Below are 54,225 nucleotides of genomic sequence, written 5' to 3'. Positions count from 1 at the left end.
GACTACATGGTCCCCAGACGATGGCACGTCCGCAGTCGGTTGCCCCGCAACGCCAACGGCAAATACGACCGCAAGTCCATGCCGGCGCTTTTGGGGGACGGTCAATGAACCTTCCGACCCCGGACGACGTCCGCTCGTTCTTAGGAGCCTTCCTCAACCGCAAGCTGGAGGACCGCGGACTGCGTCCGCTGCGCGATCTTCCCGACGACTACGACCTGCTGCTGTCGGGAGCCCTCGATTCCCTAGCCTTCGTCGAGATGATGATGGCGGCGGGCGAGCACTTCGACAGGGAAATCGATTTCGAGGATCTCGACCCCGAACGGATGACGCTGATCGGCCCCTTATGCTTGTTCGTGTCGGAGCAATTGACACAGCCTCGGTAGCGAAAAGGGGCGATCGGGTCATCGCCACCATGATATCCCGGTGACTGGGCTCGCACATTGGACGGGCGCCGGGATGGGAAGTGAATTCGGGTTAGGGAGAGGTTGATGGTGCAGACCGGTACGCGGGCGCAAATTCTGACGCGCTCCAAGTATCATGCCGCCGACATCCTGCTCCGGCTCCTAAAAAGCCGACGGCGTCCCGCGTCCGGTCAAACCGTATCGGCGCCGCTGACCGGAAGCGCGTTGGCGCCGGCCAAGCAGCGAGAGGTCCGGTTCGCGGATTTCGAAAGCGTCGCGAAGCTGAAGGAACGCGGGGGACTTGCGAAAGACAGCCTGGAGAACTGGCAGCGGCTCTGGCAGCAGAATCCCGCATTGGTCGCCGCAAAATCGCAGCCCAGCATGGGATGGGTGCTGGAGACCGAGCAGGGGATTGTCGGGTACCAGGGAAACATTCCCGTCCTCTACCAGCTCGAAAGCCGAACGATAATCGCCGCGATAGCCGCTGGGCTGGTGATCGACCCCTCGTACCGCACTCGCTGCATCGGCCTGCTGGCTTCGTTCTTCCGGCAGCGAGATGTCGATCTCTTTGTGATCACGCACTCGACCGCATCCGTGGTCAATCAATCAAAAGCCCTTCATGCGAGGTCGTTGCCTGACCCCGACTATGACAAGATTTTGTTCTGGATCCTGGATGTTCATCAGTTCGCGCGGGCGCTTGCAGCGAAGTTCGGCCGCGGGAGCGGAATGGAGGCGGTCGGGACTTTCCTTGCCTCGTCGGCACTGCGGCTGGATTCGCTCCGTCGCGGACCGCGGGGCCGTCTGATGAGCAAAATAACGGAAATCGATGTGAAGAACATCGGGGACGAATTCGAAGCACTGTGGCGGCGCAAATTGCGCGAGGCCCCTCGGTTGCTGGCGGACCGAAGCCCCGCCTCTCTCAGGTGGCACTTCACGCTCCCAGGGAGCTCTTCGACGGTTGCCGTGCTCTGCTGCCATCGATTCCAGCGCTTGGCAGGGTATGCTGTCGTCCTTCATGCGGTCGACCGCAAGACCGGCTTGCGACGGTCGATGCTTGCCGACATCCTGGTGGAGCAGGACGACCCGGACGTGACCGAGGCGCTACTTGATGCGGCGTATTCGAACGCGGTCGCTTCGGGCGGTCATCTCTTCGAGGTGGTCGGCGTGGCCGGACACATCAGGCGGATCATGATGAGCTGGAAACCTTACGTCAGGAGCTACCCGACCGATCCGCTCGTCTACAAGACGACGGACCAGGCCCTGGCCCGCGCCCTCGCGGACGAGAACGCCTGGTACGCCGGCCCATTCGACGGCGACGCAACGCTGCTGCCGTGACGACTCCTTTCAGCCCGCGCGGCGGAACGAGGCGAGCGGCGTGCTGATGCCCAAGGCCGACGTGCATTCATATCGCTTCTATGTCGCCTTTTCAGGGCAAAGCGAACGCGGCCTTTATGATCGCCCTAGCGAAGCGTAACCTAACATCTTCGGGGTACGACGTTGGTGGGTTACGACGGAGCCGTCATCGGGCCGCGCTTTTGTGCGGACCCGGTGGGTTACGGCGTAAGCATGCGGCGTAGGCCGCCGGCTGGCTGGTTTGTCCGGTTACCTGCTAAACCTCGTCGGGCTTTTCGGCCTTCGGCTTAACGATCGCCGCGAGCACCTGGCGGCGTTCTTCAATGATCCAAGGAGCGTCCTTGTGGATCTGGATCAGATGTTTGAGGTTCTCGATTCCATCATCGGTGAACGCCATCACCCCGTCTTCACCGACACCGACGACCCATAGCTGGCCGTCCTCGGTGTCCATTTCTTCGGCGACCTCGAACAGCCATTCCTCGTCTTCGCCGAGCATCTCAGCGACATGGCCGAGAGTGAACACGTGGCTGACCTTGTTGACGTGCCCCATCAAGCCGCCTGTGCCGCAAGGCCTTGCTGTTGCGCTGTCTTCCAGTTCCAGGGCAGCAGCTCATCGAGCCTGTGGGCGGAGTGGGTGGCGATGCGAGCGAGTACATCAGCGAGCCAGGCCTGAGGGTCGACGTCGTTCATCTTGGCAGAGACGATGAGGCTATACATGGCGGCGGCTCGGCGCCCTCCGCGGTCGGACCCACAGAATAACCACGACTTTCTGCCCAATGCGATGCCGCGCAGCGCTCTCTCGGCTGCATTGTTCGAGAGGCAGACGCGACCATCGTCGAGGAAGCGTGTGAAGGAGGCCCAGCGCTTGAACATGTAGTTCATGGCCTTGGCCAGATCGTGGCCGCGGGAGAGCTTGGCGCACTGCTCGCGCATATAGGCTTCCAGATCGGCGACGAGCGGTGCGCTCTGCGCCTGGCGAACAGCCTTTCGTTGGTCGGCGTTTTGGCCATTGATAGAGCGCTCGATCTCGAACAGAGCGTCGATGCGGCGCATTGGCGACGGGCGAGATGACGATTTCCTTCTTTCCGGCCGCTTTGCGCCGCGCGTTTTCCTCAAGATCCGCCATGGCGAAGAACGGGCGCCGGGCATGGACCCAACAAGCCGCTTCGCTGATAAGCCCAGGACTTCGCTCGGGCTCGTAGAGCTTGATGTATCCGCCGAAGGCGTCGGCCTGGAGGATGCCGGTGTAGTTGGCCAGATGCGCCTGCGGATGCTCACCACTTCGATCGCGCGAGTAATAAAACATCGCCGCCGGCGGATCTGAGCCGCCGAAGGGGCGGTCGTCCTTCACATAGACCCAGCATCGCGCGACATCGCACTTGCCCAAGGCCAGCACGGGCACGGTGGGTGAGTAGGCCGGAGGGATTTCACCTCCAGCCTCTCGCAGAACCGGGCGTGAGACTCTCGCCTCACCCGGCTCCCATCAGGCAAGCTTGCCGCCATCGCCGAGTTGCCAATGCACAAAGAGCCTGCGCTTCTCACGCGCGATCTTCTCCAGGAAGAGACGCGCGCGTCCTAAACGGTGATGGAAGCGCTTGTACTTTCGCTTCAGCCAAATAGCTAACGTCTGGTTGATGTAGCGTGCCAAAGGATAAAGCGCTGAGCGCGTGTATTGCCCATAATAAGCGATCCACCCCCTAACCATCGGGTTTAGCTCGCGAGCAATATCGTCCAGCGTCACCTCGGTTCGCCTGCGAAGTTTCAAGCCTCGGACCGTTGCCCGCATGGCGTTCAGCGCTGGTTTGCTGACCGCTGGGGTGAACCCACAGAACATCTTCTGCGAATGCGGCCCCAGGACCGATCGTGGCCGGAAGCAATAACCGAGAAAGTCAAACATGACCGTCTCGCTTTTACCTCGGCGTCGATCATCCTTGCAGTAGACGATCCTCGTCTTCGTAGGATGCAATTCCAGGCGGCACTTCGCCAGCCGAGCCTGGAGCGCTTCGCGAACGCTTTGCGCCTCCATCTCATTCCGACAATGTACCAACCGTCGAGTCGCCCGGGGGAGTTTCACCCCCAGGCGCTCACAGATCCGGACGTGAACGTCTCCGCTCATCCGGCTCTTACCGTCCAGCCGCCGTCTTGTGCAGCATCGACCAATGGGCCAACAGCGTGGGGGTGCGGCACGCAATGTCCCGTACCCAGTGCTCTGCCCGTCTTCGATGTCGCCGCAGACGTTTGTATTTTGACATCGCCCATCGCGCGAGACATCGGTCGAGATGGCGTAGTGTCGGGTAAAGCGCCGATTTGTAGTACCGACCATAGTAGTTCATCCAGCCTCGAATGATCGGGTTGAACATCCTCGCCAGGTCGTCGATCCTCTTATCCACCCGGCAGCGTAGTTGCCAGGCACGGATTTCCTGTCGGATTGCCTTCGTCGCGGCATTGCTGACACCGGGGCTGAAGTTGACGAAGTGCTTTCCCCAACGGTTCTTCGACCGACGGGCGCGGAACGTGTAGCCCAAAAAGTCGAATTTCTGTTCAGGATAATCACCTCGCCGGTGGTCATCCTTACAATAGACTATCTTCGTCTTGTCCGGATGAAGCTCCAGTCCGCATTCGGCAAAGCGCTTCGCAAGCGCCTCCTTCAGTTGTTGTGCCTGCCGCTCACTGTCGCAATGGCAGAGAATATCATCGGCATAACGCTCGAACGGGATGCTCGGATGATTTCTTCGCATCCACATGTCGAACGTATAGTGGAGAAAGAGATTCGCCATCAGCGGTGATACCACCGAGCCCTGCGGCGTGCCCTTCTCACGGGGTTCAAGGGTGCCGTCTTCCAGTTGAACGGGAGCTTTAAGCCACCGTTCAATGTACAACAACACCCAAGCGCAGTCCGTGTGCTTCCGAATCGCCTTGAGCAAAAGCTCATGCGATATCGAGTCAAAATAGGCCCGAATGTCGAGATCGAGCACGAAGGGATGCCGCCAGCATCGCTGGCGAGCAACCCCAACGGCATCGAGCGCCGATTTTCCGGGTCGATATCCGAACGAGTCTGGATGAAAGTGCTTCTCCAAATCCGGCTCCAGATATCCTTTGACGACCGCCTGAGCAACGCGATCCGACACCGTAGGAATTCCTAGCGGCCTCTTCCCGCCGTCGCGCTTGTCGATCTGCACACGCTTGACCGGCGGTGGAAAGTAGCTGCCCGAAGACATTCGATTCCAGAGCTTGTACAGATTGCTCTGCAAGTCTGCCTCGAACACCTCGATCGACTGCTCGTCCACACCGGCTGCGCCCCGATTTGCTTTAACCCGTTTGTACGCCTCCCAAACCCAGCGCTTGGGGATGTCATACGGCTTTGCTTGACCCAAAAGAGTCCTCCCGTTTCCGGTTGCTCTTCCAATCAAGCGGGACAGTGCCGTGCCTTCGCTCCGCCACCATTACAGTGCCTTCGTCACTACTACACACGGCTCCGTCCCTGCATCGCGCATTGGTACTCAGACTCTTGTGGGGCTTCCACTTGAACCATTCCCTTGGCATCGCGATACAGGTTCCCACGTTCCGCACAGAAGCCTGAACCGAGGTCACGCCACCTCGCCTGCCGGACGCCGCCTGAGCCGTAAACAGGTATCGCTCAGACTGATCCCAAGATAACGACTACCCCTTGGTTTTGACGTCTTCCCTACGCTTTCGACAGTTCATCGGTGGTTCGCTTGCGCTCGTCTCCTCGATCCTTACCTGACAGAGTCTCGCTCTGCCTTTTCCGGTCTCGCTCACCACCTCAACCATTGGGCCGAAGCAGCAGCCGGTGGTTTGAACCCTGATCCTGCAACCCGAGTTCGAGGGGCCAACCCCCATCTTCTGTGCAGCAAGGCTGCTCAAAGGTGCTCTACATCACACCTCCTTCGCGCCGTCGTGGCGCACCGTCATCCGCATACCGACACCACCTGAGATCGGGGAACATCCGTGCCATCCAGAGATCAAATGCATAGTGCATGAAGAGGTTGGCGAGGATCGGGCTCACCACGCCCCCTTGTGGGGTACCACGGCTTCGCTCGATTATCGTTCCATCCTCTTGCACCATCGGCGCTGTCAGCCATCTTTCAATGTAGAGCAGCGCCCATGCGCACGTCACATGTTTCCGGACGGCCCGAAGCAGAAGCTCGTGGTCGATATTGTCGAACAGTCGCTTGATGTCGAACTCCAGAACCCAATCGTACTTCTCGCCTCGCGGTCTTCTCCGCTTGTGCTTCCTATTTCGACTCAATCATTGCGCGCTCGACTTCGTCAGCGAGTGCTCGGTGATGCGCTGCCAGTTTGACGAACAGCGCTTTCTTTGCCGCGTTGGTCGCGAGCTTGCTGATTAGTTCGCACTCTTCCGCCTCGACGCTGGCAGATGATCCGGAAGTGGCTTATCGAGTAGGCCGGCGACCAGCACAGCGAGCGCTGCGCCTTCGATGGCCCCCTCGGCGTATTCGACCCTATCCCACTCGAAATGGAAGACCGCCGAAGCGATGGCCCGCATTCCGTCGATCGTCGTCGGGCGCATTGTGATCATGCGGGCGTAGAGCGCGCGCAACTGATCCATGGCGCCATCAAACGCCTCTTGCGCCGCTGCTAAGCCCGACTGCTCGTCAGCGTCGGCTATAGCTGCATTGTACCCGCTGCGCGCCTCCTCGCCGCGCAGACACGCGTCCCGATAGGTCCCCGGACGGGTATGACCGGCGGGCGATCTCAACCAGGCGGCCCGTTTCATCGTTCGCGGCATCCCGAAGCCGCGATATTTCGACGAACCGCCTCCCCAGTTCGGTCAGCTCGGCATCTGGACTGGCCAAGGAAACAGTTGTTGCGGCAGTCGGCGCCGCTGCGGCATCAGCCGATCAATACACACCTAAGATCTTGAAAACAATACAATTAATTTAAGCTACCGAAATTAGCCCACAGTCCAACCCACAAACACGAACGGCCCCGACGGCGCGCCGAGGCCGCCATTCCAGACTCCCGGTCGAGCGCGCCACCTGTCTCCGGGAGCAATGAAGGGACTCATTGGCCCGACCACTTGTTCCTGAGGATGGCGATGCCGCACAACAACGATAGCGGCCCTGGCGCCGCTTTAAACTCCCGGTCGGGGGGCAACCTATCGCGGGAGCCTGTGTAAGATTCCCGACATTACCACTTGTTCCTGCTCCTCTCGCAACATCACAGTGCGTAACAAGAAGTGCCCTTCGGCCAATCACTGAGGCCACAGGTTCTGCGGTTGACTCTGCGCTGGGGATTTCAGGGCCCCCAGTTCAGGAAGGAAACGCCGCCGGGCGTGTATTTTTGAGACCGGCGGCGTCTTTTCTTGGGACTATTTCGATGATCCACACGGCTTTCGTGAAGTTGGGCAGCAAAGACAGTAGTTGCCCGCCCTCCAAAAACTCGATTCCGAAATCTTTAATAAATTCGGACCAGCCTCCATCCGCGACAGGGAGGTGTGTCATGCGTAATCATGACTTCGTGTCCGATGGATTCCTCGCGCTAATCGCGACCTGCCTTGTGCTGTTGTGCTCGGGCCTGCTCGTTATCGCATTTAGCTAGTCTGACCTTGGCACCCTCATCGTTCCGGATGCTCCTATGGGCCGCTTGGGGACACCCGCGCAGAGCACAAGCATGCCGCATTTTCATCACGCAAAAACGGCTGGCCTGCTCATCCAGCATTCACGTTCAACTTCCTACAGTGTGGGGTGCCTTAGATTCCACGAGAGGAAACCATGAAGCTTGAATTTGCACTTGTTGGACTTGCTGCGCTCGGCAGCCTTGCTGCGGCAGGTAGCGCGTCAGCGATGCCGCTCGCCACACTTTATCCCGCTTCAAACGTCGAGAACGTTGCCGTAGTCTGCGGCCCGAACGGCTGTGTCCGCACGGCGCCCGTCTACAGGCCGTACGGCTACGGTTACGGCTATCGTGGCTACGGCGTCCGTCGTTACGGATACGTGCACAGGGGCTACGGTTATCACAGGGGTTACGGCTATCACGGCGGTTATCGCCGCTGGTGATTTCGCGCAAAAGCCCGTCGGTAGGATCATCCGGCGGGCAGATTGATCTGCATCACTCGCGTGTGTTGACCGCCCTGCTACCGCAGTGTTGCTGGGATTGCAGGGCCAGCTGGAAGACCGCCGCCGGGATGCTGCATTCAAGCCCGGCGGCGTACTTTTTGATCAGATCCAGGCCGCCGCCCGCGCTCACCGTCTGGGCCGGCTTCTGATTAATGGAACGGCAACGTCGTTTGCATAAGATGCAGCCCACTCGCTGCGGGACGCTCGAAAATGACCGAGTACGTCATCAGGGAAGTTGGCCTTCGTCAGTGGCTCGTGTTTGCCGATCGGCGAAGCATCGCTTTTTGCGCCGACGAAGATGAGGCGGTGAAAGCCATGGCCGAACATAGCGCGCGCCACCGTCGACCACCGGAAACAATGGAAATTGCGCCAGGGGAAAACCCGCCGGCGTGAACCGGCGGGCGCCTCGCCTTCACGCTAGGCTAAGTTGACGGCTGCAGCGGCCATCGTCTGCCGTAGCTGATAATGCCAGCCCTCCCGACCGATGCAGTCACTGTTGGGCCATTCCTCGCCCTTGTCTTCGTACTGGTTCACGTACTCGAGAACCGCAGCAACGCCGGCCAATGTCGTCGGAATTGTCCTGGCCAGATCCCAAGCTGCATCGGCCTCCGCATGGCAGCATGCTCCTTGATGGTCGTCGGCCAGCCAATAGGCCTCAGAGCGATATTCGGTGGCGTCGGTCGCCGTGATGGCTGCATTGTGGTCCGCGTCCGCCTGCTGGTGTTTTGCGATGGCCTCCAAAGCCGGATCAGTGGCCTGCGGTGATCGCCCTCCTCGATTCAGCGCTGAGGCGGCGACCGGGTTACCAGCAAGCAATATGAGATCGAACGCGACGGACCATGCGACGATCTGCTTCTCGTCGCGCAGGTAATACTGCGCCTTGGCGTCGCCCAAGACCGCCCCTTCAAAAGCCATCGAGGCCATCGATTTTACAGCAAGTTCGGAGAGATCTCTGGCCCGCACTAAACCGATGCCATGCTGCGCATCTCGATAGCACTTTTGAGCCCTCTCATAGTGCTCAAGCTTGGGTGTAAGCTCGAGATCATCCGCCAGCCGCTTAGCCCGACGCGACCATTGTCGGTATGCCCGCGGAGCGCTTGGGCTGGGGTTCTTGGCCTCCCACGCCCGATACTGATCCCAAGCTTCCTTCCGAGTTGCGCCGGCTTCCTTAAGCGCCTCATAGGCGGCTTCTAACGCGCGTGGAAGGCGTCGCGAAGCTCCGGGCGCGCGTCGTCGACATGAGGGACAACCAACGGTGCTTCCACTGCTGAGATCGGCGCGAGATATTCGCGATCATTGGCGCATGCCCTGGCGCCGCAAGCCCGCTCGTCATCTCCGCTACTGTCCGGCCCCGTCGATCGCAACGGCGGAAGACGGTGCTCATGTTCTGCGTCGGGTGCCAGCACAACGGCCGGCTGAAGCTCGCCGATCTGCCTGGATTGGGACTGGGCTGAAAACTCGGCGCACATCAAGTGCAGCGCTTGCGGTCGTTCCCGCTATCGCAAGGCTCATTAGGAACTTGAAGCGTTGTTGAGCCGTTTGGAGATTGCAAGACAAACGAGCATGACGCACGGTTCAGCCATCGCAACGAGATGTACAAAGAGCCGATCATTGACGAGTTAAGGCAGATTGAATTCGCGACAGTCGAAGGAGAACGGCGGCTGGCGGAGAAAGAAGCGCAGCTCATCGAATGTAGGCGGCTGAATGAGGACACGAGCAAGATTGAAGCCGAGCTTGCGGTAATGCGCGAAGTACAGCTTGATCGCGAGAGGCTTCGCCAGCGCCTGCTTTCTCTTCTGCACCCCTTATAGCGCGACAATCAGGATGAGAGCGCGTATTGCCTCACATATCGATGCTCCCGAGTGCGATCGGTTGCCTCATTTATTTTGCTCCCGGCTTGGGTTGAGGAGCAGGCCGGGTGCGGAGATGGCCGGGGTTTCGGAGCGCCCGGCCTCCTCCGCTGGCACCTGGCACATCATTGGGGTGTTGTGACCTCATACTCCGGAAGCGTTTCCTCCGTAGGAACGAACAGTAACGCGTTCACTTGCTCGCTGCGCCAGGATTTAAGTCGACGTTGAAGCGTTCGAAGAAGCTTGTTCGGATAGGCTCCAGGATATTCCACCTGCAACCGGGAGAGCAGTTCGCTGCCAGTCCGCCAAGGTTCGACTTCAAACCATTTTCGCAAATCTGGCGTTGCCCTGATGAGCGGGTCGGGACGGCGCCGACCTCTCTTCGCTTTCGCGATTGGCCGATCCGTCGGTCGCATAGCTCCGTCCTTCCAGGCGGTTCGTAGACTTGCCAGAAAGAGATCAATCGATTGCGATACCCCACAGGATTGACGATAGGCTGGGTATCCGCAAGCGCCGCGAGGCCTTCCTGCGCGCCGCGGATATCGCGCAACAACGCGACCGGGTCGAGAGCGGCATAGATTTCTTGGAGTTGGGCGCGAACCGCGTCGGGCGTGCGGGCGTCGGCGGCCAAGCGCTGGTGTGGTGTTGTCGGCGCGCTGTATGTCTTGCGCACACGCGCACCGTCGCGCTGCTTGGCTATCAATTGAACGAGGGTTGGAAGAAGTTCACGAACAGCCGCGCCGATCGATAGAGTTCAGCCAGCAGGTTGGCCGCTTCCAGGCCCTCGAACCGACGATAGCCGACCATCCTGCGCACGGCGGCGCCGTTCTTCTGCTCGACGAACGCCTGGTCATTCTTTCGGTAGGGCCGGCAACGCGTGAAGACGATGTTGGCCGCCTCGCAGTAGGCTTTCAACGTCTCGTTCATGAACACGGTATCATTGTCAGTGTCGAGGCCGAGCAGCGCAAAAGGCAATTGTTTGCGCAATTCCGTCAGCACCGCACTCAACAGCGTCTGTTCGCGCACGATCAGAGGAGCGCACTCCGTCCAGCCAGTAGCAATGTCGGTGAGCACGAGGGTCTGTATGAAGCTGCCGCGCGCAGATGGACCGCTATGCGCGACAAGGTCGGCCTCGACGAATCCCGGCGCCGGATCATTCCAATCTGCCGACGTCCTTATTGGAACACTGCGACGCAATGAATGCGCCGCGTGCCGCCGGCGCTTGCGACCTAATTCTTCTCGGACCCGCACCAATGCGCGGTCGATCGTCGCAGCGCTCATCGCCAAAAGTCTGTCGCGGATCTCGGGGGCAAGGTCGAGGTGGCCGTGCCGTTCCATCGCCTCAATCAGCGCAGGCATTAACGCCTTCAGCCGCTTCCCGCAGATCCGGTCTGACGCCTCCCAAAGGAGCACGAGCGCGTTGTGTTCTGCCTCATTATAGACTCGACATCGCGCCCGTCGGCCTTGGCGTGCGTCTTCCTGACCTCGAAGTAGTCGCATCGCATGCTTGCGATGGAATCCGGTGATGTCGACGAACTCGTCCAATATCTGCGCCTTCTTCGCGCGATCCGAACGCCGATAGCGCGCGCCTGCTGCCGCCGTCAGTTCCTTCCGCGTTGCCATGCTTAGCCACCCCATCTTCGCCCCCGCTCGTTCCCGATCCAAGGGAGCAATTTACGTGAGGCAACGGCTCAGCATCCGGTAACAATTAGGGCGAGGCAATGCGGAGTCTCACCCTGATCGCCGCCGCGCACGCGGGGCTGCCGCGTGTTTGACCGCTTCGCAGACTGGAGCGCGCCGCGCTCAAACCGTCTGATATGCCTTCGTGGCCTGGGCCCGAGCGCTAGATGCTCTGGGAATTCCGATGGAGCTATTTCTTTGACGCAGGACCATATTTCGCAATCCGAACAACTGGCGAGCGTCGCAGCTCTGACGCCGAAGGTGGTTGACTTGCTAAATCTTCAAAAGAGGATTTCCGCTGTCCGGTTCGGTTAGGATCGCGGTGTCACTCGATGGCTGCGAGGCGGATACCTTCGACGAGAAGCACATAACCGTCAGGCCGCATCCACGGTCGCTTTTCCGGCCAACGCTCAAGCTGCTCCAGCGACTGGGCGCGCCTCGTCAAACGCCCAGGATAAGCGGCGCGGCAATGGATTGGAAGGTAACTACATAACCCGGATGCAGGCGAGCAACTTGGCGCAATGCCTGCAGCGCAGGCCGTGACATCGCGTGGAAGGAACTGCAAGAGCCCACGCCAGATCAACCAAGGCCACATTAGCAGATCGTGCGGGCTGGCACGGATCGCCTGCTACAATCTTTCGAGTGCTCTCTCTCGATATCCGCCGCCCCTCAGCAACCTCTATTACTTTCCGCGCGTGGAACAAAAACATCGGCAGGAGAAACGGGCCTCAGCGAGGATACCGAGCTTGCCGCTTTCCCCGGATTCCTACGGACGCGTTAACCACTTGCTGTCGCAGCCTAAGCAACTCGTTAACAGGGAGGTGCGATTATGCGGTCTTTGAGCGGAGAAATAGTGAAATGTCCAAGGGCATGGTCAAGCTGTTTAAGGAAGACAAAGGCTTCGGATTCATAAAGCCGGATACCGGTGGGGAAGATATCTTCTTCCATGTCACGTCCCTTCTGCCTGGAGTAACACCTAGGCCAGGTGATCGTGTTACTTTCGAACTCGGGGTTGATCGAAGAACCGGACGTAGCCGGGCCGACAAGGTTATGATGGGCTAAGACCCTCGCTCCAACGCGAACAACCGATCTGCGCAAAAATCGGAATCCTTTACCAAAAGTTGCCGTGCCCATTTCACGACTCGGGGATGCGCACCCTTCTCCCATGAGTGCGCATGGGCAGCCCCGCCCGCGCAAGACATTGATTTCATTCGGATAACAGGCCCCTAAAAACGCAAAATTTGGCAGTTCGGACCACATCAAGCTGACGATCGGCTGTCCTCCGAACGCGCAATGAGGCCGCGCCTGCGAAGTCGCGCGGTGAGCCCGTCAAGAGGGACGGGTTTGAAGTTCGGTCGCTCAGCGCCGCTTGAATCGTGACTGATCACGAGTTCATAACCCGGCAGGGTCTGCCGGCTGACGACATGGCGCAGGTCGTACGCAAACTGTTTGAGCAGCGAGAGCAGCCATTCTTCGTCGGCGACTGCTATTCCTAGCGGCTGGACGGACCGGTCGTCGCCGAGACATTTCCGCGGTTCGCGCAGAAGCCGGTCGAGGTGAAGCAGAGTTCGTGAGCCGCTAGCGCTCGCGCCAGGCGCGCATCAGCTGATCGGAGAACGGCTTGAAGAGGTAAGACATCACTGTGCGCTGCCCGGTCTGAATAAAGGCTTCGACTGGCATGCCCGCGATCAGCTTCACGTCGCCGAGGCGGGCCATCTCCGCCTCCGTCACCGCAATGCGGGTGACATAGAAGCTGGTTCCAGTCTTTTGGTCGTTCGTGACATCAGCGGACACGTGGTTCACTTCACCGTTTAGCTGCGGCGTGGTCCGCTGGTTGAAGGCGGTGAAGCGCAGCAGCACCGGCTGGCCGACCGATACGCGATCGATCTCATGCGGGGCGATGCGCACTTCGACGACCAGCAGGTCGTGGGCGGGGACGATCAGCATGATCGGCTCGCCGGCGGTGACGACGCCGCCTATCGTGTGCAGCGCGAGCTGCTGCACGGTGCCGTCCTGCGGCGCCCGGATATCGATGCGCTTGAGCTGATCCTCGGCGGCCACCCGCTTCTCGACCAGTTCCGAGGTCTTCGCGCGAATCTCGGCAAGCTCCTTTCCCACCTCGGTGCGGAGATCCTGATCGACCTGAATGATTTGCAGCGCGGTCTCGGTGATCCGGCCCCTCGCTTCGGCGATGGAGGCGACCAGAGCGCCGCGTTCGCCGTGCAGGCGCACCGCATCGCGCTCAAGTGTGGTCACGCGCGTGATCTGGACCAGGTTCTTGCGCCACAGATCGCGCACGCCGACGAGCTCCTGGTCGACAAACCTCGTCTCGCCGTCTTTCGCGGCGATCTGCTCTTCCAAGCCGCCGATCTGCTCTCGCAATTGGCCGATGCGCTCGTTGAGCTGGGCCTTCTTGCCTGCTCGGGCGGTGCCGCGCAGCTCGAACAGCTTGTGCTCGCCGACGAGCACGCGCGCCACGTCCGTGTCGGAGATACGCGCGATAAGGTCCGCCGGAAAGTCGACGCGCTTTTGGTCGTCGCGCTCCGCCTCGAGCCGGGCCTGGCGCGCCGCTAGCTCGTCGAGGCTCTTGAGAATGACCAGAAGGTTGGCCCGCGTCACCGTCTCGTCGAGGCGCAGCAGCACGTCTCCAGCCTTCACCCTCGAACCCTCTCGGACATTGAGTTCGCCCACCACGCCGCCGGTCGGGTGCTGCACCTTCTTGCTGTAGCTGTCGACCACCAGCGTACCTGCGCCGATGACGGCGCCCGCGAGTTCCGTCGTGGCAGCCCAGCCGCCGACGGCGCCGGCGAGAAGGATGACACCCACCAGTCCCGCGCCGAGGTGCCGGCGGATCGAGAGCGGCACGACGTTGACCGGCTCGCGGTTCATGGGCTCGTTCATGGGCTCGCTCCCTCGCTCACGACCTTGAGCGGTACCGGAGCCGGCCGCGGCTGCATCATCTTGGCCAGCAGCGCATCCTTCGGCCCGAGCGCCTGCACACGTCCCTGCGACATCACCATCAACTGGTCGACGCCGGAAAGCGCGCTGGTTCGGTGCGCGACGACGATGACAATGCCGCCGCGTGCGCGCACGCCCATGATGGCTTGCGTCAGGGCCTGGTCGCCCTCCATGTCCAGGTTGGAGTTGGGCTCATCGAGAACCACCAGGAACGGATCGCGGTATAGCGCACGGGCGAGCGCGATGCGCTGGCGCTGCCCGGCCGAGAGCGCCGCTCCAGCCTCGCCGATCTGCGTGTCGTAGCCATCAGGCAGTTGCAGGATTGTTTCATGCACACCGGCCGCTGTCGCGGCGGCGATGGTCGCCGGCACGTCGGGTTCGGGATCAAATCGGGCGATGTTCTGGGCCACCGTGCCGGCGAACAGCTCGACATCCTGTGGCAGATAGCCGATGTGCCTGCCGAGTGCTTCCGAATTCCATTGTTCGAGGGCGGCACCGTCGAGGCGCACCTTGCCACCCAGCGACGGCCAGACGCCGACCAGGGCGCGCACCAGCGATGACTTGCCCGCCGCACTCGGGCCGACGATGCCGAGCCCTTGTCCGGGCTGTAGTGTGAAGGAAACCTCGAGCACCACCGCGCGCTGATCGCCCGGCGGGGCCACGGAGACGGTCTCGACGGCGAGGCTTTTGCACGGCGGCGGCAGCGGAGTCTTCTCCGACTCGTCCGGGAGCTGCGCCCAGTATTGCTGCAGACGTTTCCAGCTCTGCCGGGCGGCGACCAGGCTTTTCCAGTGCGCGATGGCGAGCTCGACCGGAGCGAGCGCGCGCGACGTGAGGATGGCGCCGGCAATGATGATCCCGCCACTCGCCTCCTGTCGGATGACCAGATAGCCACCGACGCCGAGCACCGCCGATTGCAAGGCCATGCGCAGCACCTTGGAGGCGGAGCCGAAGCCGCCGGCGATGTCGGCGGCGCGCCTCTGGCTGGCCATGTAACCGTCGTTGGCCGCCGCCCAACGCGCGGCGAGGCGCCCACGCATGCCCATGGCGTGCAACACCTCGGCATTGCGGCGGCTGGCCTCGGCCAGGGCATTGCGCTGTGCTACCCGCCCGGTGATGTCCCTGGCGTGCGCACGCGTCAGCCGATCGGTGACTAGCGTCAGCAAAACGAGCAGCAGCGCGCCGATCAACGCGGTGAGCCCCAGCAGCGGGTGGAACAGGTAACATCGCGGACAACCAAGATCGAGCCACCATCCGGCCAGAACGCGGCCATGAAGGCGACCAATGATCGCGATGTCAGCAGCGGCGAGGCAGCGCGATCTCGGCCTGGTTGACCCCTATCCCCAAGGTCGAGATCGCACCTTCGTAATGCCCGGATCAGTTGTCGTACCATTCACTGGAATTCCCCGCGTGTTCTTTACGTCGCTCGAGGCTGAAACGGCGGTGGCGGCATGAGTATGTTTCTTGTTTTCGGACATGCCTTCAGCGCGTCCATTGAGCCGAAGATCGTGCATCTTCTGCACGATCGCGAGGCCTTTAAGAAGGCATTCGTGGCTGGGTTTGAGGAGGCAGCTGCTGCCGGATTCGATGCCGTGGATAAATTGCCGGTCGTGCTCGATGACACGCTGATCAGAACAACCTTCCAAGTGCTGGAAGATAAGTTCAATCGATCAAACGACACATCGGAGCGGCGTAAAATCGTCGCCGAAATACTAAATCTGGCGGAGTTGGCAAAATGATCGCCCCCGACATCGAATTGCGCGCCCTCTTGCTGCCCGAATCGGAACCGCTCATGGCGCGGCCGGAAATTCACATTTCGGCATGTCCTGACGGCCCGGCCCACCCCAGAGCTACCCCAAGGCCGGGCCGCTTTTTTCTAATTTTCAGCAGGGATATTGCAGCGCGTTGGGGCGCACGAACTCGCCCGGTAGGTCTCCACCGATCACATCCCATCTCAGAGCTAATGTTGCCGTGGAGCGCAACCGGCCAGCCAAGCGCGAAGCAAATGACCAAGGAGATCGGCAGTCCGATTGCCGCCGCGAAACCAACGGGGTCAAAAATCTCTCTGGCACCGGGCCAAACCGCTTCATTGCGAGTAAGCGACAGGATGCCGTTAGCGAGCATCGGCAGCGCCGTCGCCAGGATCATAAAGAATGTCCATGCCGCCAGCGAACCAGAGGCGTCCGCTTTTTCCGCCGGCACAAGACTCAACTGCGGGCACACCAACGTCGCGAATTCTTAATTCAGGACATTGACGAAGTCTTTCTCGCGCAAAGACTAACGGACTGGGAGTGCCTGTCTACGTGGTTCGTGCCATTCCGCGAACAAGCGAGCCATTGCATGTTCCTAGGCCGACCGACGCTGCGGAAGCGTCGAGTCAGATCGACAATGCTACCCGCATCAATCGCTGCGTTGTTCGCCCACCCTTTGTCGACCTGATGAAGGTAAGCTGCTGCATTCCTTGCGGTTGGGCTGTCGACCTTTGCGACGAGCAGAACGTAACGTCGTCTTCAAGACGGCACCGGTCTATTTGCGATTTGCGTCGGTAACACCACCAGTAGACTTGCAGGCGCCTCCGACTGGATTCCCGCCCTCGGGCCTCAGGGGGTAATCTGATAGCCACCTTAGTCACGTCTGCCGAAGATAGTCAGTTTTTGGTCTGATTCTGACTCTGCAGAATGTGTATTTCGGCTCGCGCCAAGTGGCGACGAAGTGCGGCAATTGCTTGAAGGCTCACCTCGAAGGCGACGGGGCCCATCTCCTTAGTTTCCAGACGAATGGCAGCATGTCCGTCGGAACGCAACATCGTCTCCGAACCAGTCACATTCAGGATCATAAGGTTTCGGTCCATTTTCCCTCCCATCGAACCCGTCTCTCACGAGGACGTTTCCTTGTTGCTTAGACGAGGCAGTGCTAGCGTCGGCTTGGCTTCGGCGTAAGCAGACCCTATTTCGGCCTCGTTTCTTTCATTTTAGCATGAAATCGCCGTTCCGTTCCGCCAACGGAGCACGCGGCTCCGCCGCACACCGCTGGATCGCGTCGGCTCTTGAGGAAATCCCGCTATCGTTACCAGGAGATTCGTCTTGATTGGCCGGGCATTTTCACAGCGTTGGCAGCTAGTAAATGCGGTGAAAGCGCAAGGTTAGTGGATGATGAACAAGCGGATGGCGACGGACGGCGATCTGTCGCGGTTTCAGTCCGACGGGGAATTGACGATTTTGGGGGTGGCGCCAGAAAACCTTTGATGTCCGGCATCCGCGCGAAATCGCGAGAGGGCTAAGTGGCCTTTGATCCAGCGAGATTGCTGGCGGCGCCGATCCGCTCGAAAAGCGCTCGCGAAAGTGGCGATAGTGATCAATGCCTTCACTTGCATACTGAACGGTGCGGTCGTGATATTGGCGTTGTCGTGTTCGCGGCCTGATCAAAGTCGAGCGAGGGTGACGCATTGCCGATCTGACTGAATGCTATCCATTACACGGCGACTTGCCCGCAAACAGCGCGATGGCATGCGCAGGCGTATTGCAGACGAAGTGCCGAAATGGCGCGACATCATCGCAAAGGCGGGAATCAAGCCGGTCAGAGCAGATCAACATTGCGCGACACGCACAGCGTGTGATCTTGCGAGCACGAGCCAGCATCCCTACGCTCCCCCTATAACAAAACAACCAGGGAGGCGATCGTCATGACTACAAGGCGGGATTTCCTGAAGGCGGGAGCAACGGCGGCGGCAGGCATCGTGTTCTGCGGCTGCGGGCTCGTCCACAACGCAAATGCGCAGCAATCGCGCCAGCAGTTGCCGGTCACGGTCAACGGCAAACGTGTCAAGACGATCGACATTCACGCGCATTGCCATTTCCGCGAGGCGGGCGCGCTGCTCGGCGCGGACGCCGGAAAATATCAACTGCCGCCGGTCAACGGCGCCGCGGAAGCCTTCATCGAGATCGACAAGCGGCTGGCTGCGATGGACGCGCAGGCCATCGACATGGAGGTGCTTTCGATCAATCCGTTCTGGTACGACCGCGACCGCGACCTCGCCGCGCAGATCGTGAAAATCCAGAATGAAAAGCTCGCCGAACTGTGTGCCTCGAAGCCCGACCGGTTCGCAGCTTTCGCCTCGCTGACGCTGCAGGCTCCGGACCTTGCGGTGCAGGAGCTGGAGACGGCGGTGAAAAAGCAGGGGCTGAAGGGCGCGGCGATCGGCGGTGTCGTCGATGGCACCGAATTCTCAAATCCGAGGTTTCATCCGGTATGGGCCAAGGCCGAGGAACTCGGCGTTCCCCTGTTCATCCATCCGCAGGGCGTGCCCGAGCTCAACAAGCGGCTCTCCGGCAATGGGTGGCTTGGCAACACGATCGGCAATCCGCTCGAGACCACGATCGCACTCTCCCATTTGATCTTCGAGGGCACGCTCGACCGCTTCCCGGGGCTGAAAATCATCGCCGCACATGGCGGCGGTTATCTCGGCTCGTACGCCGACCGCTCGGACCATGCCTGTCTGGTTGGACCCAAGGGATGCAATCCGGAGATCAAGCTCCAGAAGGCGCCGGCGGAGTATCTCAAGCAGATTTATTTCGACTCTCTGATCTTCACGCCGGAGGCGATCAGGCACCTCGCCGCCCAGGTTGGCGCCGGCCAGATCGTGCTGGGAAGCGACTATCCCTATCCATGGCAACTGGCAGCGGTCGACCACATCTTCGCCTCGTCGTCGCTAAGCGACGATGACAAGGCCAATATTCTCGGGCGGACCGCAGCAAAGCTGCTTGGAGTAGCCGCGTGAAGGCGGCTTGCTGCTGGACAAGCGGCTGTCGTCGCGCCTTGCCGCGCAACGACAGTATCAACGATCAGTAGGCCTTCACCGTCCGGATCTCGCTGCCCGGCCGAACCGTTGGTGCCACCTGCGCGATATTGGGTATCGGATCAGTGTAGACGGTGTCGGTTCCGACGAACTCCGCTTGCGTCGCGTCCGATATCCATCTGACCGCCGCCGGATGACTGACCAGCATCCCGATCAGCGCAACGACGACAAGCACCGGCAGCGCGACAAGCTTGATGCTGAAGCTCTGGTAATTGTGCTGTGGGTCCTGCCGTCGCTTGTCGAAAGAGCTCTGCATGGATTCGTCCATATTGTGCTCCCCTGACGCGTCACTTACCGCAGCGCGTGCAAGGCCGATGTGAATGGCTTCACAGGCCTGTTCAGCTCACCGTTTCGTGAAATGCGCGACCGACCGGGCGGCCGGCGCGACTACTCGCCGTCGTTCGCCCCGGCGTCGACCAGCTCCTGGAGGGTCTCGCGCTTCAACACGACGATCGCGCCATGCTCGAGCCTGACCCAACCGCGTATCGCCCACGCCCGGAGCTGCTTGTTGATGCTCTCGCGCGTCATCCCGACCATCTCGCTGATCTCCTGCTGAGTGATCGAGATGGTGCGCCCCTGCGGCTTGTGCTTGTCGCTCAGGCGCAGCAGCGCGCTGGCCAGACGGCCGGGCAGGTTCTGCAGGATGACCTGCTCGACCTGATCGCTGGTCCGGCGCAGTCTTTCGCAAAGCAGCTCGATGAACTTCATCGCAAGCGTCGGCTGGCTGCGCACGAACGGAATGAACTCGCGCCGGTCAATGACGAACAGCTCGCAATTGGTGTTGGCGGTGGCATCGGCCGTCCGCGACAAGCCGTCGAGCAGCGCGATCTCGCCGAAGATCTCGCCGGCCTCGATCAGGTTCAAAATCGCGTTGCGACCATCCGGCGACGAGATGCTGATCTTGACCGTGCCCGAGATCACCGCAATCAGGCTGGTGCCCGGATCGCCCTTGGAAAAGATCGTCGTGCCCCGCTTCAGCGTGGTGTGCTTGGCGTAGCGGCAGAGCTGATCGAATGCCTCGGGCTCGAGATCGGCGAAATAGGGATGCTTGCGCAACACCGACAGCTTGTTGTTCGAAAACAACGGCGCGCCGGAAGTTCGTTCTATGGGCGACGCACCGGTCATCGTGATCCAGACTGATTGTGTTGCGTTCAATCGGCCCGCCAGCACAGCGGACGCCGACAAAGCCATCGATCAATGAAAGCAGACGGAAGTATAGCCCCCCCGGGGCCCTACAGCAACAAAGGTCCGGGCCGGCGCAGTTGGGATGGAAGGCATCCAAGGTACAATTTGGAATAAATCTGTGTCGATGCAACGCTCAATTGCAGCTGCGCGCTGCCCTTGATCTGACATGCCCGGCCGATCCGCGACAATCTCGCCTGGCAAGATCCCGTCGGCGCGAGGGGTCAACGCGGCCAGCTCACAGCAGCTTGCCGTCTGGCCCAAAGAACGGATGCGGCCCGTCAAACTGACCGATCGGGACCTGGTGCGTGACCAACTGTCCAAAATCCGGCCCGGGAAACCACGTGTGCAAGTGAAATGCCGGCGGTTCCACCTTGAACGACGGTTCGCGGAGCTGTCCGAGGTCCAGGTCAACCGCATGGTTCGGCGCGGGGCACAATGTCGCGGGAATCCCGGCGAAGGAGGTCAGCATGGCACGATGGACGTGCCCGCAGCCGATCAAACGCACCCGCGGATGGCGCCTGACGATTGCTGCCAGTTCTGCGGCATCGAAAAGGTCCTGGCGGTCCATGTGCCAGATGCCGCCCTTGAACGGCGGGTGATGCAGGAAAAGCAGCGCGGGCCGGTCTGCTGCCGCCAGTGTCGCGTCCAGCCATTGCAGCGTCGACGGCTCGAGCATGCCATGAGGCTTCCCGGCAACGCTTGAATCAAGCAGCAGCAGATCGAGGCCATTCACCTCGATCTCCTGGTCGAGCGGGCCTGTCGCGTGAACATAGGGTGCGGCAGGAAACGCGGCGCGCATCCACGCACGCGAGTCGTGATTGCCGGGAATTCCGGCAAACGGAACGCGCAACGGCGCGAGCAGTCGTTTGAGATGGTCGTATTCCTCGACCGACGGCGTATCGACAAGGTCGCCCGAGATGACGACGAAATCGGGCGCCGGCTCGAATCCATTGATCGCCGCCACGCAGCGTTCAAGCGCCTTCGCGGTATCGACCCGGCCATAGGCCAAGGCTCCCGGCGGCTTGATGTGGAGGTCGGAAATCTGGGCGATGAGGACCGGTTTCGACGGCATCGATCAATCTCGTGGTTCGGAGGGAAGCAGACGGACAGCGTCGGGCGCAATCGAAAGCCCGACACGATCGCCGATCCTGGCTTGAATCGTGTTGGGAGCGTCGACATTGAGCGGCTTGCCCGATGCATCACTCACGACGAGCCGCTGCCGGTCGCCGATGAAGCTGACGGAATCGACGAGTCCCGAGAGCAAACCCTCGCCCGCCTCCGTCACGCGAATGGTTTCGGGGCGGATCATGACGGTCGCGTTCGCGGTCGTAGCTGCACCCTCGATCGGCAGTCGCCCGCCGGGCAGGATCAATGCCCCGTTCTCGACCGGAGCCTCTACAATGTTCGCCGCTCCGATGAACTCCGCCACAAACCGGTCCTTCGGCGCGAAGTAGACCTCGCGGGGCGTACCGATCTGGGCGATTGCGCCTTTCCGCATCACGACAATCCGGTCGCCCAATTCCATGGCTTCGGACTGATCGTGGGTGACATAGATCGTCGTGATCCCAAGCGCTCGCAACAGCCGGTTGAGCTCGCTGCGCAGCCGGTCCCGCAACGCGGCGTCGAGCGCGGTCAAGGGCTCGTCGAGCAGCAAGATGCCGGGCCGGATCGCGACGGCGCGCGCCAGTGCGACGCGCTGACGCTGGCCGCCCGAAAGCTGGTCGATGCGGCGATTCTCCAATCCCGTGATGTTCGTCAGAGCAACCAGCTCGGCGACGCGTGCGGCACGCTCGCCCCTGGCAACACCGCGGATCTTCAGCCCGTAGGCGATATTGTCCGCCACCGTCATGTTGGGGAACAGGGCGTAGGACTGGAACACCATCCCGACATTGCGCCGCTCGATCGGGACCGAGGTCATGTCCTTGCCGTCGAACAGGACCTTGCCGCCGACATCCGGCAGCTCGAGGCCTGCGATGATGCGCAGCATCGTGGTCTTGCCGCAGCCGGACGGCCCAAGCAGCACCAGCGTCTCGCCACGCGCAATGTCGAGGGTCGCGGGATCGAGCGCGCGCGTGCCGTCGGCAAAGGTCTTGCCGCACGCCTCGATCCGCACCGCTGCGCCATGCCCGGCCGTGCTCATCGCTTGTGATCCCTGTCGGCCAGCAGCTGCATTGCGACCAGCAGCGGAATGATCATCACGAAGAAGATCAACGTATAGGCCGACGCCACTTCGAGCCGCATCGAGGCGTAGCTGTCGGCGAGCCCGATCGGCAGTGTCTTCGTCAACGGCGTATGCAGCATCCAGGTCAGGTTGAATTCACCGAGCGACAGCGTGACCACCATTAGCGCGCCGGCGAGAATTCCGGGTAGCGCGTTCGGCACGATGACGTCGCGGAAGCGTCGCCATGGCGATGCCCCGAGCGAGGCCGCCCCCTCATCCAGCGTCTTGATGTCCACGGTCGCGAACACCGCCATCACCGACCGCACCATGAACGGCATGGTGAAGACCACGTGGCCAACCAGGATGAACAGCCAGGAACGGCGAAAGTCGCCGAAGCTGCCATAGGCGAGCAGCAGTGCGAGCGCTATCGCAAGCCCGGGGATCGCCAAGGGCAGCGTAATGATTTCCTCGACGATGCGCGCAAGCCGGCCTCCCCGCGCATGCAGCGCATAGGCTGCGGGAACGCCGGCGAGCAGCGTGACGGCAAGGGTCGCGAATGCGATCACGAAGGAGAGCAGGATGGTGCCGGCATAGAGCTCCCAGACCTGCGCGACCCATTGCAGGGTCACGCCGGACTGGATGCCCCGGAAGTAGTTCACGGTCACGCCGGCGGAGATCGACAACCCCGCGGGGACGACCAGGAAGGCGGCAACGAGCAGCGTGAAGATGAACTGGCCGGTGAAGATCAAGCGATCACGCATGCGTTCACCCGGCCGCCGCGACCGCGCTGCCGCTGAACGAGCGGGCGAGCGCGAGGATGAGCCAGGTGATCAGGCCAAGTCCCACCGACAGCGCGGCCGAGGTCGCGAAATTGGCGGCCAGCGTGAACTCGGTATAGATCAGCATCGGCAGCACATCGATATTCGTCGCCAGCGTAAACGCAGTCCCGAAGGCCCCCATCGCCGTCGCAAATGCGATCGCGCCGGACGCAACGAAGGCCGGCGCCAGCGCCGGCAGCACGACGTCACGCTGGACCGCCCAGGGGCTGGCGCCGAGCGAACGCGCGGCTTCTTCCAGACCGACATCGAGCTTTTGCACGGCCGCCATGATGGTCAGGATCACGCGCGGGATCGAGAAGTAGAGATAGCCGAGGAACAGCCCGTAGATCGAATAGGCGAAGACGAACTTCTCGCCGAAGATCCGGTTCGACAGATCGCCGATCAGCCCCTGCCGCCCCGCCAGCAGAATGATCATGAAGCCGACCACCACGCCGGGAAACGCCAGCGGAAAGGTCAGCATCGCGATCAGCACGGCCCGGCCTGGAAAGCGGTGCCGCTGCAGAAACATTCCGGCTATCGTCGCCACGATCAGCGTGACGACGGTCGTTGCCGCCGCCAGGAGCACGGTATTGATCAGCGTCGCGCGATAACGAGATTCGGTCAGGATGGCGAGATATCCGGCGAGCCCGTGCGGCCCTTCGGCGCCTGCGACAACCAGCCGTGCCATCGGCAGCAGGAAGAATGCCGTGGTCACGACCGCGAGCGGCAGCAGGCAGAGCCAAACGAAGGATTTTTGCGACATCGGAAGAATGGTGCCCCGGCGAAGGGCACCATATTGCCTCAGCGAACCTCGGCGAGATAGCGGTCGACGAAGGCTTTTTGCACGTTTTCCATCTCGCCCCAGTCGACGCTCTTGGCGCGGGCGTAGTCGCTGTCGGGGAGGAATTTCCCCTTCACGGAAGCCGGCAGCTCGATCGGGCGGGCCGGACGCAGATAGGCATTGGTCCAGATCGCCTGCCCCTTGTCGGACAAGAGATAGTCCATCACCTTCTTGGCCTTCTCCTTGTCGGGTGCGTTCTTCACGAGACCAACGACATAGGGAAACACCACCGATCCCTCGCAGGGAATCACAAACTCGAAGTTGCCCTTCTCCGAATATTTCGCGCGATAGGCATTGAAGTCGTAGTCGAGCAGGATCGGCATCTCACCGGAGACGACGCGGGCATACGACGTCTGCTTGGGTACGATCGGATCGTTCTTGCGCAGCTCCTTGAAGAAGCTGATCGCCGGATCGAAGTTGCCTGGCGAGCCGCCGAGCGCCAGATTGACGGCGACCGCGCCGACATAGCCGACCGCCGCCGACGACGGATCGAGATAGCCGACCATCCCCTTGTAGTCGGGCTTCAGGAGATCCTTCCAGCAGGCCGGCACCGGCTTGCCGCCAAGCGCATCCTTGTTCACGAACAAGCCGAGCGTGCCGGAGTGGATCGTGGTCCAGTAGCCATCGGGGTCCTTGAGGCCGGCCGGGACCTGATCCCAATGCGCCGGCTTGTAGGGCTCGAGCGCATCCTGGGCCTTGGCCTTCATGCCGAAGGTCACGCCGAAATAGCCGATATCGCCGACCGGATTGCTCTTCTCGGCCAGGATCTGGGCCAATGCCTGACCGGAATTCTTGTTGTCGTGCGGAATATCGTAGTTGAGGTCCGCCCTGATCGCCTTCAGCATCGACGCCCAATCCGCCCATTCCGGCGGACAATTGTAGCAGATCACGTCGGCCGCCCTGGCGGATTGCCACGGCGCGATCAGCGTCAGCGCCAGCAACGCAAGGACAAGGCGGACGGTCTTCATGGGAGGCTCCGGTCTGGGAGAGAATGCAAAGAGGATTTCAACATCAACCGGGCGACCAAGTATAGGCCGCGTATGAATGTTTTGCGACGCGCTTGCTGCCGTGCAGCAAATGCAACGGCTCCGATGCCGACCATCGGGTGCTGTCCGTCCATCGGGTGCTCGCGGCAGCCCGTCGTTTCGCGCTAGGCTGTCAACCAAAAGAGGAAGCGCCCATGTACCAGCCGCCCGGCGTCAGCACATCGCCCGATCTTCCCGTTCCCGGCCTGATGCAGGCCTGGGTCCTTGGTGACCCCGGCCGGCTCCTGCTTTGCGAAAAGCCGACGCCGGTCCCCTCGCGTGCCGAGGTGCTGGTGCACATCGACGCGGTTGCGATCTGCGCCACCGATCTCGAAATCATCCATGCCGGGTCGCCGGCAAGCATTCAGGGCGGCCTGCCCTTCAACAAGAACTTTACGCCGGGCCACGAATACATGGGCACGGTCGCCGCACTCGGGCCGGACGTTGACGAATTCAGGATCGGTGATCGGGTCAGCGTCGAAATCCATGCCGGTTGCGGCCAATGCAAACGCTGCCGCCAGGGCATGTACACATCCTGTCTCAACTATGGAAAGCCGGAGAGGGGCCACCGCGCCAACGGCTTTACGACCGACGGCGGATTCGCGGAGTACGCAGTCAACCACATCAATACGCTGGCGCGCGTACCGGATAGCATGAGCGATGCGGAGGCGACGCTCGTGGTGACCGCAGGCACGTCGATGTACGGCTTGACGGAATTGGGGGGATTGGTGGCGGGCGAGAGCGTCGTGGTGATCGGCCCGGGGCCGATCGGACTTCTCGCAGTTGCCGTGGCCAAGGCGCTTGGCGCAAGCCCGGTGATTCTGACCGGCACGCGCAACAAGCGGCTGGCGATCGGCCAGGAACTGGGGGCCGACCGCGTCATCAACATCAACGACGAAGACGCCGTTGAGGTCGTGAAGCAACTAACAGGGGGAATCGGCGCGGACTATGTCGTCGAATGTGCCGGCACCGAAGCGACACTCAACCAGGCCATTCACATGACCAATCGCGGCGGCAAGATTTGTCTGGCCGCCTTCCCGCACGAGGCCGCGACGCTGGATATCGCGCATCTCGTGCGAAACAACATCTACGCTTACGGGATCCGCGGCGAGGGCCGCAGCGCCACGCGCCGCGCCATGGAATTGATGGCAGCGAAGCGGTTCGACGCGACAAGAATCCACACGCATACGTTTCCGCTGGAAGACCTGCCGACGGCGCTCAGATATGCACGGGATCGCGTCGATGACGCGATCAAGGTCGTCGTCACCACAAGCAAGGCCGACGCGATCGCGCGCGCTGCGGAGTAAGGTCCGTTCGCGCCGGCGGGAGACCGGAGAGCCCGCTCACACCGAACAATATCGTTCCTTGATCTCGTCGTCGGCCAGCAGGGCCTGCGCCGACGCCTGGTGCACCACCGCCCCCTGATCAAGGACGTAGGCACGATCGGCGATGCCAAGCGCGAGCTCGACATTCTGCTCAACCAACAGCACCGTCGTTCCCTGCGCCTTCATACTGCGGAATAGCTCGAACATTTCGTCGACCAGGACCGGCATGATGCCCTCCGAAGGCTCATCCAGCATGATCAGGTCGGGCTTTGCGATCATCGCCCGCGCGATCGCCAGCATCTGCTGCTCGCCACCGGACATCGTGACCGCCTCCTGGTCCATGCGCTCGGCCAGCCGTGGGAATATCACCGCGATCTCGTCGATCAGCTCGGCCTCCCGCTTCTTCGCCGGCGACGCCACCAGCCCGAGCCGCAAATTTTCCCGGACCGACAATCCCTGCACAATCCGCCGCTCTTCGGGAACATAGGCAAGTCCCAGCGCGAAGCGCACATGCGCCGGCCGGCTCAGCAGCTCCTTGCCCTTGAAGGTGACCGAGCCGCGCGTTCGTCCCATCAACCCCATGATCGATTTCAGCGTCGTCGTCTTGCCGGCTCCATTGCGACCGATCAGGCAGACGATCTCGCCCTTGGTCACTTCGAGAGTTATGTCCTGCAGCGCGTGACTTGCGCCGTACCAGGCATTGAGCTTGCTGATCTGCAGCATTCGTCAATGCTCCCGCTGGCCGAGATAGACGCGCTTCACCGCCTCGTTCTGCCGGACCTCCTGCGGCGTTCCTTCGGCGAGAAGTTCTCCGTGATGCAGCACGAGGATGCGATCGCTGATCCCGAGCACCAGCTTCATCTTGTGCTCGACGAGGATGACCGTACGCTCCTTTGCGAGCTTCACGATCAGATCCATCATGGTCCGGGTCTCCTCCGGGCTCATGCCGGCCGTCGGCTCGTCCAGCAACAGCAACCGGGGTTGGCTGGCAAGCGCCATGCCGATCTCCAGCGCCCGCTGCTCGCCATGGGCCAGCGTCCTGGCGGCACGTTCGCGAGATTCCCACAATCCGACCAGCGCAAGCAGCTCGTCCGCCCGCTCGACCAGCTCGGTCAGGCGCGCGCGGGGACGCCAGATGTCGTATCTCGACACCAGCGCCTGCAGACCGACGCGGATGTTTTCACGGGTCGTGAGCTGCGGGAACACGCTGGTGATCTGAAAGGACTTTGCGATCCCCATATGCGCAAAGCGGTGCTGCGGCAGCCCGGTGACATCCTTGCCCTCGAATTCAACGCTGCCTTTGGTGGGCGCAAACGCGCCGCACAGCAAATTGAAATAGGTGCTCTTACCGGCCCCGTTCGGACCAATAATGGAGGTGATCGCTCCTCTGGAAAACTCCGCCGAGATATTGTTCAGCGCAACAAACTTCCCGAACGTCTTGCCGACGCCCCTGGTACGCAGAATGATTTCCTTGGTTTGGCCTTCCGCGGCGCTCATCGCCTGCCTCGCGCGATCAGCGTGCCCCAGATGCCGGCGGGGAAGAACAGCACGCATGCAATGAAAATGGTGCCAACGATCAGTTGCCAGTGAACCGTCCACACGGAGACCACGTTCTCCAGGACCAGGAAGACGGCGGCGCCGATCATCGGCCCGAAGAACGTTCCCATACCGCCCAGCAATGCGATCATCACAACCAGACCCGACGTCTCGTAGTGCAGGATCTCGATCGGAACGATCGACAGATGCAGCGCCTGCAAGGCTCCCGCGAGACCGCAGAAGCCGCCAGACAAAACGAAGGTCAGCAATCGGGTCTTGGTGACGTCATAGCCTGACGCGCGGGCGCGCATCTCATTCTCCCGCACGGCCTCAATGACGGCGCCAAATGGCGAGGCAAGAATGCGCGACATCACGAAAAACGCGGCAATCACAAAAGCCGCGATGACATAGTAACGGATCATCGGATTGATGAAGTCGAGCCGCAAGCCGAACAGATCGATGGTGCGGACATTGATGCCGCGGAGGCCGTTTTCGCCGCCGGTCAGGTCAACCGCCTGATAGAACAGGTAGTAGACACATTGCGACAGCGCCATCGTTACCATCGCGAAGTAGATGCCGCGGGTCCTGATCGCGAGCACGCCAATCAACGATGCCATCAACAGGCCGCCGGCGATCCCGGCTGCGATGGCCGCATACCATGGCCAGCCAAAATGCACGATGGCGATGCCACACAGGTAGGCACCGGTTCCGAACAGCGCCGCGTGACCAAACGACAGCAGACCGAGATAACCAAACACGAGGTTGAAGCCGACGGCATACAATCCATAGATCAGGATGTTCACCGCGAGGGCCGTGAACGGCATCACCAACGGGAAAATCAGGATCACCGCGGCCACGATGCTGGCGCGATGCCGCGTTGCGAATTCGTACCAACTGCCCGTCGTGGCACGAGACTGTTTGACGGATTCGGTGGCTCCGATCATCCCTGGCTCTCAGCTCATCAGTCCGGCGCGGCCGAAGAAGCCTTGGGGACGAACGATCAGGACGATCGCCATCAGGGCAAAGATCGAAACCTTGGCCATCTCGGGCGCAAACAGCGACGTCATGCTGACCACCACACCAACGAGGAGGCCCGCCAGTACGGCGCCACCGATCGAGCCCATGCCTCCTACGACCGTAACCACGAAAGCCTCGGCGAGAATCGTGCCGCCCATCTCGGGAATGACGCCTTGAAGCGGGGCAGCCAGCAGCCCGGCAAAGCCCGCAATCGCGGTGCCTATCCCGAACACGATCAACCAGACCCTGGAAACGTCGACCCCGAGGACGCGGACGATTTGCGGATCGCGCGCGCCGGCGCGGATAATGAGTCCGAAGCTGGTCTTCTCCAGAAACAGCCAGAGCGCCAACAAGACAACGGCCGTCGCGCCGATCACGAACAGGCGGTAAAGTGGAAAATATCCGACACCGATGTCGACAGCCCCCTGCAGAAGCTCAGGCGTGTCGAAGGGATAACCGGTCTTGCCGAAGGCAATGCGCACGCATTCGACCATGACGTAGCTCAGCCCGAAGGTCAGCAGCAGCGGATAATCGATGCCGCGGCCGTAAAGCGGCCGGATCAGCACGCGCTCGACGGCAAGGCCGAACAGCCCGATCAGAAGCGGTACCGCCAGCAAGCAGAGCCAGAAATTGCCGCCGATCGAAATCAGGTACAGCCCGACATAGGCGCCGACCATGTAGAACGCGCCATGAGCGAAGTTGACGACGGTCAACATCCCGAAGATCAGCGAGAGGCCGATCGCAAACAGCACGTAGATCGCGCCGAGCGCCAGCCCAGCGAATAGTTGCAGTGCAATCAGATCAAAGCTCAGGCCCGGCATTTGTCCCCCCCTCAGCACGCGCACCGCTCCGCGGTGCGCGCCGGCGCATGGCTCAGCTCTTGTGGCCAAGCGTGTCGCAGGTACGCAGGTTCTTCTCGTTAGGCTCTTCGGTCGATAGAACCTCGAACACATCTGACTCGTTCTTCATGTCCTTGGACTTCGACTTGATCACGAGCACCGATTGCACCGATTGGTGATCGCATTTGCGATAGTATTGCGGCCCCTTGTAGTAGTCGTACTTCAGAGCCTCCAGTGCCGCGACGACCTTGTCGGTCTCCACGCTGCCCGCGCCCCTGACCGCCTCGAGCACCGTCCGAACACCGCCATAGCCTAGCGCACCGTAGTCGGTAGGCAACTTGCCGTCATACATCTTGCGGAACGCGTCGTTGAACGCCTTGGTCGAGGCGAACTTGTCCTCGATGCCCCAGAAGAACGAGCAGCCCCCGACGACGCCTTCGAATGCCTGGGGGCCCGCCGCAACGCGACTGGCATGCGACAGCAGCGGCGCGATGATCTGGATCGATTTCTTGATGCCGAAGTCGGTTGCCTGCTTCAGCGCGATCTGCTGATCGCGGCCGAAATTGCTGATGCAGAGAATATCGGGCTTCAGCGCCTGGAGACGTGGCAGCAGGGTCGAGAAATCAGTCGTCCCTAACGGATGGCGGATGTCACCGAGATTCTCGATGTTGAATTCCTTCCCGACCTCGAGAAAGCCGCGAACCATCTCGTGACCGTAAGCATAGTCCGCTGTGAGAAACGCAACCTTCTTGCCGAATTTGGTGAAGGCGTAGCGCCCGACCGCCCCTGACGTCATGTGCGGGTTCAGCGCTTCGTGGAACGTGTATTTGCTGAAATCTGCTGCCTCGTTGATGGCGTCGGACTGGCTGATCGAATTGAAGATGACGCCGCGTTCCTTGGTGACGTTGTTGATCGCGAGCTGAACCGCCGCCGATAGACTGCCGACGACGAAATTCACCTTCTCCTTCTCGACCAATTCCAGGGTCCGCGTCGCCGCCTCACCAGGATTCAGCTTGTCGTCACGCACGACGAGCTCGGCCTTGCGGCCGTTGAGACCGCCGGCATCATTGAACTGGGTGACAGCAAGCTGACCCGCCCGCACCTGGTCCTGGGCCTCGGCACCGTATGGACCGGTCAAAGGAACCGGGAAGCCGATCTTGATGGGCGCTTCCTGGGCCTGAAGCAGATTGATGCGAAAAGGCGAGACGGCGAGAACGGCGCCGGCGCTTGCCGTCGTCAGCAGACGACGCCGTGATATCGATCCAGCTTTGGTGACCTTCTTCGTCATGACTATTCCTCCCCAAGAACTGTCTGCGTTTTTGCTTATCGTATTATCGTTGCCCGGAACGTCTCCACTCAGATCCGTCCCAGGGCGGTCAGGATAACCTGAGGCGTGAGCGGAATCTCGGTAATTGTTGCGCCAAGCGGCCGGAGCGCGTCATTGACCGCGTTGGCAACCGCTGCTGCCGCGCCGGCCGTCCCCGCCTCCCCAGCCCCTTTGGCTCCCAGTTCCGATTCCTGCGTCGGAGACACCACGTGGCCGACCTCGATGTCGGGCATCTCGCCGGACATCGGGACCAGATAGTCCGCCATATTGGCATTGGTCAGCTGACCGCGTTCGTCGTAGATGCACTTCTCGAACAGCGCCGCGCCGAGCCCCTGCACGACCCCGCCCCGGATCTGCTCGTCGACCAGTTGCGGGTTGATGATGGTGCCGCAGTCTTCGACAACCCAATGCTTCAGCAGCTTGACGAACCCGGTCTCGGTATCGACCTCGAGCCATGAGGCCTGAACGCCGTTGGTGAACGCAAAGGGATATTGGCGCGGAACGAAATGCCGGGTCGCCATCAATTCGGGCTGGACACCGGGCGGCAGGGTGTCCGGTCGAAAATAGACGATCCGCGCCAGCTCGTTCAGTTCGATGCGAAGCGCGCCGTCGGCGGCGTTGACGATCGTGTTGTTGACGATATCGAGCCCGTCCGGCGTCGATTGCAGGATGGCCGCGGCGACGTTCAGGATGTTCTCTCGCAGGCCCTTGGCTGCCTGCAATGCAGCTTCGCCGCCGATGCCGGCACCGCGCGAGGCCCAGGTACCACCGCCATAGGGCGTGTGGTCGGTGTCGCCCAGGATGACGCGGACGCGTTCCATCGAAACGCCAAGCACGCTGCCAACGATCTGGGCCGTCAGCGATTCCGACCCTTGCCCCTGTTCGGTGATGCTGGTCTGGCAGATCACGGACCCTTGCGCGTCGAGCCGGACCGCAACGCCATCCTGCGATGAAATTTTCGCGCCGCCCACGCCGTAAAAGGCAGCGCTGGGATTGGTCACCTCGATGAAGCTCGCGATTCCGATGCCTCGATGGACGTTTCTGGCGCGCAAGGCCGCTTGCTCAGCCCGCAACGCGTCGTAATCCATCATCTGAAGCAGCTTGGTCAACGAGGCGTGATGCGAAAGCTGCTCGAACTTCATGCCCGAGGGCGATGCACACGGATAGGCATCGTCGGCGATCAGATTGCGCCGCCGGATTTCGACGGGGTCCATGCCGATCTTCGCGGCCGCCAGATCGACCAGGCCTTCGGTGACCGAACAGGCGATCGGGTGTCCGACCGCCCGGTACTGGCACATTACGTTCTTGTTCTGGAAAACGACGCGCGCCCGCGCCCGATAGTTCGCCGTGGCGTAGGGCCCACCGACCAGATTGACCACCTGATTGGCCTCGATGGCGCTGGTGCGCGGATACATCGAGTACGGGCCGATCCCCGTCAGGTCGTCGATCTCGAAGGCCGTAATCGTACCGTCCGGCCTGACCCCGATCCGTCCCCTGCATCGATGATCGCGGGCGTGGATGTCCGTGTTGAAACTCTCGACGCGGTCCGCCACGAACTTGACTGGCCGACGCAACAGCTTGGACAGCGCGTAGGTCGCCATTTCGTCGGCGTAGATATGGACCTTGATGCCGAACGAGCCGCCGACATCCTTGCAGACCACTCGGACCTGCGCTTCCCCTAACCCAAGATGCAGCGCCGCGATGTTCTGCACCATATGGGGCGCTTGCGTGCCCTGATAGATCGTGAGCCGTGCCTCGGCCGCATTCCAATCGGCAACGACGGCGCGCGGTTCAAGTGTCACGCCGGTGTGGCGCCCGAATACGAAGTCGGCCTCGACGAGTTCGGACCCCGACAATGCATGATCGACGTCGCCGGCGTCGAGCGTCCGCTCAAAGGCAAGATTGTCGCCGAGCGCAGCATGAATGACGGGAGCTGCCGGATCGAGCGCAGCACGCATGTCCGTGACCGCCTCGAGCTCCTCGTAGTCGACTGAAATATGCTCCATGGCATCTTCGGCTGCAGCACGGCTGGTCGCCACAATCGCTGCAATGGCCTCGCCCTGCCAGCACACGCGGTCGACCGCGATCGCGTGTTGTGGCGCTGACTTCAGTCCCTTCAGGTGCGAGAGCACCCCGACCCACGGCGTGATGACCGCTTCAAGTTCACGACCCGTGACGATGGAAACGACACCGGGCACGCGCCTTGCCGCCTCGGCGTCGATCGCTGCGATTTTGGCGTGGGCATGTGGCGACCGTAGAAAAACCACATGCGCCATCCGAGGCAATTCGAGATCACTGACATATTGGCCCCGCCCCTGCAGCAACCTGTCGAGGTTCGGCCGCGGTACGGTCTTGCCGATGTAGGAATTCGGGCGATCAAGCACCGAAAGCGCGTCTGCTGGCGCCCGCGTCACCGTCATACGCCCCGCTCCGCGCGCGTGATGGCTGTCGCCTCAACCGCATCAACAATGGCCTGATAGCCCGTGCAGCGGCAATAGTTGCCGGAAAGATGCTCGCGGATTGCTCGACGATCAGGCACGGACACGTGCTTCAGCAGGTCCTGCGCCGTGATCAGCATCCCAGGCGTGCAATAGCCACACTGCAATGCATTGCGTTCGCGAAATGCCGCCTGAAGATCGGCTATTTCACCGCTGTCAGACAGCCCCTCGATTGTCTCAACTGACGCGCCCTGCGCCTGGACCGTCAGCATCAGACAGGAGCGAACGATCTCGCCATCGAGTCGGACCGTACAGGCACCGCAAACGCCGTGCTCGCACCCAACGTGGGTTCCGGTCAGCTTGAGATTTTCCCGGAGGAAATCAGCAAGATTGAGCCGCGGCAAGACGAAGGCGTCGATGGGTTCGCCATTGACCAGAAGCGAGACCGGTACCGGAGCGTTCACTTGCCGACTCCCGTTTCCAGTTCTGGCCGTGCCAGCAATGCTGCCACGCAGCGCCGGAGCAAGACCGTCGCGAGGTGTCGACGCATGGCCGCGGTCGCCTGCTGGTCCTCCTGTGGATCGAGTTCATCGGCCAATGCGGCCGTCGCCTCTGCGAGCAAGGCGGGAGTTACCGTGGCATCGATCAGTTTGCCGGCGGCCGCCGCGAGCAATGGCCGGTCGCCAACAGCAAAGAAGCCGAGGCGAAGAGCTGAGAACCTGCCGGCCGCAACTACGGCACGGGCGGCGAGACCAACGACAGCGTAGTCGCCATGCCGCCGGGCATATTCCTGAAAGAAAAATGTCGAGCCTTGGCCTGCGACCGGCACCTCGACCGCGACAAGCAACTCGTCGGGCAACAGTGCCGTTTCGTAAATTCCCCTGAAAAACTCCGTCGCAGCAATCCGGCGCTCGCCGGCCGAGCCCCGAACAACGATCGTGGCGTCAAGCGCCACAACACAGGCCGGCAGCTCCGACGCAGGATCGGCGTGAGCGAGGCTGCCGCCGATCGTTCCGCGATTGCGAATTGCGGGATGGGCAACGTGGGCAACGGCATCGCGCAACAGCCGCACGTGCAGTGCAACCTCCGGCGATCTGAGCAGATCGACGTGCCGGGTCAGCGCGCCAATGACCAGCAGGTCTCCCCTCACGGTGATGCCGCGCAACTCGGCGAGGCCGCCGATATCGACCAGAATGTCCGGAGACAGGAGCCGCAGGTTCATCGCCGGCATCAGGCTCTGACCACCCGACAGAACCTTCGCCTTGTCGCCGTGCATGGCGAGCAACTCCAGCGCGTTCACGACGCTGGTCGCGCGGGCGTAGGCGAAAGCCGCAGCTTTCATGTGGGCGTGGCCTCCCGGGCCCAATTTTGGTTTGCCCGATTAGAGGGCCGCCCTCTTCAAAGGTCAAGCTTGTTTATCGAGTGATTATTTGTGCAGCAAGGGCTTGTCTTCGCCTCGGGAAGGCCGCAGGTTCCTTGCCAACTAAAGTTCAAATCGCGGGAGGCGGATCATGAAGCTCGGTTTCTTTACGATGCCGATCCATCCTCTCGACAAGGATTGGCGGCAATCGCTCCGGGAGGATCGCGAGGCCTTTCTGCTCGCGGACGAGCTCGGGTTCACCGAGGCGTATGTCGGCGAGCACGTCACCGACACGGCCGAGAACATCACCTCCAGCATTGCCTTCATTGCCTGGCTCGCAGCCGCAACCAAGCACATCAAGCTTGGAACCGGCACCATCAACATGCCAAACACGCATCCGGCAGCCGTCGCAGCGTCTGTCGCCATGCTCGATCACATGCTTGATGGCCGCTTCATCCTTGGAATCAGCCCGGGTGGGTTGCTCTCCGACGCGGAGGTTTTCGGCAATCTCGACGCCGACCGCAATGCCATGTTCCTTGAGGCCATCAACCAGGTTCTTGATATCTGGGCTGGTAAACCGCCCTATGATCTGCAGGGCAAATATTGGAACGTCTCGGTCAAACGGACTCTGATCGAGGACATCGGCCAGGGAATCGTCGCTCGCCCTTTGCAGGCGCCTCACCCGCCAATCGTGGTGACCGCGGTTGCGCCATTCTCAAAGGGCGTAACGGAGGCGGCGGCGCGCGGCTGGGATCCGATCTCGGCAAACTTCCTGATGCCGGCATGGGTGAAGAGCCACTGGCCGAAATATGTCGAGGGTTGTGAGCGCGTGAACCGGGCAGCCGAGCCTGCCAATTGGCGTGTCGCCAAGAGCGTGTTCGTTGCAAAGGATGCAGCAACCGCGAAGGCCTATGCCACGTCGCGCGATAGTCCCTACGTGTACTATTATCACCAGCTGTTCACGAAGCTGAAGCGCAGTGGCCGGCTCGAGTTGTTCAAGACGCGACGGGATCAACCCGACGCCGAGGTCACACTGGAGTCGATCTGCGACAAATTGATCATCTACGGCACGCCCGAAAGCGTGGCTGACCAGTTGCTGGCGTTCCAGCAAGAGATTGGCACCTTCGGAACCCTGCTTTACGCCGGCAAGGACTGGAAAGATCGCGAGCTTGGCCGTCAATCGATGATCCTGATGGCCGAGAAGGTCCTGCCGCGGATCAATGCCACTGCTGCCGGATCATCGACGTGAAGGAGGTTCGACATGGCCTTTACTGATCGCATTCCGTACCAGGCGCAGGTCGATCGACCGAAACTGACATTACCTGACGGCAAGAAGCTTGCCGTGTGGGTTATCCTCAATGTCGAGGAATGGCGCATCGAGAATGCGATGCCACGCACCGTGCTGAGCCCACCGATGGGCCAGCCCTTGCTGCCCGACGTGCCGAACTGGTCGTGGCATGAATACGGCATGCGCGCCGGCTTCTGGCGGCAGTTCAAGGCTTTGACCGATCGAAAGATACCGGTGACGCTGGCTGCGAACGCCAATGTTTGCAACAGCTATCCGCGTGTGGCGTCGGCGGCGCGCGAGGCGGGCTTCGAGTTCATGGGACATGGGTTTGTTCAGGGCCCGATGCACAAGGTCGAAAACCAGGCGGACGCAATCAAGCGCGCGGTCGACACGATTGCTGGATTTACCGGCAAGCCGCCGCGATCATGGGAAAGCCCGGGCCTGACCGAAACCGAAAAAACGCTCGATCTCCTGCGCCTCAACGGGATCGAATACGTGGCCGATTGGGTGATCGACGATCTCCCCCAGGACATCGCCACGCCGCACGGCACCGTGACGACGATTCCCTATTCGGTCGAGACCAACGACATTGTCATTCACGCGCTGCAACACCTTCCGTCGGAACAGTTCCTGACCCGCTGCACTGACCAGTTCGATCGGCTGTACCTTGAGGGCGCAGAGAACGCGCGGATCATGGCCATCTCGGTGCATCCCTACATCACGGGCGTGCCGCATCGTATCAAGTACCTGGAGGCCCTGCTCGATTACGTCATCGGCCATGACGGCGTCGCCCTCATGACGGCAAGCGAGATCGGAGATTGGTATCGGGGTCAGATGGCGACAATGTAGCCCGGGTCAGCCGACGACCTTGATCGGCGCCCGTCGACGATCGGTCGCGCTCTCCGCCATCCTCTCAAATCCCGCGAGGAAGATATCCAGCGCGTCACTGATCATTTGCGCCTTGTCCTCGAGGACAGGCGCTTCGTAGATGTACTTGCGTACGCCATAATAGAAGATGCCGCCGTGAAACACCCAGGCCAGCTCGAGTTCTGCGGCGCTGGGCCTGCCTTGCGTCGCGAGGCCGGCGTCGTGGCGGCATTCCCGGAGAATGCGTGTCAGGATCTTGTCCTTGACCATGCCAACATACCACCGATTGATATCGAGGCCCTTCAGGCCGGAGTAGAGATAGATCCGGAGCCATCTTCGGTTGAAAATCGCGTCGGTATAGATCTCGTAAAATTCCTGAAGCCGCACGCGGAGCGGACGTGACCGATCCGAGAGCAACTTCTCCCAGCCGATTTCAAGCGGTTCGAGATATACCTTGCGGTAGACCTCCTTGATGAGATCGTCCTTGCTCGGAAAGTAGCGGTAAAGCAGCGGCTGCGTTACGCCGAGCTTGTGAGCAAGGGCGCGCGTGCCGCCGCCAAATCCCTCCTCCGCAAATAGCTCGGTTGCCTTGGTAACGAATTCACTGCGACGATCGACGGCTGATAGTCGCCTCTGCTTGGCACGAACGCGCTTGACGGGCGTCTTTCGATTCATGATGTCTTGTCACCACCCTCAGCCAAAAACCCGCCAAAACCTCCGCGCGCGAACACCAGCGGATTGTTCCGGTTATAGGCGTAGGCTTCCACCGCGCCCAGGAAAATGACGTGATCCCCGCCATAGTAGCGGTTGGCGGCACGGCACTGGAAATTCGCGACCACATCGGCAAGCACGGGAGCATTCCCGAGGCCCGGCGTCCAGCTCACACCCGCGAACTTGTCACCCGACGATCTGGCAAACTGCACCGCCAGCGCCTGTTGCGACGCGTCTAGAACGTTGACCGTAAAATGGCTGGCATTCTGGAAGATCGGCAGTCCCTGCGAAAACATGCCCAGGCTCCACAACACAAGTGGCGGATTGAGCGACACCGATGCAAAGGAATTACAAGTAATTCCATAGGGCCGTCCTTCAGCCGCCATCGCGGTGACTATCGTCACACCTGTTGCGAACGTACCGAGCGCATTGCGGAAATCACGGGGATCGATCGCCGAACTATCGCTTGCGAGCTCACTGGCGGGATCCAGCGGATGTTTGGGCGAGTCGGACATCCGGCTTACCTCAAAGCGTCAGGTTTTCAGACGGCAGCCCCAGAGCCACCCGCCCGTAATTGGTGCCCGCCGCGTCAAAATTGAACGCGAGATGCGAATTCACCGCGTGCGCGTCGCGGAATTGGCGCTGCAACGCTCCGGAGGTAAACAGGCTGCGTGCGCCGCCCGCCGCAAATAGAAGAGACACCGCCTCGGTGCACAAATTGACCGCGAACGCACCGTCGCGCCGAAGCTTCGTCTTCGCTGCAATGCCCGGGATATCGCCACGCCGGACCTCCGCAAGTGCCTCAACGCAGCTCGTGCGCATGATTAGCCGCGCGGCATCGATCTTCGCCGACGCCTCGGCGATCTTGATCTGTGTGCTTTGCAGGTCCCCAATCTTGGCCCGGTTATATGTCGAAGCGCGGTGTCGCGCGATCTCGACATAGTCATCAAGGCAAGCCTGCGCATTTCCCAAACCAACCCCGGACAACACATAGGGAAACAACGAAAAGACCGGAAGCATGTAGAGCGCATTCGGATTGACGATACTGCCCGGCGTCGCACCTCCCGCAAGATCGCTGACGGCAACGGTCATATGCTCGGGAACGAATGCGTCGGTGACCCGCACGTCGTTCGATCCCGTTCCGCGCAAGCCAGCCGCATTCCAAGTGTCGTCGATGCTGTAGTCCCGCCTGTTCAACAGGAATAGCCGATACTCGACACCATCGGCCTCATCATCCGAGGCGACCACGCTCGCGAGCATGTTCCATCCGCAGGATTCCACCCCGGACGAAAACGGCCAATGACCACTCAGAACATATCCGCCACTTGCCTTCCTCGCACGACCTGCCGGGAAGACAAAGGAAGACGCGATCAGCGCATCTGGATCCTCTCCCCACACCGCGCTCTGCGCTTCGGGCGCGAACATACCCAGCATCCAGTGGTGACTTGCAAGGTTGGCAAAATTCCAGGAGACTGAGGCGTCTCCCTGCCCGAGGGCATCGGCGCAGTCGACCAGGGCAACATAGTCGAGCTCGCTGCCTCCGACGCGCTTGGGCTGCAGGATCCGGAAAAGGCCGCTGTCAAGCAAATCCCGCTCGGTCTCCGGCGGCAATCTGCGCAGCTCTTCGGTCCGCGATGCCCGTTCGCGCAATGCCGGAACAAGCGCCCTGGCGCGTGCGACCATGACCGAATAACGATCCATATCCGGGCCTGGCTGTACCTTCGTGTCGAGCCCGCGGCCAACCTCAACCATGGTCTCTTCCTTCGTTCGATCTCCAAGACATTTGCGCGCGCGATCGAGCCGTCAACTCAGTTTATCGATCGATCACCAGAGATCAAGGCGCGCAAGCCTGCATTCCGCGAATTCAGCGCTCAGGATCCACGACTGCCGCCGGGCGCCCATTTAAGGAAACGCTTCCAGCGATGCTTCGTTCGCACTGCAGAGGCCCATTCTAGCATCCCCACGCCCAAAATTCGATGCCGGCTACGACCGCGGCTTGCCAAAGGATGTTACCCATGGCCAGAAACGCAAAAAACCCCGATCGCCGAAGCCACCGGGCGCTCAACGTCATCGAATTGTTCGCGACAACCCGAACCCACGTCGCAGGATCTAGACGAGCTCCTTCCTCCAATACAGCGTGTGCTGCCATGCCCAGGGCGAGACAGGTTCGAAGAGCCGATATCCTCGCCGGATAAAATCATTGGCCAAGAAGATGTACTCGCTCGGAGCCGTGTCGCAATCCGGATCAGGATCAGGCAACACCGCACGAAAATGCGACCGTGGGAACGTCCGTCTGCTCGCGTTTGGAATGCGGGCGCTGAATGAACTGGATGATCTCGGCGCTCATGCAAGCTCCCACAACGCGATGGCAACCAGATCCGCGAGCGCGAGCGATATCAGATAGGCGGTCATGCAAACCTCGTTGATCGGCCGTCAGCGCGCGATGCGGCCATGGCATGAATGTGCGGCAGATCGCGCAGCGGGCGGCGATCTTTGGGGCGCGAACCTTAGCCCTGACGAGTGGGGCCGCGGGCGGCGCCGGCTTTCGCCGCGCCGCAGGACCGGCGCGTTCGCGCGCACCAGCCAATTCGTTCTCTTTTCAAGGGGGCCGGACGGCGGCGCGCTTGCGACACTCAGGCGACGGGCTGGGAGGATATGGCGTCGTGACGGTGCGGTCGCCGTCCGATTGGTGAAACGGCAAAGGAAAAGCCCGCCGCGGATTGCTCCGCGCTGGCTCAACAATTTCTGGTTTTCGGATTATGACCCTGAGTTGCCCGACGTGTCAAACCTATTTCGGCCTGAATGCGATCGGTAAAATGCGATGCGTCGGCTTCGATGGTGAGAAACCGCCTTGAGCGAAAGTTTGGGCATTGATCCGGAATCGCAGCGCAGGCCGGTGCCAAGCGCCTATGCTTGCTGCGATGATGTCAGTGTGCCCGACGCGTCAAGCGGACATCTCACAATATTTGGATCGACATCAATGCAGTTTTTGGCCTGCGTCGGTCGAACTGACCCGCGCCGCATTTGATTGCAAGGAGAAAGCGTCGATGTATTTCGTTGCTGCCGTGCTCGCGGTCCTGTCCGGCCTGTTCTACGCCGCGGGCCATCATCAGATCGGCTCTCTCGGTGCCACCATGTGCCAGTATGGCGGCATGTTCTGCGACAGCCCGGTGCTGGTTCTCGTTGGTGCAGGATTTGCAGCAGCGTGGGGCATGCTGGTCAGCATTCGCTGATCATCCCGCGACATTCCGACGATGATTTTGTGCCGCTGATTTGCCCGACGTGTCAATTCCCGCGCCCTGCGTCGGGATGTGATCCCACGAACGCCCGCAGCTATTGCGGCGTGCTCGGGTTTGCCGGATGAGCGGGCTTTGGGCCGGGTGGATCAGGCTCGATCGGTGCCTTGGGCTCGGTCGGTATGACCTTTGCGCCAGCCGCGCGCGCCGCCTCGCCGGTCGTTGAGTAGTTAGCCGAAGCGGCCGGCTGCACGTTCGGCTTGTTCCACGGACCGTGATCCACGATCAGCATGCCGAGCACGCCGAGGATCGCAACCACGGCCGCGACCAACAGCGGCGTGCCACCATGCCGATTTCGATGCTTGACCGAACCGCCATCTGCAATGCCATGCGCCTGCATTGTCATCATCGTCTCCTCCACGGAAACAAGCCGCGACCCGCGCGTAAGTTTCCGGTTCCCCGATGTGAAAGCGAGGCATGTCGGTGGAACCAATCCGCCGCTGCGGAATTTCTGGGATATGTGACCGCCATCGCCGTTCAATACGTGCGGATGGCAAAGGCGTTGGTCACCTGACTTTCAATAAATCGCGGCACGGCACATGAGCTCCGAAACACCCGAGTTCCCGCTTCAACCCACACTCGGTGAACGAGCGATCGACACCGCGACGGACGTCTCGCGTACGATCACGGAGGTGTCGGATGGACTCCGAGCCGCCGCCGATCGCCTCAGCGATGCCATCGCGACCTCGCGCCGACCGGGCGGAGCCCTGGCCACCGTGAGTGCGGTCACGCGCGAAGCGCCGCTCGCAAGCCTGTTCGTCGCGTTTCTGCTCGGCGTCGCCGTCGCGCGCCGGCGCTAAACCGTCGATGGGGCCGCGAACGCCGTCCTAGAACTTGCCCTTCGTCGCGTCCTTGGTCGCCGACATCACGCTACCGCTGATCTGCCGCATGTGTTCGCCGGCATTGGTGAACTGGCTGCGCAGGAATTCCGACTGGATCCGCATCGCCTCCTGCAGATCCGTTGCGTGCACGAGCTTGCGCGCATGCTCGAACGCCGCCTTCATGTTCTGCTCGGTGAACGACAGCGCTTGTTTGGAGATCTCGGTACCGGCGCCCGGCATCGACGTCATCGACTTGCTCGCAGCATCAAAGAACAGACTGAAGGCCTGTTCGGCCTGGTCGATGGTCTTTTCCGCGAGATCGCGCAACTCGGCGGGAACTTCAAGCTTAGGCTCAATCATGATCGCGCCCCCTGAAATAAGCGTCTGGCGAGGTTAGCATAGATTGTGACGGCGTCAGCGCCGGATCGCGAGCAATGACTCGCTCCGGCCAATTGAGGAAAAATTACCTAGCCACGACCGACAGCCGATTCCAATTATGTCAGCACTGTGGCATAGTGATTCGGCTTCTTCGTCGGCCGCGTTCGCGTCTCTGGGGAATAAGGGGATCCGATGCTGCGCGCCGTTCGTCCGACACCGACCTGCACCCGGTTCAAGACCAGCATAGAGATGCCGTGCATGAAGTGCGGCACGCAAATGCGGCTTGCCTTGATCGAGCCTCGCGACCAAGTCTACGACGTGCTGACCTATCAGTGCACGCCTTGCAATTCCGGTGAAAGCTTCCTGAACGCGCGCTAGGCTGCGCGCCTATTCAGTCCCTCACCACGGCGGCTCCCGTCTCCGTCAGCCCGGGCTCGTCGTCATGCAGTTCGACGAGACCGAGCTCAGCGAGGATGTGCAGATCCTCGTCGCTGACCGGTGACAATTTGAGCCTGCCGGCCTGAATATCCCGCAAGGTCCAGCGCAAGCCGATCGCGCGCTCGAGTGAAAATTCCGCGAATGGATTATTTGCCATCCGCCTCGACTAGTGCGGCATTTGGATCAGACTTTGTCGTTGCCGCGGCGGCTTCATGGACACCACAGATTGATCGCCGCTGGCGCGATCGAAGCGCACAATGCCTCGACCACGCCAACGCTTCATAGATTGCTCGCAGCGGCTCAGTAGCGGTAGGGATCGATATCGAGAAGCGGGAATGCGCTGAACACGCTCGGCAGATTGGTCGGCATCGCCGGATGCAGGTAGGATTTGTCCAGTTCGGCAAAGCTGGTGACGCCGAGCAGACCGAGGCAGCGGATCACCTCGTCCTCCAGCAGTTCAAGCATCCGGACAATGCCGGCCTCGCCGGCCGCGGCAAGCGCCCAGCACTGCAGGCGGCCGATGCCGACAAGATCAGCGCCCGAAATGATAGCCTTCACAATATCGGTGCCGCGGCAGAACGAGCCGTCGACCATGATCTTGGCACGGCCCGCGACCGCCTGAACGATCTCGGGCAGGACATGCATGGACCCACGGCCATGGTCGAGCTGTCGGCCGCCATGATTTGAGACGTAAATCCAGTCGACCCCGTGGTCGAGGGCGATCTTGGCGTCTTCGGCGGTGGCGATCCCCTTGAGGATAAGTGGAATCTTGAACTTGTCCTTGATCAGCTTCACCGTCCGCCATTCCAGCCCCTTCTGGAAATCGCCGCCGGTGGCGCGGATGCGGCTCTCGCGGACATAGCGCTTGGCTATGTCGCGCTCGCGCCGGCTGTAGTGGGCGGTGTCGACCGTGAGGCAGAACGCGGCGTAACCGTTGTCGATGGTGCGGCTGACCACATCCTCGACAAAGGCATCGTCGCCGCGCACATAGAGCTGGAAGATGCGAAGCGCATCCGGTGCCGCCCTGGCGGTGTCCTCCAGCCCGGGCTCGGAAACCGAACTCAGCATGTGCGCCGCGCCGAACGTTCCCGCTCCACGCGCGACGGCCGCGCCCGCATTCGGATCGAAGATCTCGAGCGCGCCGACCGGGGCGATCATCACGGGAAGCCGGAGCTTGCGTCCGAATACCTCGATGGAAGGATCGACGTTGATGACGTTGCGCAGGACGCGCGGCCGGAACGCGATCTCGTCGAGCGCCATTCTGTTGCGGCGCATCGTGGTCTCGGTCTCCGAGGCGCCGACGATGTAGTCCCAGGCGTTCTGATTCAGCTTGGCGCGGGCCTTTCGCGCGAATTCGTGCAGGTTCTGGAATTCCTCGCCGCTGGCGCCGAGTTCGACATTGCGCGTCTGCCGAATGGGGGTCCCGTCATTCATGGTGTTTCTTCTCCCGATTTGGCCGGCACATTAGCCGCAGACAAACCGGAAAAGCTACCACCTTGAGCCACGAATCCGGCCAGCGAAGGCCAGCTATTCGCTCGTGAGATAGATCGGTTCTCGACGCGACGCGGTTCGTATCCAGACGACCTCGCCCGAGGCGAGCTAGCTGCCCGAAAACCGGTTTCGGTACTCGGTCGGCGATACGCCGAGGTGGCGCAGAAAGGCCCGCCGCATTCGCTCGTCATCGCCAAATCCCGCGCGCTTGGCGACCTCGACCACACCGCCGATCTGGCGGCTTTCGAGCAGCAAGCGGGCCGTCTCCACGCGCAGCGCCTCGACGCCGCTTGCCGGTGTCATGCCGGTGCGGCTGACATAGGTCCGGGCGAAGGTGCGTGGCGTCATCCCCGCCTTTTCCGCGAGGGTCTCGACCTTGAGGTCGCTCGTGATGTTCTCGATGATCCAGGCGTGCAGCGCGCTGAAGCGTCCCTCGACGTCCGATGCCTGTGCGGCAAGGACGGTGGAGAACTGGCTCTGACCGCCCGGCCGTTTCAGAAACACCACAAGTCTGCGCGCAACATCGAGCGCGATGGTGTGGCCGAAATCCTCCTCGATCATGGCGAGCGCCAGATCGATGCCGGCGCTGACCCCGGCCGATGACCAGACCCGTCCGTCCTTGACGAAAATCGCGTTGGGCTCAACCCGGATATTGGGAAAGCTATCCTGCAGACGGGGACAATAACGCCAGTGCGTTGCTGCCCGCTTGCCGTCCAGAATCCCGGTCCAGGCCAACGCAAATGCGCCAAGGCAAACCGACGCGATACGGCGCGCCTTCGGCAGCGCCTCCGCGATCCAGTTCATCAACTTCGCGTCGTTGCGAATCTTCCAGATACCGGGCCCGCCGGGGATCACCAGCGTGTCGACCTCGGCCGGCGCAATACTGTCGATCGGCGTCGTGTCGATCATCATGCCGACATCGGTTGGCACCAACCCGCCGGAGGTCGACAGGTAGGACAGCGAGTAGTCCGGTCCCGGCAGCTCGATCGCTTCCAGTTCTGCAAACACCTGCGCCGGTCCCGAGATGTCGAGCAAGGTCACACCCGGAAAGGCAACGATCGCGATCCGCCGCGTCGCTTTCTTGTCGCGCGGCTCAGGCCGGGGCGCTTTGGCAGTTTTCGAGGGCATATTGTCCTTTAAGCCATTCGAGGCTGCCCTGTATAGCTCGCATTGGAATTCTGGAGTTCTGCCATGCCGCGAAGTCTGGGCAGCGGATACGAGGCGATCAAATCGCCTTGGACGGATTACGCGATCTACAGTCTACCCGATGCCTCCCGGGTCGAAGCGTGCGACCGTCAGCCGCTGATGGACGCCATGAACGGCATCATTGCCGTCAACTGGCAGGCCACCGAGCCGCACTGGACAACAACCTCCTCGCCCTTCGACAAGAAGTATAGCCTGATCCTTGTCTACGATCGGTCCGGCCTCATTGCCTTCTCGGTCTACCGCATCCTGGAGATGTCGGCCGGACTTGGAATCTATCGCAGCGGCACGGAAGTGCTCCCGGCGCACCAGGGCCGCGGCTTCTACGGCTTCTTCACATCGGAAGTCCTGAAATGCTCCGGCGCCGCCGCGAGAGCCGAGGGCAACGTGCTCTACGGCTGGCGAACCCGCAACCCGATCGTCTGGGCAGCGAACGCTAAGATTTGCGAAAAAGTGACTCCATCTTTGCTCGACAATACGCAGGATCTCGCCCTGCAGGCGGCCTGTATCGAGATGTGCACCTCGCTCTATCCGGGCAAGCCGCTCGAACTGCCCGACATGATCATGCGCGGCGCTTACGGCCACATTAAGCACCATCGGCAGGCCTATCATGGCACCGCGTCGCTGGTCGATGCCGCGATATCGCGGAAGATTCCGAATTCTGCGGATGCCCTTTTCTCGGTGGGTTACGCGAGGGTGTGATGTCGATGCTCGGACAACAAGCTGTTTATGCCCCGACGTCGCGCTTCACCGATCGCGCCTATCTCGCGTGGACGGCGGTGGCCATCGCCTACGCCATCGCCTTCCTGCAGCGCGTATCGCCGCAGTCGGTCAGCCTCAGCTTCATGCACGACTTCAACACCGACGCGGCCGGCGTTGCGATGCTCGCCTCAAGCTACTTCTGGGGCTACACCTTGATGCAGATTCCGGCAGGCCTTCTGGTCGACCGTTACGGCGTCAAGCGCGTCGTTCTCGTCAGCATGATCGCCTCCTCGCTCGGCAGCGCCGCGTTCGCGCTAGCACCGAACCTGCTCGACGTTTTTGTTGCGCGCCTGATCGTCGCCTGCGGCGATGCGCTGGTCTTCACCGCACTCCTGAAGCTCGTGGCACAGAGCTTCGCGGATGAGCGGTTCGGCATGATGTCGGGCATCTCGCAGGTCTCCGGCTATGTCGGGGGCGTGATCGCGACCACGCCGCTTGCAGCTGCGGTCTCAGGGTTCGGCTGGCGGGCCTGCTTCCTGTTCATCGCCTGCATTGGGTTGGCCAACCTGGCTTTCGCCAAGCTCGCGCTCAAGCCAGATCCGGCCTCGCACAGCAACAAGACGCTGAAGGGCGTGGTGATCGCCGCGCGGCAATCGCTGGCCCATGTCGCGAACTGGGGTTGCGCAATGACGTTTGCGTCGCACTTCGCGGTGGTGACGACGCTGTCGGGCGTCTGGGGCATTCCGATGGTCGCGCACTTCTTCCACATCTCCCCGACGGCGGCCGGCACGCCCCTGCTCGCCTTCATGATCGGCAATGCGCTCGGCTCGATCTTCCTGGGTCACGCCGCCGATCGCGCCGCGGCGGCGCTTGAGCGCGCGCTGATCGGCATTTGCGTGCTGCGCATGCTGCTGATCGCGATGCTGCTGCCGCCGATCGCCCAGACATTTGGTCTCGCCTACGTCACCGTCGTGTTCACTGCCTTGGGGCTCGTCGCTGGCGGCACCGTCCCGCTGGTGCTGAAATGCGTCAAGAAGCTCTACACCGCCGATCTGATCGGTGTGGGCGCATCCGTGAACACCACAGCCGCCGGAATCTTCGCCGGCATCTCGCAGCCCATCATCGGCTTCGCGATGCTCGCCGCCAGCAACGCCTCGGGGACCGACGCCGTACACAACACGGCCGCGATCGGCGACGGCGGCTACAGCGCCTTGATTGTCATTCTGCTTCTCATGTCGCTGCCGGGCATTGCCGGACCGCTCTTGATGAGAAGCAAGTTGATAGCTCGTTAGTGTCGTTATGAGTGTAGGGGGTGTTATGGAGCGCTTGTTCTTGAGAAAAGGCGAAGTCACGTCAAACTTTCCGGTCAGCAGCTGGCAGAGCGTGATGTTCTCCGAGTTTGAAGCGCAGATGAGCAGCGAGGCAAGGCCGTTCCCTTGCGTGTTCGGCGTGACCGGACATCGCCAGGATCAGCTCCGCTACCTTTTCCTCGATCCATATGACGTGGCGGTGCTGGGCGAGCAACTCGGGCAATATGTCTCGCAGGCGCGCTCGTTCGGTCCCAACACCTCGTTGATCGTGTTCACGCGGCCCCGCCCGGTGCAGACGCTCGATGCCTATTATCGCAAGATGTGGCTGACGCTCGATCAGCTCGCGCGGCTGGACAAGAACCCGTGGCCATCAGAGATTCCGGAACAGATCGACCATCCGATGTGGGAGTTCTCGTTTGCGGGCGAGCCGATCTTCGTGGTCTGCACGACGCCCGCGCATGTGATGCGGCAGAGCCGCCGGTCCAGCGCCTTCATGCTCACGTTCCAGCCGCGCTGGGTGTTCGACAAGATCCTCGGGACGGAGAAGGCCGCGAACGCCGCGTTCGCGGAGGTGCGCAAGCGCCTGATCCCGTACGACAGCGCAAGCCCCTCTCCGCTTCTTGGCCGCTACGGCGCAACCGACGGCCGCGAGTATCTGCAGTACTTCCTGCACGACGACAACCATGCGAGCTCGGGCTGCCCCTTCGCCAAGCTCGCGCAGAACAAGGCTCAACCGATCGCGAACAAGGAGCAGGCAGCATGACCCAGATCATCGCAGGCACGAAGACTGAATTTGCCATCGCCCCGGAGATCCTGAACCTGCTCCCGGCCCAGGGCTCGGTCGAGCTGCAGCATGATGCGGCCGGCAAGGTGCATCAGTTCCATACCCATCCGGTCGACGAGATCCTGATGATCGTCAGCGGCCGGCTGAACTTCATCTGGGATGGCGGCGAGCGGGTGGTCGGCGCCGGCGACACCATCCTGCTGCCAGCCGGCACCCGTCACCAATCCGAAGCGCTCGAGGGCGGCGCGATCTACGTGATCGCGACGCAAGCGCCCGCCAAGCCAATGAACAGCTGACGCACAGGAAAGATTTGCGAGCACCTCAGGACAGTGAGGGATCGCGCGGCGGCTCAACCGCCAAACGTTCGATCAGCTCGATGACCTCGGAACGCTGGTCGGGCGCAAGTCGAAGGAAAGCCTTCAACAGTCGCAGGCTTTCCAGTGTTTCGCTCGATGGAGCTCCGAGCTTCTTCTGCAGCTCCGCAACGTATGTGGGATTTTTCATCTCGCACCTTAAGTGAGGATTACGAATGGCATACCCAGGTAAACGTGAAGGCTTGGCCCAGAAGGTCGACACCGCAGCACAAGAGGCCGAACGCCTCGGCCTGACCACGGCAACCCTCATCCTCCGGATGGCACGCCTCGAGATTGATCGGGCGGAACCCGAAGAAGTTGAAAGTATGCCAAGGAACAACTTGCGCAGCAAGCCGAACTGAGTTCCCGAAACGGACCAGCTTCAAGGCCGCCGGCGACGCGCCGGGGCCTGCGACGCCTGAAAGACATCTCGCCAGGCGAGAGGCTTTCCTCTCGCCTGCTGTCAGGTTGTTTTGCGAATAGTTGATCTTTTGTGCAGGCTGAGCACGCTGGAGCGTTTTCGAGCGAAGCGGATACCGGTTCGTGTCAAGGAAACGCGTCAAACTAGAAGCCAGAGCCCCATTCCGATTCCATCGGAACGGAAAAGGCCCTAGCCGGTGTTGCCTGCCTTGCCGAACGCGCCGGCCTCGGCCAGCGCGGCGATGCGCCGATCGTCGTAGCCGAGCGTCTTGCTCAACACGTCCTTCGTATGCTGACCGAGCAGCGGGGCAGCAACAGGATCAACGGACGGCGTCAGGCTCATATTGACCGGCGACTCGATGTTCGGAACCAAGCCGGCGGTTGGATGCGCAATCCTGCTCAGGCGATGCCGGTCGCGCACCTCGGGCGCGTTGAACCCCTCCTCGACCGTCCGCAGATAGCCAACCGGAATGTTGGCCTTCTTCATCTTCGCCATCCAGTTCTCGAGCGTGTCGCCCGCAAACACGCTGGCAATGATCGCGCGCAGCTTCTCCTTGTTAGCCGTGCGCGCCTTGCGGTGAGCAAACTCGGGATCGGTGATGAGATCCGGGCGATCCAGCACGTCGGTGACGAGCCGGCGATACAGCCGGTCATTGGCGCAGGCCATGTAGAGCGGACCATCGGAGGCCCGGTAGACGCCGACGGTCGGCGAACCGTTCGGAGAGTTGCCGAAGCGGCCGGGATTGTTGCCATTGATGAGATAGGCCATGCCGTAGAAGCCGGTCATAGACACCGCTGTGTCGATCAATGCGACCTCGACCTGCTGACCGCGACCGAGCCGATCGCGCGCAATCAGCGCCAGCAGAATGGCGTTGCAGGCCGACATGCCCGTCGCCATGTCGACGATCGGCGGCCCGGTGCGCACCGGCTCGCCATCCGGAAAGCCGTTGAGCGACATGAAGCCGCTTTCGGCCTGCGTGATCGGGTCGAAGCCCGGGCGCAGCGCGAAATCGCCTTTGCGGCCGTAGGCGGAGATCGAGCAATAAATCAGCCGCGGGTTGGTCGGCGCCACCGACGCATAATCGAGACCGAATTTCTTCATCACGCCGCCGGAGAAATTCTCGACCACGACGTCGGCCTTGGCAATCAACGCGCGCGCCACCTCGAGCGCGGCCGGATTGTTGAAATCGAGCGCAATGCCGCGCTTGTTGCGGTTGAGGCTCAGATACGCCGCGCTCTCCCCGCCGATTTCGGCGTGCTCATAGGCGCGCGTGTCATCACCGCCGTCCGGATTCTCGATCTTGATGACTTCGGCCCCGAAGTCGGCCAGCGTTTGCGTGCAGGCCGGGCCGGCCACGACGCGGGTGAAGTCGACGACCAGCAGGCCGTCGAGCGCCGTCGGAACTCCCTCCCCGCGCGGCGTGCGCCCCGGCAATTCTGGTCTGGTCATGATCTGACGCTTCCTCTGTTATTTTATCAGGCGAAATACGACGGTCCCTGCCAAGACCGGCACTGCTCGCCTTTTAGCGGAAGCTCGTCAGCAAAACCAAACCCGGATTTTGCAGGGCGGGACCTTCGTCCGACATGGCTGTCGATGGCCAAAGACGACCCGGCGGCCGCCGACATGGTCGGACGCCTCGCATGCGAAGCAAGCCTGCCGGATACCGATTTGTGGGGCGCGGAGCCCATACGCAGGCGGGTGGCGGCACGCCGCCGCCCGCTTTCGTGATGGGGAGCCTTCGAGCTATTCGGCGATCATTTCGCCGGAGCCGCCGAACTCAGCCGGAAAATCCTTCAACTTCGGCAGGCCGTCGCGTATCTGCAGCACTGCCTCGGAATAGTTGACGTGAACGCCTGGGCTGAATTTCAGCGTCGGGATCGTTGCGGTGAACACGTCGACGAGCCCGAGCGTCGGGTGGTTGGTCATCAGGTGACCGCCGCACTTTGTGCAATATTTGCGCTGGCTCATCGCGGTCTTCTCGAACGTCGCGATGTGGTCGGCGCCCTTGGTGACCTCGACCGCCTCGGGCTTCCAGAGGCTGAACGCATTCACCGGACCACCGGACCAGGAGCGGCATGAACGGCAGTGGCAATAGCCCATTGCCTCAGGCTCTCCGCTCACCTTGAGTTCGACGGCGCCACAAAAGCAGTTTCCAGTGTGATTCATCGGTCGGTTCTCCCTTGGGTTATTTTGATTGGGCTCAGCGTCGGCATCGATCCACGTTGCTCGTGGTGTTCGTGATGCAGAGAAGATGTAGACAGTGCGTAGCCGCGGCGAACTCCCTTGCGTGGACGTACCAGACCCTTCCCCGCGCGAGGCCTCGAATGCAGGCAGGTCGTCGACGCGACGGAAGTTACATGAGAGTCCGCGCCGCTGTCGACCATCTTCACAGCCTTGGCCGGGCCAATCCCGACCGCACACAAGGAAGGAGTTCAGTGTGAGGCAAGGCACAGTCATGCGATGAGGGCTACCGCGCCGGATTCCTGCGCGGCAAACCGGCACGTCAGCAATCACGTCAGATCAGCGTTGATGGTCCTTCAGCGGAACCCTGCTTGCCGTCGCAAGCCCGTACATCAGCGCCAGCCGATCCAAGCATTCCTTGAGACGCCGCGCAAAATAGTCCTGCCAGCGCTGCGTACACAGTCGGCGCCGCTGTCCAACCTGCTCCATGGTCATGCCGAGAATCAGGACATCGTGCAGTGGCGCCGAACCGTCGGCGCCGAGTTCATGCTCGGCGCGATTGAGGCGCAGCGTCGTCTGGCGCCGCCCCTCGGTGATCGGCTTGCATCGCAGGCCGCGATCGACGAATTCGCGCGTCGTATCCACCGCGCGCGGCCCGCGCTCGGCCTTTTGCCAGTCGTTTTGGAACGCCCGGCCACTCCGATATTGCGTATCGTCGATCTGGCGGTGCGCGTGCAACCGGCCGAGCGGATCGTTGCGGATCGAGCGAAAAGCAACGATCTTCTCGCCTGGCTCGAGCGCAAGGGGATCGTCGACGTCGACGGTCGCCACCTCGGCATTAACCGGCAGATCCTGGGCACGTCGATCGTGCGCTCCGGCGGGATCGTACGGCTTCCGGCGCTTGGCTCGCGGCATTGGTAACCTCCAAAATGTCTGATGATGGGCGCGCGGAGGCTTCCGCGCGATCGCAGTTGCGGACCAATGTCCGTCGGTCAGGTGATGAATTGCCTCAACCGGCCCCGATGGCTTGAAGCTAGTCGGCGCTCAATACCGGCCTCGTGGCCTCAGGATCGCGACTCAGGTGAAAATGCGGTGTGCAGTAGCTCAAGCCCGACCGGCACGGATGACCGCAGAAGGTAATGGTCTCGCCGTCGCTATCCCGCCATAGGGATAGCGGCAGTCTCCGGGCTTGAGGTCGAGCAGCGAAAGATGCCGCGGCACGACCGCCGCGCAACGAAGCTGCGGCATCTCCACCGTTTCAGTGAAGATCTTTGGCTCGCGAAGCAGATCCGGCGTCAGTTCGGCGCGCCCTTCACGCAGCCGCCTGATCCTTCGGAGCCCGGCAGGGACGGCTCGGGCCTTTCGAGGCCCGCCAACCCCATGCGCTGCGCTCGGCTGAGCGCCGCGTTGCGCGTATAGGCCGTATTGAAGGTAGCGTTGATCGTGTCAGCGATTTCCGAATAGGACAAGCCGCGGGCGTGGAGATCCTGCAGGGCTGCCGAATGCTCCGGCAGCCAGTTCATCATTTCCATTCCAAATTCCCATTTCTGTCATTCCGCCGGCGCCTCGCACACCTTCCGATATTCAGAAGAAAAAAAGTCAAGCTTGTTTCTGATAATCGTAACGGATATAGTGCCTTCGAGTTTGGGAAAGGATGAAACATGCTGGACGCGGCACTGATCGAACGAGCACTGGAAAAGACTGGGAAGAGCAAAGGCGGGCTTGCCCGCGCGATGGGGGTTCGGGCCGGGGCGGTCTCCGAAATCCTGTCGGGAATAAGGTTGATCAAGGCATCCGAGATTGCCCCGATCATGGAGTATTTGGAGCTGAATTCGGTGCCGATCGTGGGCCGGGTCGGCGCCGGCGCCTCGATCCAGCCGGAGCTGGAGCAGGTCCCGCCGGAGGGTCTCGGCGAAATCGAGCTTCCGTTCCCGATGACGGAGGAGACCGTCGCTTTCGAGGTCTCGGGCGATTCGATGCTGCCGAAATACGAGAACGGCGACGTCATCGTGGTGTATCGCGAGCAGCGCTATCCGCTGTCGAGCTTCTACGGAGAGGAAGCTGCGGTCCGGCTGAAGAGCGGCGAGCGATATCTGAAGACGATCGAACGCGGCAGTTCGTCGGGCACCGTCAACCTCAAGAGCTTTAATGCCAAGCCGATCAACGGCGTAAAGCTCGAATGGATCGGCGAAATCTGCGTCACCCTGCCTCGCGGCCAGATCGAAAGGCTGCGCGGCAAGTCGGGGGCGAAGAGTCGCAAATCTGCCCGGACGCAGGGCGGGCGATCGTCCGAGAAGTAACCGCGCCGCTTCAGGGACCGGCCGAACCGATTCGGACGCCTTCGGACCGAATCGGTCCGGCCATGCATGCCTGAATTTCGGTTTTCAACAATTCACCCTTGACATACTTCCGATTATCGGAAATAATGCGCAATAACAGTCAGAACATCGAACGATCAGGCAATGCAGTATTTCGTCGTGATGATCGACTATGGCCGCCGTGGCCGCGAGGCGATCGTCGATCCCAAAATGACACGACGCGACGTCGTCTCACGAATCGCCTCGGGCGAATATACGAACATCAGCTTCATTCACGAGATTGCCGAGCGTTCGGTCGAGGATGTGACGGACGACCTGCTGGCCGAGGCCGCCCTGCCGGAGCTCCCCGTGACCGGCGCGAACCTGCAAGCCAATACGCTGGATCACACCCGCGACCTGCGCAAACACGAACCGGTCTGACACCGCTCACGAGTTGATTGCGAAAACGTGATCTTTCTTGAGCCAGCCACTTGGCCGGAACCCGAAACGGACTAGATAGGGTTCACGCAAAGTCTATTCGGACCAGGCGCGGGTTCCCTCTAGATTAGCGATTCGTTTCTCGGGCCGGCAAATTTCAGCTTCAGATGACTTCG

The 54,225-nt window shown here is 61.5% G+C and carries 61 protein-coding genes and 5 pseudogenes (2 of these 66 cut by a window edge); 25 read left to right on the top strand and 41 right to left on the bottom strand.

What is annotated here, in order from left to right; all coding sequences use genetic code 11:
• The 3 genes from J2R78_RS29250 to J2R78_RS29240 form a co-directional block, all read left to right on the top strand.
• On the top strand, window positions 1–108 hold the final stretch of the coding sequence (locus J2R78_RS29250; protein ID WP_253607760.1) for an amino acid adenylation domain-containing protein. Its footprint begins 1,500 nt before the window's first position; only the last 108 of its 1,608 coding nucleotides appear in the window; its start codon lies beyond the left edge, outside the window; the stop codon is at window positions 106–108.
• Window positions 105–383, top strand: coding sequence for an acyl carrier protein (locus J2R78_RS29245; RefSeq protein WP_253607759.1), 279 nt, complete (start codon window positions 105–107; stop codon window positions 381–383). The genes J2R78_RS29250 and J2R78_RS29245 overlap by 4 nt, the downstream gene beginning before the upstream one ends.
• 105 nt (window positions 384–488) lie before the next feature.
• Entirely contained in the window at window positions 489–1,736 is a 1,248-nt protein-coding gene (locus tag J2R78_RS29240; RefSeq protein ID WP_253607758.1) for a hypothetical protein, read from the top strand.
• A 274-nt stretch (window positions 1,737–2,010) separates the two neighbouring features.
• On the opposite strand, the gene J2R78_RS29235 is transcribed toward J2R78_RS29240, so the two are convergent.
• The 7 genes and pseudogenes from J2R78_RS29235 to J2R78_RS29205 all read right to left on the bottom strand — a co-directional run bounded on the left by J2R78_RS29235 (window position 2,011) and on the right by J2R78_RS29205 (window position 6,513).
• Window positions 2,011–2,304, bottom strand: a complete 294-nt coding sequence (locus J2R78_RS29235; protein ID WP_253607757.1) for a hypothetical protein — start codon at window positions 2,302–2,304, stop codon at window positions 2,011–2,013.
• Window positions 2,304–2,903 (bottom strand): transposase, encoded by a 600-nt coding sequence (locus J2R78_RS29230; RefSeq protein ID WP_253607756.1) that lies wholly within the window; start codon window positions 2,901–2,903, stop codon window positions 2,304–2,306. The genes J2R78_RS29235 and J2R78_RS29230 overlap by 1 nt, the downstream gene beginning before the upstream one ends.
• A gap of 49 nt (window positions 2,904–2,952) precedes the next feature.
• A pseudogene (locus J2R78_RS29225) lies at window positions 2,953–3,105 on the bottom strand (transposase); the annotation flags it as partial.
• Between the two features lie 132 nt (window positions 3,106–3,237).
• Window positions 3,238–3,651, bottom strand: a complete 414-nt coding sequence (locus J2R78_RS29220) for a group II intron maturase-specific domain-containing protein (protein WP_225649595.1) — start codon at window positions 3,649–3,651, stop codon at window positions 3,238–3,240.
• Window positions 3,652–3,877: 226 nt separating this feature from the next.
• Window positions 3,878–5,128, bottom strand: coding sequence for a group II intron reverse transcriptase/maturase (ltrA, locus tag J2R78_RS29215; RefSeq protein ID WP_253607755.1), 1,251 nt, complete (start codon window positions 5,126–5,128; stop codon window positions 3,878–3,880).
• A gap of 551 nt (window positions 5,129–5,679) precedes the next feature.
• Window positions 5,680–5,994: pseudogene (locus tag J2R78_RS29210) on the bottom strand (reverse transcriptase domain-containing protein); the annotation flags it as partial.
• 126 nt (window positions 5,995–6,120) lie between these two features.
• Window positions 6,121–6,513, bottom strand: a complete 393-nt coding sequence (locus J2R78_RS29205; protein WP_253607753.1) for a hypothetical protein — start codon at window positions 6,511–6,513, stop codon at window positions 6,121–6,123.
• A gap of 997 nt (window positions 6,514–7,510) precedes the next feature.
• On the opposite strand from J2R78_RS29205, the gene J2R78_RS29200 reads away from it, so the two are divergent.
• A complete protein-coding gene (locus J2R78_RS29200; protein ID WP_253607752.1) occupies window positions 7,511–7,795 on the top strand; it encodes a hypothetical protein in 285 nt (94 codons plus the stop codon).
• A gap of 270 nt (window positions 7,796–8,065) precedes the next feature.
• A complete protein-coding gene (locus tag J2R78_RS29195; protein WP_253607751.1) occupies window positions 8,066–8,248 on the top strand; it encodes a hypothetical protein in 183 nt (60 codons plus the stop codon).
• Between the two features lie 24 nt (window positions 8,249–8,272).
• Here the strand turns inward: J2R78_RS29195 and J2R78_RS29190 are convergent, their stop codons facing one another.
• Window positions 8,273–8,749 carry a hypothetical protein gene (locus tag J2R78_RS29190; RefSeq protein WP_253607750.1) on the bottom strand — a complete coding sequence of 159 codons (477 nt, stop codon included), beginning with the start codon at window positions 8,747–8,749 and terminating at the stop codon, window positions 8,273–8,275.
• Between the two features lie 698 nt (window positions 8,750–9,447).
• Between J2R78_RS29190 and J2R78_RS29185 the strand changes: the two genes are divergently transcribed.
• The gene (locus J2R78_RS29185) at window positions 9,448–9,666 is read left to right on the top strand and encodes a hypothetical protein (protein ID WP_253607749.1); all 219 of its coding nucleotides are present in this window, start codon (window positions 9,448–9,450) and stop codon (window positions 9,664–9,666) included.
• Between the two features lie 164 nt (window positions 9,667–9,830).
• Here J2R78_RS29185 and J2R78_RS29180 read toward each other — a convergent pair.
• Window positions 9,831–11,343 (bottom strand): annotated as a pseudogene (locus J2R78_RS29180) (ISNCY family transposase).
• A 900-nt stretch (window positions 11,344–12,243) separates the two neighbouring features.
• Here J2R78_RS29180 and J2R78_RS29175 point away from each other — a divergent pair.
• Window positions 12,244–12,447 (top strand): cold-shock protein, encoded by a 204-nt coding sequence (locus J2R78_RS29175; RefSeq protein ID WP_253607748.1) that lies wholly within the window; start codon window positions 12,244–12,246, stop codon window positions 12,445–12,447.
• A gap of 516 nt (window positions 12,448–12,963) precedes the next feature.
• Here the strand turns inward: J2R78_RS29175 and J2R78_RS29170 are convergent.
• On the bottom strand, window positions 12,964–14,274 hold the full coding sequence (locus J2R78_RS29170) for an HlyD family type I secretion periplasmic adaptor subunit (RefSeq protein ID WP_253609939.1): 1,311 nt from the start codon (window positions 14,272–14,274) through the stop codon (window positions 12,964–12,966).
• A gap of 8 nt (window positions 14,275–14,282) precedes the next feature.
• Window positions 14,283–15,593 (bottom strand): annotated as a pseudogene (locus J2R78_RS29165) (type I secretion system permease/ATPase); the annotation flags it as partial.
• Between the two features lie 201 nt (window positions 15,594–15,794).
• Here J2R78_RS29165 and J2R78_RS29160 point away from each other — a divergent pair.
• Entirely contained in the window at window positions 15,795–16,082 is a 288-nt protein-coding gene (locus J2R78_RS29160; protein ID WP_141341754.1) for a hypothetical protein, read from the top strand.
• Between the two features lie 266 nt (window positions 16,083–16,348).
• Window positions 16,349–16,585 carry a hypothetical protein gene (locus J2R78_RS29155; RefSeq protein ID WP_253607747.1) on the top strand — a complete coding sequence of 79 codons (237 nt, stop codon included), beginning with the start codon at window positions 16,349–16,351 and terminating at the stop codon, window positions 16,583–16,585.
• A 405-nt stretch (window positions 16,586–16,990) separates the two neighbouring features.
• Here J2R78_RS29155 and J2R78_RS29150 read toward each other — a convergent pair whose 3' ends face one another.
• Complete coding sequence (locus J2R78_RS29150) at window positions 16,991–17,194, bottom strand: hypothetical protein (protein WP_253607746.1); 204 nt, start codon at window positions 17,192–17,194, stop codon at window positions 16,991–16,993.
• Between the two features lie 831 nt (window positions 17,195–18,025).
• Here J2R78_RS29150 and J2R78_RS29145 point away from each other — a divergent pair.
• Window positions 18,026–19,120, top strand: coding sequence for an amidohydrolase family protein (locus tag J2R78_RS29145; RefSeq protein WP_253607745.1), 1,095 nt, complete (start codon window positions 18,026–18,028; stop codon window positions 19,118–19,120).
• Between the two features lie 64 nt (window positions 19,121–19,184).
• Here J2R78_RS29145 and J2R78_RS29140 read toward each other — a convergent pair whose 3' ends face one another.
• Window positions 19,185–19,466: a hypothetical protein gene (locus J2R78_RS29140; RefSeq protein ID WP_253607744.1), complete on the bottom strand. Its 282-nt coding sequence runs from the start codon at window positions 19,464–19,466 to the stop codon at window positions 19,185–19,187.
• 119 nt (window positions 19,467–19,585) lie between these two features.
• Window positions 19,586–20,257: a Crp/Fnr family transcriptional regulator gene (locus tag J2R78_RS29135; protein WP_233442927.1), complete on the bottom strand. Its 672-nt coding sequence runs from the start codon at window positions 20,255–20,257 to the stop codon at window positions 19,586–19,588.
• On the opposite strand from J2R78_RS29135, the gene J2R78_RS29130 reads away from it, so the two are divergent.
• A complete protein-coding gene (locus J2R78_RS29130) occupies window positions 20,247–20,399 on the top strand; it encodes a hypothetical protein (RefSeq protein WP_225645868.1) in 153 nt (50 codons plus the stop codon). The genes J2R78_RS29135 and J2R78_RS29130 overlap by 11 nt on opposite strands.
• Window positions 20,400–20,618: 219 nt before the next feature.
• Here J2R78_RS29130 and J2R78_RS29125 read toward each other — a convergent pair whose 3' ends face one another.
• The 5 genes from J2R78_RS29125 to J2R78_RS29105 are packed head-to-tail and all read right to left on the bottom strand — an operon-like array spanning window position 20,619 to window position 25,171.
• Entirely contained in the window at window positions 20,619–21,455 is an 837-nt protein-coding gene (locus J2R78_RS29125) for a phosphodiesterase (RefSeq protein WP_253607743.1), read from the bottom strand.
• Between the two features lie 3 nt (window positions 21,456–21,458).
• On the bottom strand, window positions 21,459–22,523 hold the full coding sequence (locus tag J2R78_RS29120; RefSeq protein WP_253607742.1) for an ABC transporter ATP-binding protein: 1,065 nt from the start codon (window positions 22,521–22,523) through the stop codon (window positions 21,459–21,461).
• On the bottom strand, window positions 22,520–23,305 hold the full coding sequence (locus J2R78_RS29115) for an ABC transporter permease (RefSeq protein WP_253607741.1): 786 nt from the start codon (window positions 23,303–23,305) through the stop codon (window positions 22,520–22,522). The genes J2R78_RS29120 and J2R78_RS29115 overlap by 4 nt, the downstream gene beginning before the upstream one ends.
• Window positions 23,306–23,309: 4 nt before the next feature.
• The gene (locus tag J2R78_RS29110; protein ID WP_076834043.1) at window positions 23,310–24,125 is read right to left on the bottom strand and encodes an ABC transporter permease; all 816 of its coding nucleotides are present in this window, start codon (window positions 24,123–24,125) and stop codon (window positions 23,310–23,312) included.
• 38 nt (window positions 24,126–24,163) lie between these two features.
• Entirely contained in the window at window positions 24,164–25,171 is a 1,008-nt protein-coding gene (locus tag J2R78_RS29105; RefSeq protein WP_253607740.1) for an ABC transporter substrate-binding protein, read from the bottom strand.
• Between the two features lie 344 nt (window positions 25,172–25,515).
• Between J2R78_RS29105 and J2R78_RS29100 the strand changes: the two genes are divergently transcribed.
• The gene (locus J2R78_RS29100; RefSeq protein ID WP_253607739.1) at window positions 25,516–26,535 is read left to right on the top strand and encodes a zinc-binding dehydrogenase; all 1,020 of its coding nucleotides are present in this window, start codon (window positions 25,516–25,518) and stop codon (window positions 26,533–26,535) included.
• A 36-nt stretch (window positions 26,536–26,571) separates the two neighbouring features.
• Here the strand turns inward: J2R78_RS29100 and J2R78_RS29095 are convergent, their stop codons facing one another.
• From J2R78_RS29095 to J2R78_RS29060, 8 genes are all read right to left on the bottom strand, one after another.
• Window positions 26,572–27,276: an ABC transporter ATP-binding protein gene (locus J2R78_RS29095; RefSeq protein WP_253607738.1), complete on the bottom strand. Its 705-nt coding sequence runs from the start codon at window positions 27,274–27,276 to the stop codon at window positions 26,572–26,574.
• A 3-nt stretch (window positions 27,277–27,279) separates the two neighbouring features.
• Window positions 27,280–28,050, bottom strand: a complete 771-nt coding sequence (locus tag J2R78_RS29090) for an ABC transporter ATP-binding protein (protein ID WP_168856021.1) — start codon at window positions 28,048–28,050, stop codon at window positions 27,280–27,282.
• Window positions 28,047–29,033 carry a branched-chain amino acid ABC transporter permease gene (locus tag J2R78_RS29085; RefSeq protein WP_253607737.1) on the bottom strand — a complete coding sequence of 329 codons (987 nt, stop codon included), beginning with the start codon at window positions 29,031–29,033 and terminating at the stop codon, window positions 28,047–28,049. The genes J2R78_RS29090 and J2R78_RS29085 overlap by 4 nt, the downstream gene beginning before the upstream one ends.
• A 9-nt stretch (window positions 29,034–29,042) precedes the next feature.
• Complete coding sequence (locus J2R78_RS29080; protein WP_253607736.1) at window positions 29,043–29,927, bottom strand: branched-chain amino acid ABC transporter permease; 885 nt, start codon at window positions 29,925–29,927, stop codon at window positions 29,043–29,045.
• Window positions 29,928–29,979: 52 nt separating this feature from the next.
• A complete protein-coding gene (locus J2R78_RS29075; protein WP_253607735.1) occupies window positions 29,980–31,233 on the bottom strand; it encodes an ABC transporter substrate-binding protein in 1,254 nt (417 codons plus the stop codon).
• A 68-nt stretch (window positions 31,234–31,301) separates the two neighbouring features.
• Window positions 31,302–33,692 (bottom strand): xanthine dehydrogenase family protein molybdopterin-binding subunit, encoded by a 2,391-nt coding sequence (locus J2R78_RS29070; protein ID WP_253607734.1) that lies wholly within the window; start codon window positions 33,690–33,692, stop codon window positions 31,302–31,304.
• Window positions 33,689–34,174, bottom strand: a complete 486-nt coding sequence (locus J2R78_RS29065; protein WP_229188835.1) for a (2Fe-2S)-binding protein — start codon at window positions 34,172–34,174, stop codon at window positions 33,689–33,691. The genes J2R78_RS29070 and J2R78_RS29065 overlap by 4 nt, the downstream gene beginning before the upstream one ends.
• Window positions 34,171–35,052, bottom strand: a complete 882-nt coding sequence (locus J2R78_RS29060) for a xanthine dehydrogenase family protein subunit M (RefSeq protein ID WP_253607733.1) — start codon at window positions 35,050–35,052, stop codon at window positions 34,171–34,173. The genes J2R78_RS29065 and J2R78_RS29060 overlap by 4 nt, the downstream gene beginning before the upstream one ends.
• Before the next feature lie 169 nt (window positions 35,053–35,221).
• On the opposite strand from J2R78_RS29060, the gene J2R78_RS29055 reads away from it, so the two are divergent.
• Complete coding sequence (locus J2R78_RS29055) at window positions 35,222–36,319, top strand: LLM class flavin-dependent oxidoreductase (RefSeq protein WP_253607732.1); 1,098 nt, start codon at window positions 35,222–35,224, stop codon at window positions 36,317–36,319.
• Between the two features lie 12 nt (window positions 36,320–36,331).
• Window positions 36,332–37,207, top strand: a complete 876-nt coding sequence (locus J2R78_RS29050) for a polysaccharide deacetylase family protein (protein ID WP_253607731.1) — start codon at window positions 36,332–36,334, stop codon at window positions 37,205–37,207.
• Window positions 37,208–37,213: 6 nt separating this feature from the next.
• Here the strand turns inward: J2R78_RS29050 and J2R78_RS29045 are convergent, their stop codons facing one another.
• The 4 genes and pseudogenes from J2R78_RS29045 to J2R78_RS29030 form a co-directional block, all read right to left on the bottom strand.
• Window positions 37,214–37,900 (bottom strand): TetR/AcrR family transcriptional regulator, encoded by a 687-nt coding sequence (locus J2R78_RS29045; protein WP_018272811.1) that lies wholly within the window; start codon window positions 37,898–37,900, stop codon window positions 37,214–37,216.
• The gene (locus tag J2R78_RS29040; protein WP_076834073.1) at window positions 37,897–38,451 is read right to left on the bottom strand and encodes a flavin reductase family protein; all 555 of its coding nucleotides are present in this window, start codon (window positions 38,449–38,451) and stop codon (window positions 37,897–37,899) included. Before J2R78_RS29040 ends, J2R78_RS29045 begins: the two co-directional genes overlap by 4 nt.
• 10 nt (window positions 38,452–38,461) lie before the next feature.
• Window positions 38,462–39,637: an acyl-CoA dehydrogenase family protein gene (locus J2R78_RS29035; protein WP_375167139.1), complete on the bottom strand. Its 1,176-nt coding sequence runs from the start codon at window positions 39,635–39,637 to the stop codon at window positions 38,462–38,464.
• Between the two features lie 408 nt (window positions 39,638–40,045).
• Window positions 40,046–40,141: pseudogene (locus tag J2R78_RS29030) on the bottom strand (GNAT family N-acetyltransferase); the annotation flags it as partial.
• Between the two features lie 842 nt (window positions 40,142–40,983).
• On the opposite strand from J2R78_RS29030, the gene J2R78_RS29025 reads away from it, so the two are divergent.
• A complete protein-coding gene (locus J2R78_RS29025; protein WP_092082963.1) occupies window positions 40,984–41,169 on the top strand; it encodes a hypothetical protein in 186 nt (61 codons plus the stop codon).
• 100 nt (window positions 41,170–41,269) lie between these two features.
• On the opposite strand, the gene J2R78_RS29020 is transcribed toward J2R78_RS29025, so the two are convergent.
• Entirely contained in the window at window positions 41,270–41,572 is a 303-nt protein-coding gene (locus tag J2R78_RS29020; protein WP_057020638.1) for a hypothetical protein, read from the bottom strand.
• A 199-nt stretch (window positions 41,573–41,771) separates the two neighbouring features.
• Here J2R78_RS29020 and J2R78_RS29015 point away from each other — a divergent pair, with 199 nt between their 5' ends.
• Complete coding sequence (locus J2R78_RS29015) at window positions 41,772–42,032, top strand: hypothetical protein (protein WP_050383887.1); 261 nt, start codon at window positions 41,772–41,774, stop codon at window positions 42,030–42,032.
• A gap of 27 nt (window positions 42,033–42,059) precedes the next feature.
• On the opposite strand, the gene J2R78_RS29010 is transcribed toward J2R78_RS29015, so the two are convergent.
• A complete protein-coding gene (locus tag J2R78_RS29010) occupies window positions 42,060–42,413 on the bottom strand; it encodes a phasin (protein WP_016847366.1) in 354 nt (117 codons plus the stop codon).
• Window positions 42,414–42,623: 210 nt separating this feature from the next.
• Here J2R78_RS29010 and J2R78_RS29005 point away from each other — a divergent pair, with 210 nt between their 5' ends.
• The gene (locus J2R78_RS29005; protein WP_018272817.1) at window positions 42,624–42,809 is read left to right on the top strand and encodes a hypothetical protein; all 186 of its coding nucleotides are present in this window, start codon (window positions 42,624–42,626) and stop codon (window positions 42,807–42,809) included.
• A gap of 13 nt (window positions 42,810–42,822) precedes the next feature.
• On the opposite strand, the gene J2R78_RS29000 is transcribed toward J2R78_RS29005, so the two are convergent.
• The 3 genes from J2R78_RS29000 to J2R78_RS28990 all read right to left on the bottom strand — a co-directional run bounded on the left by J2R78_RS29000 (window position 42,823) and on the right by J2R78_RS28990 (window position 45,488).
• Complete coding sequence (locus J2R78_RS29000; protein WP_253607729.1) at window positions 42,823–43,026, bottom strand: hypothetical protein; 204 nt, start codon at window positions 43,024–43,026, stop codon at window positions 42,823–42,825.
• Window positions 43,027–43,169: 143 nt separating this feature from the next.
• Window positions 43,170–44,303, bottom strand: coding sequence for an alpha-hydroxy acid oxidase (locus J2R78_RS28995; protein WP_253607728.1), 1,134 nt, complete (start codon window positions 44,301–44,303; stop codon window positions 43,170–43,172).
• A gap of 165 nt (window positions 44,304–44,468) precedes the next feature.
• A complete protein-coding gene (locus tag J2R78_RS28990; protein ID WP_225645890.1) occupies window positions 44,469–45,488 on the bottom strand; it encodes a GlxA family transcriptional regulator in 1,020 nt (339 codons plus the stop codon).
• A gap of 42 nt (window positions 45,489–45,530) precedes the next feature.
• On the opposite strand from J2R78_RS28990, the gene J2R78_RS28985 reads away from it, so the two are divergent.
• The 4 genes from J2R78_RS28985 to J2R78_RS28970 are packed head-to-tail and all read left to right on the top strand — an operon-like array spanning window position 45,531 to window position 48,655.
• The gene (locus J2R78_RS28985) at window positions 45,531–46,265 is read left to right on the top strand and encodes a hypothetical protein (protein WP_253607727.1); all 735 of its coding nucleotides are present in this window, start codon (window positions 45,531–45,533) and stop codon (window positions 46,263–46,265) included.
• Window positions 46,265–47,557 (top strand): MFS transporter, encoded by a 1,293-nt coding sequence (locus J2R78_RS28980; protein ID WP_225645893.1) that lies wholly within the window; start codon window positions 46,265–46,267, stop codon window positions 47,555–47,557. Before J2R78_RS28985 ends, J2R78_RS28980 begins: the two co-directional genes overlap by 1 nt.
• A 40-nt stretch (window positions 47,558–47,597) precedes the next feature.
• Window positions 47,598–48,338, top strand: a complete 741-nt coding sequence (locus J2R78_RS28975) for a YqcI/YcgG family protein (protein WP_253607726.1) — start codon at window positions 47,598–47,600, stop codon at window positions 48,336–48,338.
• Complete coding sequence (locus J2R78_RS28970) at window positions 48,335–48,655, top strand: cupin domain-containing protein (protein WP_253589728.1); 321 nt, start codon at window positions 48,335–48,337, stop codon at window positions 48,653–48,655. The genes J2R78_RS28975 and J2R78_RS28970 overlap by 4 nt, the downstream gene beginning before the upstream one ends.
• Window positions 48,656–48,680: 25 nt before the next feature.
• Here the strand turns inward: J2R78_RS28970 and J2R78_RS28965 are convergent, their stop codons facing one another.
• On the bottom strand, window positions 48,681–48,863 hold the full coding sequence (locus tag J2R78_RS28965) for a hypothetical protein (protein ID WP_168856031.1): 183 nt from the start codon (window positions 48,861–48,863) through the stop codon (window positions 48,681–48,683).
• Between the two features lie 25 nt (window positions 48,864–48,888).
• Here J2R78_RS28965 and J2R78_RS28960 point away from each other — a divergent pair, with 25 nt between their 5' ends.
• Window positions 48,889–49,074, top strand: coding sequence for a hypothetical protein (locus tag J2R78_RS28960; protein WP_016847356.1), 186 nt, complete (start codon window positions 48,889–48,891; stop codon window positions 49,072–49,074).
• 248 nt (window positions 49,075–49,322) lie between these two features.
• On the opposite strand, the gene J2R78_RS28955 is transcribed toward J2R78_RS28960, so the two are convergent.
• The 4 genes from J2R78_RS28955 to J2R78_RS28940 all read right to left on the bottom strand — a co-directional run bounded on the left by J2R78_RS28955 (window position 49,323) and on the right by J2R78_RS28940 (window position 52,846).
• A complete protein-coding gene (locus J2R78_RS28955; protein WP_253609938.1) occupies window positions 49,323–50,585 on the bottom strand; it encodes a CaiB/BaiF CoA-transferase family protein in 1,263 nt (420 codons plus the stop codon).
• A 291-nt stretch (window positions 50,586–50,876) separates the two neighbouring features.
• Complete coding sequence (locus J2R78_RS28950) at window positions 50,877–51,299, bottom strand: GFA family protein (protein ID WP_026193083.1); 423 nt, start codon at window positions 51,297–51,299, stop codon at window positions 50,877–50,879.
• A 354-nt stretch (window positions 51,300–51,653) separates the two neighbouring features.
• Window positions 51,654–52,229 carry a hypothetical protein gene (locus tag J2R78_RS28945; protein ID WP_253607725.1) on the bottom strand — a complete coding sequence of 192 codons (576 nt, stop codon included), beginning with the start codon at window positions 52,227–52,229 and terminating at the stop codon, window positions 51,654–51,656.
• A gap of 380 nt (window positions 52,230–52,609) precedes the next feature.
• Window positions 52,610–52,846, bottom strand: a complete 237-nt coding sequence (locus J2R78_RS28940; protein ID WP_253607724.1) for a GcrA family cell cycle regulator — start codon at window positions 52,844–52,846, stop codon at window positions 52,610–52,612.
• Window positions 52,847–52,975: 129 nt separating this feature from the next.
• Between J2R78_RS28940 and J2R78_RS28935 the strand changes: the two genes are divergently transcribed.
• The 3 genes from J2R78_RS28935 to J2R78_RS28925 form a co-directional block, all read left to right on the top strand.
• Window positions 52,976–53,614 carry an XRE family transcriptional regulator gene (locus J2R78_RS28935; protein WP_141339796.1) on the top strand — a complete coding sequence of 213 codons (639 nt, stop codon included), beginning with the start codon at window positions 52,976–52,978 and terminating at the stop codon, window positions 53,612–53,614.
• 162 nt (window positions 53,615–53,776) lie between these two features.
• On the top strand, window positions 53,777–54,052 hold the full coding sequence (locus J2R78_RS28930) for a hypothetical protein (protein ID WP_168856034.1): 276 nt from the start codon (window positions 53,777–53,779) through the stop codon (window positions 54,050–54,052).
• Window positions 54,053–54,216: 164 nt separating this feature from the next.
• Window positions 54,217–54,225 carry the start of an OpgC domain-containing protein gene (locus J2R78_RS28925; protein ID WP_253607723.1) on the top strand. 1,143 nt of this gene lie beyond the right edge of the window, so the window shows 9 of its 1,152 coding nt (coding positions 1–9); the start codon lies at window positions 54,217–54,219; its stop codon lies beyond the right edge, outside the window.

Source organism: Bradyrhizobium sp. USDA 4538, assembly GCF_024171045.1.
Lineage (GTDB): Bacteria > Pseudomonadota > Alphaproteobacteria > Rhizobiales > Xanthobacteraceae > Bradyrhizobium > Bradyrhizobium australafricanum.
This window is presented reverse-complemented; position numbering and strand designations above follow the sequence as displayed.

Bases quoted from the DNA above. Each gene is read 5' to 3' on its own strand.
- J2R78_RS28940 (WP_253607724.1), bottom strand. From the start codon at position 52,846: ATGGAAATGATGAACTGGCTGCCGGAGCATTCGGCAGCCCTGCAGGAT.
- J2R78_RS29145 (WP_253607745.1), top strand. From the start codon at position 18,026: ATGACTACAAGGCGGGATTTCCTGAAGGCGGGAGCAACGGCGGCGGCA.
- J2R78_RS28935 (WP_141339796.1), top strand. From the start codon at position 52,976: ATGCTGGACGCGGCACTGATCGAACGAGCACTGGAAAAGACTGGGAAG.
- J2R78_RS29150 (WP_253607746.1), bottom strand. From the start codon at position 17,194: ATGGACCGAAACCTTATGATCCTGAATGTGACTGGTTCGGAGACGATG.
- J2R78_RS29005 (WP_018272817.1), top strand. From the start codon at position 42,624: ATGCTGCGCGCCGTTCGTCCGACACCGACCTGCACCCGGTTCAAGACC.
- J2R78_RS29085 (WP_253607737.1), bottom strand. From the start codon at position 29,033: ATGATCGGAGCCACCGAATCCGTCAAACAGTCTCGTGCCACGACGGGC.
- J2R78_RS28945 (WP_253607725.1), bottom strand. From the start codon at position 52,229: ATGCCGCGAGCCAAGCGCCGGAAGCCGTACGATCCCGCCGGAGCGCAC.
- J2R78_RS29090 (WP_168856021.1), bottom strand. From the start codon at position 28,050: ATGAGCGCCGCGGAAGGCCAAACCAAGGAAATCATTCTGCGTACCAGG.
- J2R78_RS29035 (WP_375167139.1), bottom strand. From the start codon at position 39,637: ATGGATCGTTATTCGGTCATGGTCGCACGCGCCAGGGCGCTTGTTCCG.
- J2R78_RS29200 (WP_253607752.1), top strand. From the start codon at position 7,511: ATGAAGCTTGAATTTGCACTTGTTGGACTTGCTGCGCTCGGCAGCCTT.
- J2R78_RS29195 (WP_253607751.1), top strand. From the start codon at position 8,066: ATGACCGAGTACGTCATCAGGGAAGTTGGCCTTCGTCAGTGGCTCGTG.
- J2R78_RS28980 (WP_225645893.1), top strand. From the start codon at position 46,265: ATGTCGATGCTCGGACAACAAGCTGTTTATGCCCCGACGTCGCGCTTC.
- J2R78_RS29000 (WP_253607729.1), bottom strand. From the start codon at position 43,026: ATGGCAAATAATCCATTCGCGGAATTTTCACTCGAGCGCGCGATCGGC.
- J2R78_RS29080 (WP_253607736.1), bottom strand. From the start codon at position 29,927: ATGCCGGGCCTGAGCTTTGATCTGATTGCACTGCAACTATTCGCTGGG.
- J2R78_RS28930 (WP_168856034.1), top strand. From the start codon at position 53,777: ATGCAGTATTTCGTCGTGATGATCGACTATGGCCGCCGTGGCCGCGAG.
- J2R78_RS29245 (WP_253607759.1), top strand. From the start codon at position 105: ATGAACCTTCCGACCCCGGACGACGTCCGCTCGTTCTTAGGAGCCTTC.
- J2R78_RS29095 (WP_253607738.1), bottom strand. From the start codon at position 27,276: ATGCTGCAGATCAGCAAGCTCAATGCCTGGTACGGCGCAAGTCACGCG.
- J2R78_RS29075 (WP_253607735.1), bottom strand. From the start codon at position 31,233: ATGACGAAGAAGGTCACCAAAGCTGGATCGATATCACGGCGTCGTCTG.
- J2R78_RS29025 (WP_092082963.1), top strand. From the start codon at position 40,984: ATGTATTTCGTTGCTGCCGTGCTCGCGGTCCTGTCCGGCCTGTTCTAC.
- J2R78_RS29105 (WP_253607740.1), bottom strand. From the start codon at position 25,171: ATGAAGACCGTCCGCCTTGTCCTTGCGTTGCTGGCGCTGACGCTGATC.
- J2R78_RS29160 (WP_141341754.1), top strand. From the start codon at position 15,795: ATGAGTATGTTTCTTGTTTTCGGACATGCCTTCAGCGCGTCCATTGAG.
- J2R78_RS29020 (WP_057020638.1), bottom strand. From the start codon at position 41,572: ATGCAGGCGCATGGCATTGCAGATGGCGGTTCGGTCAAGCATCGAAAT.
- J2R78_RS29235 (WP_253607757.1), bottom strand. From the start codon at position 2,304: ATGGGGCACGTCAACAAGGTCAGCCACGTGTTCACTCTCGGCCATGTC.
- J2R78_RS28990 (WP_225645890.1), bottom strand. From the start codon at position 45,488: ATGCCCTCGAAAACTGCCAAAGCGCCCCGGCCTGAGCCGCGCGACAAG.
- J2R78_RS29220 (WP_225649595.1), bottom strand. From the start codon at position 3,651: ATGTTTGACTTTCTCGGTTATTGCTTCCGGCCACGATCGGTCCTGGGG.
- J2R78_RS28995 (WP_253607728.1), bottom strand. From the start codon at position 44,303: ATGAATGACGGGACCCCCATTCGGCAGACGCGCAATGTCGAACTCGGC.
- J2R78_RS28960 (WP_016847356.1), top strand. From the start codon at position 48,889: ATGGCATACCCAGGTAAACGTGAAGGCTTGGCCCAGAAGGTCGACACC.
- J2R78_RS29010 (WP_016847366.1), bottom strand. From the start codon at position 42,413: ATGATTGAGCCTAAGCTTGAAGTTCCCGCCGAGTTGCGCGATCTCGCG.
- J2R78_RS29140 (WP_253607744.1), bottom strand. From the start codon at position 19,466: ATGGACGAATCCATGCAGAGCTCTTTCGACAAGCGACGGCAGGACCCA.
- J2R78_RS29060 (WP_253607733.1), bottom strand. From the start codon at position 35,052: ATGAAAGCTGCGGCTTTCGCCTACGCCCGCGCGACCAGCGTCGTGAAC.
- J2R78_RS29205 (WP_253607753.1), bottom strand. From the start codon at position 6,513: ATGAAACGGGCCGCCTGGTTGAGATCGCCCGCCGGTCATACCCGTCCG.
- J2R78_RS28950 (WP_026193083.1), bottom strand. From the start codon at position 51,299: ATGAATCACACTGGAAACTGCTTTTGTGGCGCCGTCGAACTCAAGGTG.
- J2R78_RS29050 (WP_253607731.1), top strand. From the start codon at position 36,332: ATGGCCTTTACTGATCGCATTCCGTACCAGGCGCAGGTCGATCGACCG.
- J2R78_RS29120 (WP_253607742.1), bottom strand. From the start codon at position 22,523: ATGAGCACGGCCGGGCATGGCGCAGCGGTGCGGATCGAGGCGTGCGGC.
- J2R78_RS29110 (WP_076834043.1), bottom strand. From the start codon at position 24,125: ATGTCGCAAAAATCCTTCGTTTGGCTCTGCCTGCTGCCGCTCGCGGTC.
- J2R78_RS29125 (WP_253607743.1), bottom strand. From the start codon at position 21,455: ATGCCGTCGAAACCGGTCCTCATCGCCCAGATTTCCGACCTCCACATC.
- J2R78_RS28965 (WP_168856031.1), bottom strand. From the start codon at position 48,863: ATGAAAAATCCCACATACGTTGCGGAGCTGCAGAAGAAGCTCGGAGCT.
- J2R78_RS29170 (WP_253609939.1), bottom strand. From the start codon at position 14,274: ATGAACCGCGAGCCGGTCAACGTCGTGCCGCTCTCGATCCGCCGGCAC.
- J2R78_RS29155 (WP_253607747.1), top strand. From the start codon at position 16,349: ATGACCAAGGAGATCGGCAGTCCGATTGCCGCCGCGAAACCAACGGGG.
- J2R78_RS28970 (WP_253589728.1), top strand. From the start codon at position 48,335: ATGACCCAGATCATCGCAGGCACGAAGACTGAATTTGCCATCGCCCCG.
- J2R78_RS29055 (WP_253607732.1), top strand. From the start codon at position 35,222: ATGAAGCTCGGTTTCTTTACGATGCCGATCCATCCTCTCGACAAGGAT.
- J2R78_RS29115 (WP_253607741.1), bottom strand. From the start codon at position 23,305: ATGCGTGATCGCTTGATCTTCACCGGCCAGTTCATCTTCACGCTGCTC.
- J2R78_RS29230 (WP_253607756.1), bottom strand. From the start codon at position 2,903: ATGCCCGGCGCCCGTTCTTCGCCATGGCGGATCTTGAGGAAAACGCGC.
- J2R78_RS29015 (WP_050383887.1), top strand. From the start codon at position 41,772: ATGAGCTCCGAAACACCCGAGTTCCCGCTTCAACCCACACTCGGTGAA.
- J2R78_RS29045 (WP_018272811.1), bottom strand. From the start codon at position 37,900: ATGAATCGAAAGACGCCCGTCAAGCGCGTTCGTGCCAAGCAGAGGCGA.
- J2R78_RS29240 (WP_253607758.1), top strand. From the start codon at position 489: ATGGTGCAGACCGGTACGCGGGCGCAAATTCTGACGCGCTCCAAGTAT.
- J2R78_RS29070 (WP_253607734.1), bottom strand. From the start codon at position 33,692: ATGACGGTGACGCGGGCGCCAGCAGACGCGCTTTCGGTGCTTGATCGC.
- J2R78_RS29040 (WP_076834073.1), bottom strand. From the start codon at position 38,451: ATGTCCGACTCGCCCAAACATCCGCTGGATCCCGCCAGTGAGCTCGCA.
- J2R78_RS29175 (WP_253607748.1), top strand. From the start codon at position 12,244: ATGTCCAAGGGCATGGTCAAGCTGTTTAAGGAAGACAAAGGCTTCGGA.
- J2R78_RS29185 (WP_253607749.1), top strand. From the start codon at position 9,448: ATGTACAAAGAGCCGATCATTGACGAGTTAAGGCAGATTGAATTCGCG.